The organism is Methylobacterium sp. ME121 (assembly GCF_000974725.1).
GTDB classification, from domain to species: Bacteria; Pseudomonadota; Alphaproteobacteria; order Rhizobiales; family Beijerinckiaceae; genus Methylobacterium; species Methylobacterium radiotolerans.
In genome coordinates, this window is the sequence record NZ_BBUX01000001.1 from 1 (window position 1) to 56,267 (window position 56,267).

The window sequence follows — 56,267 nt, forward strand, 5'->3', positions numbered from 1 at the left end:
CTCTCCAAGACAACCGTGACCGCCCCGGCGATCTGGCGGTCGTTCAGGCCGTCCAGCCGGGCGCGGGTCGAGGACCTGGCGAACGAGGCGGATGGGCGACGTCTGCCCGTTGAACTGCCCGAAGAGCACCCGCTCGACGTCGGGGCGCGCGTCGGCGGGCAGCTCGGCGAGCCCGTCGCTGACCAAGTCGTGAAGGGTCACGACCGGCCGCATCAGGTCGGTGACGCTGGCCTCGACGAACGCCTCGACCGCCTTCTCGTCGCCGCAGCGCGCATCGCGGACCGCCTCGCGGAATGCCGTCTGCGCGGCCTCCGGCATGCGGTAGAAGTCCCAAGCCGACCTGTGCTCCCAATACTTGTGCGCCATCACCCGCTCCCGCCATCGGCATCGCCAGGATAGCACTCTGAGCGATTCGGAACGGGACGGCGCGGTCGCCCATCGCCCAGGGAAAACCTAACCTTCTCTGGGACTTCCGATTGCGCACCGGGGCCGCCCCAGGCATGGTGGAGCCTCACCGGAAGGACGACCCCCGTGACCCTCGCTCGCTGCTTAAAACGGATAGCCCGCACCGCCTGAGCCCTGCTCGGCGCCCGTCTGCGCGTGCCCTCCGTTTCCAGCGAGCCTCCCCATGACATCCGACGACTTCCAGCGCCTTGCCCGGCGTGCTGCCCGGCAGGCTGCCTACAAGGAAAGTGAAGAGCATTTCCGGCGCGACATCGTCTACGCGTCGAACGGATTCCCCACGCTGGGGCAACTGTTCGCCGGAGCGATGCCGGCGGGCGGGACAGTGACGGAGGATGCCCGACGCTGGACGTCAGACCTCCTGAACTCGGCCATCGGCAAGCAGCTGTCAGATGCGCTCAAGGACGCCCTGGAGCTGCTCGGGAGCGAGCCGTGCCCCCGTTATGCCGAGGAAGTCGAGGCCCTCGCGCTGCAGGAAGGAAAGTTCAATCCGAACATCGCGCTGGAGGACCTGTGCGGCGAGATCGCCGACCGTGCAACGCTCTACGGCGCCATGCTGGCTAACCCTCAAGCGGCCGCCCGGGCCGTCGCGCTGCTGAGCGACACACTGCACAGCTACGCACACGTGGCGCAAAGCGATCCCGTCGCCGTGCGCGAGATCGCCGTCACGATGCTTCAGTGCGTGGCGCTCTGCCAGCGCGACCTCGTCCCGCCGATCGACCTTGAGCTAATCCCGTCCTGGCAGCTGACGCGATCGACCGCCCGCCGCGTCCTGGAGATGATCGCCAGCGTGGCCGCCCCGCCGGAGGAGCTGCTCCGTGCGGCCGATCCCCCTGACGATAAGTATGCGGATGCTCGTGTCATCCCGGACGACAGCCCTGTCCCGGGGTTCGTGGACGCGCGGCATCCCACGCGTGTCGTGCTGCCCACAGCTCTCGAATCGAAGAAGCCGGCCGGCGCCGCGCGGGCACTTGTCGGCCAGGCCCTTCCGCTGCATCGCATGCCAGACATCACCGTACTGGGCGAGCACCTCGTGGCGCGGCGGCCATGGCTCGCGACGCAGATCGCCCGCATTCTCGGTACGCTCGCTGGGCGGGACACCGTAGCCGTCCCGAACCTGCTCCTCGTCGGAGCGCCCGGAACGGGAAAGACCGAGCTTGCGCGGGACATCGCCGAAGGCCTGGGCGTGCCAACGGTCGTCTACGGATGCGCCGGGATCGCGGACTCCTCGATCTCGGGAACGTCGAAGCAGTGGTCTACGGCTCGGCTCAGCCTGTTCACGCAGCTCCTCGTCGATAACCAGTCCGGCGATGGCATCGTCATCCTCGACGAACTGGACAAGAGTGGAGCGACGGGTGGACACAATGGATCCCTCAGGGAGGCGATCGTCGCCGTGGGCGAACTATCGGCCCGCCGCCGCTTCTTCGATCTTGGGGTCGATGGGGTCGTCGACATCAGCGGTGTGTCGCTCGTTGCCACTGCCAACGACGTTGCAAGCCTTCGGGGCCCCCTGCTCGACCGTTTCGCGGTCGTCGAGATCCCCGGCCCCCGGCGGCAGGACCTCCCGATCGTCGCCAGAGGCATTATCGAAAAGATGAGGTCCGAGATGGGGGACGGCAGGTGGCTCGGCGACCTAGACGCAGCTGAGCTCGACAGCCTCTCGTCCTGGCGCGGCGGCTCGATCCGTCCCCTCCGCCGCGCCGTCGAGCATCTCGTCGCGCTTCGTTCAGACCGTCGCTTCGCGCACTGAGGAGGCCGCCATGGACATGCGTGCCCGCCGGGCCGCGCGCGAGCTGCGCAGCTACCTCGAACTCCTATACGGCAGCCAACCCGCGCTGCGCATCGTGCAGCACCCCACACCGGAGGGCCAGACCTTCATTCGTCTGTCCTGCACGGGACTGGAGCCGCCCATGCCGGGGGACACCGGGGACGACGGCCAGACGTACTCGGATGTGCCGCCTCATGCCTTCACGCGGCGGCACATGGACGTCGTTACGCAGATCGCTGAACGATACGTGGCCATCCGTTCAGACAGGTACCTCCCGGGGGGCGGCCTGGTCCCTGAGGACCATGGCGACATGTGCGACCGCATGTGGGCGGAGTACGGAGAGCTATTTCCATCCGGCACAGTAGAAGTTGGCGTACCATGGCAAGAGCTTGCCTGCGCCGGCGCATCTACCATGCGGTTTCACGGTGTCCTGAACGGCATCGTGACAACGCAGCTCAAGAGTAAGTTCGCCAGCCTACGCTGGTACATGAGCGGCAAGAACAACGTCGATACCGAAATGCTGGAGTTGATCCGTTCAGCTCTGGAGACGCTGTCCGTCGTCGTCTGCGAGCATTGCGGTGCGCCGGGCATTCACCGCCCGGGGGGATGGCACATCATCCTCTGCGACTCCTGCCACGAGGTACGCGAACAGGAGCGCAAGGCGGCCAAGGCCAAGAACAAGAAGGGTGGCTGATGTCTACTGGAACCTCACCCGCCGCTGTTGGTCGGTCCGCGACGGCGGCCGAGTCGTCGACCACGTCGCGGAAATTGCGCTCGTCGGCGTGAGGTTCCGGGCGAGCGAGGCCAGCCGCCTTCGCTGCCTCGGGACCGCGGTCCGAGACGTCCACGCCTGGGCCCGCGGGATCCCGCTCGCAGGCGTGCCGCGGCCGGCCGGGGCCATCCCTTTCACGTATCGTCTCGGCCAACCGGGATTCCGCATCCCGGACGACAGCATCCTCACCGCCGCGGCCGCCGCCTGGTTCGATCAGGACGGCCGGGCGTGGTGCCTCGCCCCCCGTTCGGAAGAACCTGTCATGCGTGCCGTCGCCCTCGCCATTGCCCTGGCCGCCCTCGCCGTCCCGGCGGCCGCCGACACGACATGGCTCCTGCCGCCGCCCGGGCTGTACTGCCCGAGCGCCGGAGAGAACGTCTTCGCGATCGTCGTTGGTGATGATCGGGGGCTGGGGATCGACGGGCTCGACTGCAAGGCTGTCCGGTTGCGACACGGGCGGGTGACGGCGGCCACGTGCTTCGCGAACGGCGGCTCGGAAGTGAGCCTGGACACCGACCTGCTCATCCTACCGAGCGGCGCGATGCTCCACGACTCGGTCCTCTTCCGGCGGCGTCAGGGGCCGCCCCCCTGCCCGACGAGGTGACCGCTAGTCCCTCTCACGAACCGATCCGATGATGGCGCCGAGGAGATCGTCATGCGCCCCCTGTCCCTTCGTGACCTCGTCCGGCGGCGGGCGGATGCCAGCCGCGACATCGACTTGCTGAGCTCGGGGTGGATTCCGGACGCGCGAACGCTCGCCGAGGCACCGTGCCTGTCCGACTACGTAGAGACCACGTACCCGGGCACGGACCTGCCGTGCCTCCACGGCTATGTCAGCGGGCATCCCCTGCTGCCCCCGGGTCCGGTCACGACCAGCCCGATCCTCGCCAGGGGGCCGGGATGGATCCGAACGGAGTCGCGGTGGTACGTCATCGGGGATCCACTCCGGATCCCCCCAGAGCCCGCGGCTCCGGACGCCCAGCCCAAGCCTGCCCCGGAGCATCATGACCTGCCCAACGGCGGGGTCACCACGCCCGACGGGTTCGTGGGCTTCTAGCCCTTGGCGGCCTCGCGGAGGCTGGCGGCATCGAGGGCAAAGGAAGCGAAGTACGCTTCGGTATCATTTTGCCGCATCGGTCGGCGGGGGCGGCGCGGGGCCGCCCCGGCGCAGATTTTCTAATGGGTCAGACGCCCGGGATGAGGGGCTGGCGGGTCGCCTGCGCGCCCCGGCAGAAGTGCTCGGCAAGCCCGGCTATTCCCGCAGACGTGAGGTGCGGATGGAACGCCGTGACGATACGGCCGTCCTCGCGCCGGACTTCCTTGGGGCACTGCCGGATCCATCCAGCCTTGGCGCCCGCCATCGTGGAGCGGAGCCGTTCACGCTTCCCGACGCCGATGCCACCGAGCTTCGAGAGGGTCTGGCGGACCCGGCGGACGTTCACGCCGCGGCGAATGAGCTCGGCCAGCGCCGAGGTGTCGTCCATGCCCTCGTCGACGATGACCCCGACGGCACGCTCGGCGAAGCGCCGGACGGCGTGGTCAGTGGCCCGGGCGCGGATCCCCCCGGGGATTGCCGCGCTGGGGCTGGCTGACGAATGTGGGGGAGGCTGGGACGGACGTAGGGGCTGGCGGCACGGGGATCGCTCCTGTGCCCCGAGCGTCCCCCGACCGCGGTATTCGGATAGCCCGGGTTCCCCATGTCGTGGGGCTGTCGGTCCCGGCCGGGCAGCCTCAGCGGAGGTAGGTGCCCTTCTTCATCATGTGCGCCAGGTTGTCGTTGAGCTGCTGGCTCATGATCTCGGGCACGCGCGAGGCGGCATCGGAGCAGGCCTCGTCCCACGGCTTCTGCAAGATGGGCTTATACAGGGCCTTGTCGACAGCAAGGAACAGCACCCTGGGGTGGTCGACGTCCTTGAGCTTCCGGCCGATCCGGCGCAGGTCCCCGCCCCGGGTCTGGATGACCTGGTCCAGCGCCGAGTGCCCCCGATGGAGGACGTCCTGCTCGGTCACGGGCACCCGGGGCGGCCGGGCGATGTAGCCCTCATGGGCCTGCCCGTGGATCTTGATGGCCCCGTAGTAGACGCCCCACCGCCCCTGCGTGCCCGAGCGCTTCGGCGAACGGTCGGCCGAGACCTCGCGCGCCAACCGGGACAGGAATGCCCGGGGCACCCCGCCATCCTTCGTGGGGCGGACGCCCTGCGTCTTCGTGATGTTGTCCCACCACGGGATGAGGATCCGGTTCCGCGCGAGCCCGACGTCGCCGGGAAGGCGGATGTTCGGCTCCATGCCGAAGAGATACTTCAAATAGACCGACTGCTTGGCCTTCACGAAGAAGTGGGCGTAGACGTCCTCCGGGCTGCGCTCGCCCCTTTCCAGAGCGTTCAGCTCCGCCTTGCTCAGTCGCTTGTAGGCGACCGCGGATTCGGTCCACGGCGACCTGCGCTTCATGGTCGAGTGGAAGCGGTAGCGGATGTTGAGGACGGCCTGCCGGGCAACCTCGTCCACTGCCCAGCCCGCGGCACGCCTGTACTTGGCCATGCCCCGGTTCGGGTCGGTCATGCCGACCGTTCGGACGAACTCATCCCTCCAGCGGTCGATCGCCTCGCCGAGGTCGAGCGCGAGGTCGACGCCATCGAAGCCGTCGAGGTTGAAGCCGGAGGAGGATTGCTTGCGGCGTGCCATGCCGGGGAGGCTGCCACGGGGCCCGTGTCCCGGTCAGCGCCACGCAGGGGCCCGAAATAGATGAAGGCCTCCCCGGCGATCCGGAGATGCCTTCGAGATGTGCTGCATCTCGCCCGAACCCCAGGCGTCCCGACAATACCGCGTCGCCTAGGCTGCCACAAGCGCCAGGGAGCGGCGAGGCGTAGTCCAGCCCCCGGAGGCATCCGCGTAAGCCTCGGCCTCGCGAGAAAGGTCCAGCTGGGGCAGCGGGGCGGCCCTGGAAGGGGGCGCGAGGCGGCACTGACCCCGAGCGCCATCTCGCCGGGCAGACCGTCTGGCGGGCCCGACGATGGGCCTGGAGAGGTCCTGGAGAGCCGCCTGGGCAAGCACCGCATCGGCGGGGTCGACGCAGCCGGGATCCCCGACGAGGTCCCATGCCGCATCCCTGTGCCACTCCCACGTCCCGCTGGCCGTGGTCACGGTGGCGAACCAGTCCGACCAGCGCTGGACCACGACCTCTCCGGGAGCCGGCAGGGGCGCCAGTGAGGCGGGGCGGGCCTCACGCGAGGCAGAGCCCACAATATAGCGTGACGCGAACCCGACAGGCTCGACAGCCTCATCGATCCCGGTGGCGTTAGCCAGGACCTCGGACTGCGTCTCGGCCACGATGGAGGACCGCTCCAGAGCCTCGGCATCCCGGGCGGCCCTCAAGGTCTCGGCATCGATCGCGCCGTCGAGCCCGTAATCGGCGGAGGCGAGGCGCATGGCGAAGAGGACCGCCTCCTTGCCCAGGTCGTGGCAGGCGCAGATCTCGGCGAGGCTCATGCCGGCCGCTCGCTGCCCCATCGCGTACATGCCGATCGCGAGCCGTTGATCGGCCGAATCCGAGGCGCTCTCGATCCCGAGGCGACGTCGGCGTGCCGCTTGCCGCTCAGCCGGCGTCATGGCCTTGCCGCCGCCGGGGAACAGGGCGCGCAGACCGAAACGCTCCGCCTGCTCCACCTGGATGTCAAGAAGGTCGACGATCGTCGCGGCCTTGTGGTTGTACAGGATGGACTGCTCGACACCCTCGAACTCGTCGGTCTCGCCAGCCTCGTGGCGGCGCTGGCGCCGGTCGAGCGTCCCGAGGGCGCTGAGCGCCTCCTTCTCGGTCAGGCCCGCGAGAGGCGCGAGCTCGGCGGCCCAATCCTCACGCCGTCCGCCCCGGACGTGCGCGGTGGCGTTCGCGGTCAGGAACAGCCACAGCTCGCGCCTGCCCTGGGGCGGGCCGCCCATGCCGTCCCGCCACGCGTACAGGTCGCGCAGGATCCCGACCCACCGACCGGCCGGACCGGCATGGCGACGGGGACGCGCAGGAGCCGGATTGTCGTTGGCGGCCGCGGCGGTTTGGGCCTCGGCACGGGCCCTTCGGCGCTCCTCGATCTCGCGCCGGGACACGGGCAGGATGGCGTCGGCCAGGGCGTGGAACGAGTAGCGCGTCGCGTCCGCAAATGCGGCGGGCGCGATGAGCCGGGCCATAGTCCTGCTCTTCACGTTCATGCTCCCGACGAGCCGCACGACGCGGGCGCTGTCGCGGCAGACGCGGTCGAGACCGGCGTCGCGGAACAGGCGCCACATGGGCAGGCGCTTGGCCTCGATCGCATCGAGCTCGGGGTCGGCGTGCCTGCGCCGAACCTTGGGCATGCCGTTCGTGGCGAGGTCCGGCCCATGCAGGGCATCGTAGACTGCGCGCACACGCGCCCACGCGGCAGCCTTCACGCCGTCGCATGCCCACGTCCCCTGCAGGCCGCATCCCGAGGCGACCCAGATCGAGGGCAGCGGGATCCCGGCGGCGACCATCGCCTCGATCAGGAGGTCGCGCACGGCCTCGGGCGCCCATCCATAGAAGGGTTGGCTCTCGTTCTTCTGGTAGTCCCAGTCGAGAACGAGCGAGCCGACCGCCTTGAGGCACTCACCCGTGCGCCGGCGACCCCAGAAGCGGTTGAGGCTGCTGTACCGGTCCTCGGCGCCATGCTGCCTCAGGACGGCATCGGCCGGGTCGAGCGTCTCGCCCTCGAAGCGCTCGCCGTCGTCGTCGGCAACCTTCGTCCCGACCCAGGCGCGCCCGATCGACCCCTTGGGGTGCAGCCATGCGACATGGGCTGCCCGCAGGTGGGCTCGGGTGGCCTGGCAGGGTGTGGTGGAGGTCTGCGCGTCGGGCGTCATCATCTGGGGTCGGATCGAGTTGACGATGGGGCAGCACACCCATCGACGAAGCTACGGTACGCGCGTCGCTGGCCAACTCCAAACCGGGCATCCTGCGGCCGACTACCGAGCCTGCCCGCTCCTAAGAGGCGCACCGTGGCGGGGGGCCGCCCATCCCACGCATGGGCCATCGCGCGCGCGAATCGGACGCCTCGCATGACGGGCGCGCCGTGGCTTGGATCGGGACACGCCTCGCCCGGCACGGTCGCCCCCGTTGTCAGGGGAGACAGGGTCGAGGGCATGCGCGCGTGGAGTAGACGGCCGCCGTCGGCGGAGGGTGCCCCTGCCTCCGCGAGGGTAGCCTGCCCCCGGGGCACCCCCTCCCCCCGGGGGGGGCAGTCGGGTCACAACGTTTCCTGCCGATATGTAAGGAAGATGTCCCGTCAGGTTGTTGCCGAGTTCAAAAACGAACTGGTCTTCACCGCTCACTATTCCTCGGAATAGGATGGTTTCGGACCACTTGGCCGACGGCTACACCGTCAAGTGGGTCAGATCGACGTACGGGCGGAAAATGCTTGCGCGTAGTGATCGTCCGCGGTGACGATCTTGGAATGTCGTCGGCTCGCCCTGGTACACAATCGCTGCGTCGGCCAAATTCGGAGCGTCGATGACTGAGTTCGTCAGCGATCGGATGCGTATGCTTGCAAGGATCCGCCTCTGGTCTCCGAAATTAACGTCCATTTAAGCCCTAGCCTTGGCCTACCAAGAGCTACCACGGCCGATGCCGGTCTGGCAGCTTCGGACGTCGCTCGGTCCCCAGTGGGCTGCGTCGCCACCAAGATCCACCGGCGCCGCCGCCAGCGGGTCGCTGCTGTGCTCGGTCGCGGATCACGATCCCGGTCTGGTCCAGCCTGGCGTGCTCCACGAGATGACCCGAGGCTTCGTTGGCAGAGGCTCGGGGCGAGGAGGCACGGGGTTCGGCTTGCGGGGGCTCAGTGGCGCGATACCCATCAGCGTCTCCACCTTCTCCAAGGTGAACGACACCTCCGTAAAGCCAAGGCGCTCGACGGCCTTTTGTGCCTCAAGGAGGAGCTTCGGGGCATCCGGGTCGCCGGCTAGGTGCGCCTCCCGAGCCAGGAAGACGCGAGCATGGGCGCTCGGCATGGGCATGTGTGCTTTTCGGAAACCTTCCGCGGCCTCCAGGTAGAGCTGACGGCCCTTGGCCAGGTCCCCGGACCGGAAAGCCACCATTCCGTTGTTCGCCCCGGTCAGGTGCCTGAAGGCAGGGGACGCTTTTTTGGCGTCGATCTGGCGCAGGAGCTTGCTGGCCTCGGCCAGACGGTTCTGGGACGCCATGACGAAGGCACGGACGTTCAGCAGGATTGGCGAATCCGAGTTGCGTTGAAGGCCTCGGGCCGACAGCTCCTCCGCCTTCGGGAAATCCTCCGTGAAAGCGGCCGTGCTCGCGCCGAACTCGTAGGGCCGGAGCGAGAAGGGATCGACACGGGACCAAGCCTCGCAGGCGCACGGGACGTCGTCGAAGCGGGCCCTTCGATAGAGATGGAAGGCCTGGGCCTCGTGAGCCTCCGACACCGTGTCCAGTCGCTCGTGCGGGACGAGATCGACGCCGAGGTGCCGGGTCGCCCACTCACCCTGCGCCAGCGAGCTGCCGGTCGGGTCGACCATGCTCGTGCGGAACATGCGCCTGGATCGCTTCACTCCACCGCCGAGGAGGTCGGCCGTACCGATCGCGCCCGCGAGCTCGGTGATCTGGTGGGGGAACATTCCCCCGTCATCGACGAAGCGGACGCCTTGCTTGAAGAAGGTCGGATCCCGGTCGGCAAGCTCGGCCAAGGCGATCTCCGCGGCGAGCAGCCACGGGTCCCCCCGGGTCGCGGCACTCCTTCGCACGATGTCGTGCGCGCGCTCTGGGTCCCCCATGTGCAGGAACAGCCGCGACGCCGAACGCAGCACGTGCCGGTTGTCGGGTGAGAGCTGAAGGGCGACACGCATCGATCGCTCCGCCCGCTTGTCCCGCCCGGCAACCGTCTGGTGAAGTGCCAGCTCGACCCATGCCAGCGCGTCGTGCGGGTGCAGCCTCGTCAGGTCCCGCCACGCGGTGGCGTCGGTCGGCCGCGCATGCACCAGCTTGTCGGGCACCTCCTCGCCGTTGCGGCGGAGGAGTTCCGCCGCCTGGGCCCTGACGAGCGGCGCGGCGGTGCTGGCGGGGGCAATCAGCCGGCGCGCTGCGTTGAGGGCCTCTCCCTCCCGGCATTCGACGATCGCTATCTCGACGAGCTCGGATGCGGAGACGATGCTGGGAAACATTCGCCAACGTTCGAGACGTTGCACCATTTCGGGCGAGAGGTGGGGCGCCGGCTTCGGGGTCCCCCTTAGCCCGAGCTCGCGCGCGCGCAAGGTGAGCGCAAGGCTCCTCCACCGTGGGACGAGACGACGTTGCGTCGCGAGGGATTCCGGCGTCATGCGGCCCTCCCGGTACGCATGAGGATGCTGAGCCGCTTCGCAGCCAAGTCCATCCTCGAAACGTACCGTTCGAGCGAGAACTGGGTGGACTGGCCGAGGTGGTCGGGATGCCCCCGGCGCTGGAGGTCCGGGTCGCAGAACTCGCGCACCAGGCCGAGCACGTCGGCGCGGACGCGCTCGTCGATGAGCGGGCTCACATCCGCCAGGACTGCGGAAAAGGCGTTCCGCACGTATGGCAGGACCTGCTCGTAGGTCCCGCCCCAGGCGCGGGGATGATGCTGCGGATCCAGCTTCGAAAGGAGGAGGGGCGTGATGTTGACCCCGGAGAACAGGAAGGCGGCGAGGTTTCCCAGCATGTAGAGATCGCAACCGATCCGGCGGTTGGTGAACTCGGGGTGCACGAAGCCGAACAGCTGCTCGGGCGGGGCATACCCGCGGTCGCCGGCGATCTTGAAGTCGTCGTGGGCGGCCGGCTGGCCCTTCCGCGAGGACCGCCCGAAATCGGCGACCTTGAAGGAGGGGCCCGGATAGGCGAGCACGTTCGACGGCTTGCCGTCCTGATGGGCGATCATCTCCTTGTGGACCTGCCAGAGGCCGAGCGTGATGTCCTTGAGCGCATGCATGCACCACAGGGCGTCGCACGCGGTGCTGGTGTCCATCTGCACCCGGACGTCGCCCTCGGCCATCTCGAAGATGAGGTAGAAGACGCGTCCCTCCATGGGGCCCATGCCGGGCACCTGGACGTCGCCGTGGTCGAGGGCGATCACGACCTTCGAAAGCCTGCGCCCGCGGCAATGATCGAGGATGGCGCGCTCGTGGTTGTAGCAGGCGATGAGCTTCTGGATCTCGTTCGCCATGTCGACGTCCGGCTGAAGGGCCGGCGAGAAGTCGAACGCCTTCAGGAATCCGACGGCGGCGCCCTTCTCCGCGATGTAGCTCTGCGAGAACATCCCGCCGGTCGCGGCGGGACCGCGCTGGAGGTGCCTCGTCACCTTCCACCCGTTCTTCAGTTCGAGGCCGAGGAGCTTGTCGGCTGCCGACATGTCAGTGTCCCTTCGAGTGGCGGGTTGAAGGCCCGGGGCCCGTCATCCTGGTGACGAGATCCCGGCCGGCGGGTGTCAGCGTGAGCGCTCTCTTGCGCGGATCGGTCAGGGAGACGCCCTGGTCGATCAGCGGCTCCTTGGGGCCGGCGCCGGATGCAGACTGGTAGCGCCCAAGCAGCACGGCGACGAAGCGGCTGGCCGATTGCTGCGGAACGCCCATCCGCTCCGCCAGGTCGTTCACCGACAGGTTCGGCTCCGCCGCGATCGTCAGTAGCGCCAGGAGCTGCGGCAGCGACAGCTCGTCACCCGCGGCGGCGATGGCATCGCGCAGGTCCCTCAGTCGCTGCGTATCGTCGGCTTCAAACGGCGTGCCCACACCAACCTCTTGTTCTTACCCATTTTTGGGTGCATATCACCAAAACGAGTACGAACACAAGCGCGATGTCCATGATCCCGTGGCGTCGGGCGTCACGCAGAGGCGGTCACCCTATGAAGATCTTTGTCAGCTCACTCATCTCCGGCCTGGAGCCGATCCGCGACGCGGCCCGCTCCGCGATCGGCGATCTCGGCCACGGGGTCATTATGGCAGAGGATTTCGGCGCACGTCCGGCATCGCCGCAGGTCGCCTGCCTCGAAGGAATCCGCCACGCCGGCCTCGTCGTGCTGATCCTCGGCAAGTCCTACGGGGCGAAGCAGGAGTCCGGCCTCTCGGCCACGCATGAGGAATACAGGGAGGCGCGCCAGACCAGACCCGTGATCGCCTTTGTCCAAGAAGGCGTCGATCGGGACGATGACGAGGCCGCCTTCGTGGCAGAGGTTCAGGGTTGGAGCGGCGGTTTGTTCCGCGGCGGGTTCAGCGGGCCCGACGACCTGCGGGGCAAAATCGTCCGGGCCGTGCACCAGTACGAGATGTCCAAAGCCGCCGGGCCGGTCGACGAAGGAGCAATGCTCGATCGCGCGATTGGCATGTTGCCTAAGGATAGCCGAAGCCACTCGACCGGCCAGAAACGCCTGTCCATCTCGGTCGTCATGGGCCCGGAGCAGTCGATCCTGCGGCCGAGCCAGATCGAGGATCGCGACCTGGCGGAGCAGCTGCTGCAGTGGAGCCTCTTCGGCAGGACCCAGATCCTCGACCGAGGCAAGGGCATCGGGGATGTCGTCGAGGGCGGTGCGCTCGTGATCCGTCAGGAGCGCGATGCCGCCGTGACGATGATGCCGCAGGGGCACATGCTGTTGACGCTGCCGCTCCCGCGCTCGGACGATATGATGGGGGCGGTCATCGAGGAGGATGTCACCGACCTGGTGACGCGGATCCTCCGTTACGCGGTGGCGGTCCTGGACCGGATCGATCCGACCCAGCGTCTCACGCACGTCGTCCTGGCGGCCTCGATCGCCGACGCCCAGTACATGATCTGGCGCACCCGCAGCGAGGCGAACGCGAACAGAGGCTCCGTCAGCCACGGTTTCGGCCACAAGGAGCCGGGTCCGGTGACCCTGTCGCCGGCCCTGCGTACCCGGGCCGCCATCAAGCATGACGAGCGCGACCTAGTTGAGGATCTCGTGACGTTGCTCCGCCGGGAATACCGGACGAACACCAACTGACGTCGGCGTGTGGGGCCGCAGGGTCCCTTCCCTGGGCCCGCAGTGACATCCGGTGCGCGCTATGAGCGGAGCCGCCGGAGGCTACGGGGCCGTCGATCGGATCCCGGATCGCGGGATCCCATCCGATTGCCGTGCGAGGGTTCGGTAGACGGTGGGCCGCGAGACGGAGAACAGCTCGGCGAGGTCGGCGATCGCGTATTCTCCCGTGTCGTTCATCCGGCGCAGCTCTCGCTGCTGCTTCTCGGTGAGCTTGGGCTTCTTGCCCCTGAGTTTTCCCCGGGATCTGGCGATCGCCATCCCCTCGCGGGTGGGCAGGCGGATCAGGTCGCTCTCGAACTCGGCGAAGGTGGCCAGGATGTTGAAGAACATCTTCCCCAACGGATCGGCCGGATCGTAGACGCTCGCCCCCAAGGCCAGCTTGATCCCTCGCCCGGCGAGCGCGTCGGCGATGGCACGGGCGTCCGGAACCGAGCGGGCCAGCCGGTCGAGCTTGGGGACCACGAGGGTGTCGCCTGTCCGGGTGGCGGCCAGCGCCTGCGCCAGGCCCGGGCGATCCCTGTTCGTGCCGGTCAGCCCGTGGTCGGTGTAGACCCGTTCCGGTGCGACCCCGAGCCCTTCGAGGGCGGCGCGCTGGGCCGCCAGATCCTGCCGGTCGGTCGAGCATCGGGCATAGCCGATCAGAATCGTCATGGCGAGAAGTGTACGATTGGCCCCCCGCCACTGAAAGGATCAGCGTACGGGTCTTGTGAGACGGTCACCCGCTCGGGAGGCCCGTATCACCGGCGGCGGATCCCAGGCGTCTGTTGGACGATCCCGTTACGGACAGGCGTTCTGACCGGTAGTGGCCGTAAGCGGAATGGCTGCTTCAGAGGAGGTTTTCTGGGAAAGCAGACGGCCTCCTGAAACCCCGTCGCAGTCGTTCACGACCGACGCGGTAGCCCTTGAAAGCGGAGGTGACAGGGCTCTTGAGGCCACATGCTCGTGGTCGTTTGCGGAATTCCTGGCACAGGCAAGACGACCCCGGGGATGGCCCTCACGGTCTGGCGTCTCGCCGCCTCTGGAGGACAAGAGAGCGGCGCTCTTCAATCGCTGTGGCAGGTTTGAATGGTTAGGGTTCTCTGGGCGGGTGTCCGTTGGCCGATGCAGGCATAGGTCATCCATGGCCGGCGGGCGCGAGGCCAGCTACGTCGGCGTTCCGCCCGGACGCTAGGTGCCGATCATGTTCGACATGACGAAAGTGGTCGCTAACGCCCTGGGCGAACACCTCGCGCTCACGTACCAGCGCACCTTCGGCAGCCGAGAGCCGCGGTACGCCGAGATCATCGAGGCCTCCGCGCGGCTCATGATCGAGCGCATCGTCGGCAGCGACGCCCTCTACCACGACGGCGACCACACGACCCTCGTCACCCTCGTCGCCCAGGACATCCTGCGCGGCCGCTTCCTCCAGCGGGGCGTCACGCCCGAGGACTGGCTGCACATGATCGTGGCCGCCCTCTACCATGACATCGGATACGTGCGCGGCGTCTGCTCGGGCGACCGGGCGGACGCCTTCGTCATCGACGCCCAGGGCACGACCGTGAGCCTGCCGCGCGGCGCCTCGGACGCGGCGCTGGCGCCCCACCACATCGAGCGCTCGAAGCTGGTGGTGAAGGAACGCTTCGGCACGCACGACCTCGTCGATGCGGGACGGGTGATACGCGCCATCGAGCTGACCCGCTTCCCGGTCCCGCAGGACGACGAGCACCGAGAGACCGGCACGGAGGCAGGCCTGATGCGGGCCGCCGACCTGATCGGGCAGTTGGGCGACCCGCTCTACCCGCGCAAGCTGAACGCGCTCTTCCACGAGTTCGCCGAGGTCGGGCTCGACCGCCAACTGGGTTACGACAGCCCGGCCGACCTGGCTGAGCGCTACCCGGTCTTTTTCTGGGCGAAGGTCGAGCCGGTAATCGGCGATGCGACCCGCTTCCTGGACCTGACGGTCGAGGGGCGTGGATGGATGGCCAACCTCTACGCCCACGTGTTCGCGATGGAGCACGACCGCCGTCGAATGGGTCCGCATCCCGGCTGAAAGCAAGGAGGCCTGCCGTAGACTGCAATGCGCGCTTGTCTGGCAGCGGTCAGACCACACTCCGTCGCGGCGCGAACGTGTAACAAATACCGGGTAACGCTATGCGGCGCCCACTACCCCGACGGTCCATCTCCCTCAGGTTTCGTGCCGTGGACTAGCACGTCGAGCCGGTACTCGTCCGTCCTGTTCTGCCCGAAGACGCGCAGGAAGGCCCGTGTCTCTTCGATGAAGCGATCCGCCGCCTCGTCGCCAGTCAGCGGATAGTGGGTCTCCCCGGTCCAGTGAACCAGCACCACGTCCCCGCCCGGCCGGAGGCAGCCATGGACGCGCTTGGCCAAGCGCGCCACGTCGCCTGCGTCGAGGTAGTACACGACCTCCGAAAGCAGGATCAGGTCGAACGCGCCCTCCGGCCATTGGCCGGGCACCTGCGTGAGCTCGAATCGTACGTGCGACAGGTCCCTGCACCGTTCGCGGGCCCGCGCCAGAGCGCGTTCGGCCAGGTCAAGGCTGACGAGGGCATCGCAGCGTCGGGCGAGGGCCTCGGTCAGCACGCCGATGGAGCAGCCGACCTCCAGGGCAGAGGAGTAACGGTCCCGCGGCAGGGCATCGAGGGTCGCCGCGTACTTGGCTCGCTCGTAGTCGCTGGTCTCGAACTGCCAAGGATCCGGATCTGCGGCGTAGCGTTCGTCGAAGTAGCTCGACGGCAGGGAATGGGCGTGCCGGCTCATCGCGTTGACCTCAATTCGAACAGGTCGCCGGCGATGCCCCCGGCCCCGAGGATCTCGGCCGCCGCGGTGGCGAGCGCCCGGTCCGGTGCGGGCTGGCGCAGGTAGGTGGCGAGGTCGCGGGACAGCCGCTCCAGGGGATGCTCGCGCATGAAGCCCTGAAGGCCGACCGACCGCTGGGCGAGCTGCAGCACGTCGAGGCCGGCCTTCTCCACCGCCAGTCTCGCGAGGTTGACGAAGGCGACGATGCGGTCAGGCGCGAATTCGTCCTCGGCGACAAGACAGGCGGCACGCTCGACCCATCCCCGTGCGCCCTCCAGTGCGATGGCGCCTTCGCCGAGGCGGGCGAGCTGGTGCGGGTCGCCGCCGCGGCCGGTCGCGGCGAGATGCCCACGCCACGCGTCGAACACCGCCTCGATGCCGCCGAGCTGCACCGCCGCGAACCGCCACGCGCCGCCCGAGAAGACCGGCTGGCGATGGTAGTCGTCCCAACCGCCCAGGATCTCCTCCTCGGTGACGACTATATCCTCGAAGTCCACGGTGCCGGTCGCGGAGGCGCGCATGCCGTGCGCGCGCCAGCCAGTGAGGTCGGCGCGGCTGCCGGGCTCCAGCGGCACGACCAGCATCAAAGGCGAGGCGCCCGGCTCGTGCTTGACCGTCACCAGGGCGCGGGTGACGAAGCCGGCGCCCGACGCGAAGGTCTTCACGCCGCGGAGCCGGCGATCGTCCCCGAGCTTCAGGCAGTCGCCGGGCGGGTCGGTGTTCCAGACCCCGAACAGATGTCCGTCCCGCACATCCGCGAACAGGCGCGCGCGCTGCGTGGGCGTACCATACCGGGCGACGAGCTGGAGCGCGTTGACGTGCCCCTCGTAGATTCGGCCGAGCGCGAGGCTGCCGTACCCCACGAGCCGCAGCACCGTCGCGAACTCGGCCATGTCCGGTTCCTCGCCTAGGCCGAGGCCACCTTCATCGGAGGGAATGGGCGCGGTGAGCAGGCCGAGGCGAGCGAGGTCGGCGACGTCCTCAGCCGGGAAGCCGTCGTCGCGGTCCTGCCCGTCCGCGCGTGCCGCGGCCGCCGTCGCCACCTGCCTAGCGGCCGCGACCGCGTCGTAGGCCAGGTTAATCGGGATCCTCAGGTCCATCCGCCTTCCTCCCGTCAGGCCGCCGCGGCGGCGATCTCCTCGACCGTGCGTCCGGTCACGACCGAACGCGGTCGCTCCACCAGAATGTCCGGGTCGTCAGGTCCGCGGGCGGCCGCGTCGCGCGACTTGACCAGCAGCCAGGAAACATGCCGCTCGCGGGGCCGAGGTTTCATCCGCGTGAGACGCCAGCGGCCGGTCAACTTCTCGCCGTGCAGCGCGAAGGCGAGGGATCCGGACGCGAGTGCCGTCTCGGGATCGCCGTCCGGTGCCCAGGTGCCTTGGTCCCACAGCAGCACGACGCCGGCACCATAGTTGCCCGGCGCGATCACCCCCTCGTAATCGGCGTAGTCCAGGCCATGGTCCTCGACCTGGACGGCCAGGCGGCGCTCGCCCGCGACGAGGCTCGGGCCGCGCGTGACCGCCCAGCTCTTCAGGACGCCGCCGAGCTCCAGCCGGAAGTCGTAGTGCAGCCGGCGGGCGGCGTGCTTCTGCACGCGGTAGATCAAGGCACCGCCCTCAGGCATCGCCGGTCCGCTCGAAGGACGTCACGCCCAGGTCGCCCGCGGCGGTCCTTGCCCCCGTTGATCGGACCGAATGGCCGAGGCGTCGAGCGCCGCGCAGCAGGCAGGAGACCGCGTTCGCGAGGCGCGTGTGCCTCGCGAGTTCCCGCGGGCGAAGCGGGCGATAACCGAGCCGAGGGCTCGCGGCCTCGACCGCGGCGAGGATGGCGCCGAGCGTGGGCAAGCCGGCGATGATCCGCGCATCTTCGGCGCGGATGCCGAGCCACGGCGCCCAGAACGGGGTGCGGGCCAGCCGCCCGGTCGCTTGGAGCCGCCGGAGCCGTCGACGCCAGGCATACCGGAACACGGCCCGGGGCAGCGGCTCCAGGCGCGGGTCGCAGGGGCTCTCCGGCACCTCGCAGCGGAGCTTCATCGTGTCCGCCGCGCCGCCGGGCGCCCGGCCGTCGAGGCGGCCCGAGGTGACGACGAGGATGTCCGGGTCGTGACGCACCCGCGCGTCGCTCGACAGGAGCGAAGACACGAAGGCCTTGTCCTCGCCGACCGCCAGCGGCGGCATGCCCCCGACCTGTCGGTAGGTTTCGAGCCGGACCGCGAGCGTCGCCCCGGAGGTGGTCCAGTGCCGCGGCCAGGGATCGTGCGGCAGCGGGTCGATGAGGGCCTCGATCTCGATCAGCCGCGTCTCGTAGCCGCCTTCGAGGCGACCTCGCGCGTGCAGGGCGGCGGGCAGGCGCGCCGCGTCGGCCTCGTCGAGGGCGATCCGGCCGGCCACCGCATCGACCCCAGCCGCGACCGCGGCGAGGTTGCGGGCGACCCAGTCAGTCGGCACCCGGCTGTCCGCGTCCGTGGTGAGGATCAGGCCGTCGAAGGGCTCGCCCTCGTCCAACCAGTCGGCCGCTGCCTCCATCGCCTCACGCCGGGCCCATCCGGCGTTCGCTTCCGCATACTCGCGCTCGATCATACGGACGGGAATGCGCAGCGAAGGCAGCAGGCCTGCGACCACGTGTGCCGTCTCGTCGGTGCAGTTGTTGAGGAACAGCACCACGCCCAGCGCGCTTGCCCCGATGCCTCGCTGGGCGGCCAGCGCCTCCAGGCACGCGGCGATCCGCTCGGCCTCGTTCCGGACCGGGATGGCGACCACGCACCTGAGCGCGGGCGTCGGGTCCTGGCTCCCGAAAGCGTTCCCAGTCTCCATGTCACGACGGTCTCCGGCGGCCGCGTCAGGCTTGCTGGCGACCCGCAAAGCTAACCTGGGACAGGCGACTCCTTTCCTGGGGTTCAGTGCGACCAATACGACCGCGGTCCAGGGCAGCAGATGCAACCAGTCACGAGCCTTCTCGCCCTCAACTTCGCCCTGGCCGGTGCGCGCGAAGGCTTCGGGCCCTTCCTGGGCGTTTACCTGCAGCAGCGCGGCTTCGACCCGGCCGCGACCGGCTTCGCCATGGGCCTTGCCGGGCTCGCCGGCCTATTGGCGACGACGCCGGTCGGCGCGCTGATCGACCGTACGACGTACAAGCGTGCCGCCCTGGCCATGGCGGTGCTGGGCATCGCCGCGGGGGCGGTCGCCCTGGTCGCGACGGACAGCCTCTGGCTCATCGGTCTGTCGCAGTTGGTCATCGGTGTCGCCGACACCAGCATCGCGCCCTTGGTCGCGGCCGTGACGCTTGGCATCGTCGGGCAACAAGCCTACGGTCATCAGGTCTCCCGCAACGAGGCGTTCAACCACGCCGGCAACGCCGCCAACGCCGCCCTCTCCGGCGTGCTCGGCTACGCGCTCGGGCTCGGCTACGTGTCCATCGCCATCGTGGTCATGGCGGTCGCCTCGTGCGGCGTCCTGCTCGGCATCGACAAGGGCTGCATCGACCACGGCACGGCGCGCGGCGGCGAACAGGACGAGCGCTCGACGCTGCGCGTCCTGTTCGGGACTAAGCCGCTCCTGCTCCTGGCGGCCGCCGTGTTCGCCTACCAGACCGCGAACGGCGCCATGCTGCCGTTCCTCGCGCAGGCGCGCACAGCCTCGGGCGCCGACCCGAGCCTGACCACCGGCGTGATGACCGTCGTGTCCCAGGCCACGATGGTCGGCGCGGCGCTGCTGGCCGCGCGGGCTGCGCAGGGGCGTGGGCACGCCGGCGTGCTCTCCCTCGCCCTCGGGCTGGTCGTGGTCCGCGGCCTGCTAGCCGCGTTCGCGACATCCTGGTGGCTGGTCATCCCAGTCCAGGTCCTCGAAGGCCTGGCGATGGGGCTGGGCGGCGTCGCCATCCCGGCGCTCGTGGCCGAGATCATGGACGGCACCGGCCACGCCAATGCCGGGCTCGGCGGCGTCATGACCGCCTACGGCGCGGGCGCGACGGTAAGCCCGTTGCTGGCCGGCGTCGTCGCCCAATACCTCGGCTTCGCGGCATCGTTCGTCGTCCTGGCCGCCGTCGCCGCCGCCGGCTTGGCGGTGTGGATGGTCGGTCGCCGCGCGCTGGGCATGCACGGTCCGGCAGGTCAGACTGGCCGGGCGTCCGCCGAGCCGGCGTGACGGCTGGGATCTGGCGGCATGGATGCGCGGACCGGAGCGACGAGGTCGTGGGCGCGCGTTATGACGGGCTCCTTCCCGGCCTTCGTGCTGCTGCAGGGCTCGCTCTACGCTGCCTACGGCACCGAGTCCCCGTTCCTGCCGAGCTTCCTCGGCGAGCGCGGCCTGACCTCCGGTGAGATCGGCGTCGCGCTCGCGGCGGGTACGCTGATGCGCCTCGCCGCGGGCCCAGTGGCCGGGTACCTCGCCGACCGCTACGACGCCATGCGGGCCGTGCTCGGCGTCGCGGCCGCCGCCTCAGGGCTGATCGCCTTCGCCTACCTCGTCGGGTACGGCTTCTGGCCGCTGTTGGGAGTGAGCGTGCTGCACGCCAGCGCCATCGCCGCCCTGGCGCCGCTCGCCGACGCGCTCGCGCTCGGCGCCGCGGAGCGGGAGGGCACCTTCTCGTACGGCTGGGTCCGGGGCGCGGGCTCGGCGGCCTTCGTGCTCGGGACCCTGGTCTCGGGCCTGCTCGTCGCCCGGGCCGGCTTGGCGAGCATCATCGTGTCAAGCGGCCTCCTGTTCCTCGTCATGGCCGTCGCGACGGCTCGCGTCCCACCCGCCCCGGCGCGGGTCGGGCTGCCGAGCCTCGGCCTCGGCGGCCTCGGCGAGCTCTTGGCCCTCAAGCCGTTCCGGCGGATGCTCGTGGTGGCGGCGCTCGTGATCGGCAGCCACGCCCTGAACGACGGCTTCGCGGTGATCCGCTGGCGCGAGGCCGGGATCGGCCCGAGCGCGATCAGCCTGCTCTGGTCCGAGGCGGTCACGTCCGAGGTCCTCGTCTTCGTGCTTGCCGGCCCCTGGCTGCTGGCGCGCCTTGGGACGGCCCGGGTCGCGATGCTGGCCGCCGGCCTCGGCGTGGTGCGCTGGGCGGCCATGGCCTCGACGGCCGCGGTGCCGGTGCTCGCGGCCATCCAGCCGCTGCACGGGTTCACCTTCGCGCTTCTGCACCTCGCCGCCATGCAACTTATCGCCAGGGTCGTGCCGGAGCGCCTCTCGGCCAGCGCGCAGACGCTCTACGGCACGTTGGGCCTGGGCGTAGCCTCGGCGGTCCTAACCGCGGCGGGCGGCCTCCTCTACGGCGCGTTCGGCGCCGGAGCGTTCTGGGGCATGGCCGCGCTGTGCGCGCTGGCGCTGCCGCTCGCGGCGGGATTGGATGGCGCGATCCCTGGGCACCCGGAGGCCTGACGAACGCGATCCGGGCGCTAGCTGTCCGGGTGCGCATCCCTGCGCGGCCGGAGACCCGTGCCATGTTCATGAAGATCGACAAGCTCCTGACGGAGTTGCCGGAGCCCAAGAAGCCCGAGCCGAACGCCGCCGCCGCCCTGCAGGAGCTGCTCGGCGGCAAGTACGGCGAGATGTCGACGCTCGGAAACTACATGTTCCAGAGCTTCAACTTTCGCAACAAGGAGAAGCTGCGCCCCTTCTACAGCCTGGTGTCGAGCATCTTCGCCGAGGAGATCGGTCACGTCGAGCTCGTCTCGACCGGCATCGCGATGCTGAACAACGGTCCGGGCAACCCCAAGAAGGACGTCGACATCTCCAAGGCGCCGTTCGCCGAGATGCAGGACATCCGGCTCGCCGGCAGCTTCCTATCGAACGGCGGCGGCGCCATGCCGATGAACTCGAACGCCGCGTCCTGGAACATGGACATGGTCACGACCACCGGGAACCTGATCATCGACCTATTGCACAACTTCCACCTGGAATGCGGCGCGCGCATCCACAAGCTGCGGGTCTACGAAACCATGACCGAACCGACCGGTCGCGAGGTCTGCGGCTACCTGCTGGTGCGCGGCTCGCTGCACGCCCACGCCTACGCCCTGGCGCTGAAGAAGCTCACCGGCGTGGCCATCGAGCAGATGCTGCCGACCCCCAACATCGACCTTTCGCGCATCCCCGAGTGTCAGAAGTACCTCGATGAGGGCAAGCACCGGCGCCTCTACACCTTCAGTGAGTCGGACTACAAGGAAGCGGCCGGCGTCTGGTCGAACGACGAGGTGGCGCTACCCGGCGACCCGCCCGGCAACCTCGAAGTCGTTGACGGCGCGCCCGAGGGCGGCAAGATCCCGGAGCTCGACGGCAACTACGGGGCGTTCGCGCCGGACTACGCGCCGGAGGAGATCTTCGAGATCGCCAGCAAGCTCTACAAGAAGGGCCGCTGAGGTCATCCCGCTCGGTGCCGGCGTGAACCTGGTCGGCACCCGGCCGAAGTTTTCCCCGTGACACAAACGCCGCGAGGGCACCTTAGGGCGCCATCCACGGTTGTGCCTCCGTTGAGGTTCCCGGAGGCACAGCCGTCCTGGACGCAGGTTCGCCGTGCCAACACGGCGTCCAGGGGGGTCGGGTGTCGCGTCGAGATGAAAACGGACCGGACCAAGTCGACCTGCGGCTTCTCAAGGCTGCGGTCGAGGCGGCCGGCGAGGCCATCCTCATCACCTCTGCCGACCTCGACGAGCCTGGCCCGAGCATCCTCTATGCCAATCCCGCCTTCACCCGCCTCAGCGGATACGCCACGCACGAGGTTACCGGACGCAGTCCGCGCTTCCTGCAGGGGTCGGGGACCGACCGCGCCACGCTCGACCGGACGCGCGCCGCGCTGTCGGCCGGAGAAGCCTTCCAGGGCGAAACGCTCAATTACCGCAAGGATGGATCAGCATACTGGGTCGAGTGGCTGATCACGCCGGTCAAGAACGCCGACGGCCACATCACCCACTGGGTCTCGGCCCAGCGCGACGTCACCGAGCGCCGCGCCTACGAGGACCGGCAGGCGCTGATGGTGCGTGAGCTCCACCATCGGGTGAAGAACACGCTGGCCACGGTCCAGGCCGTCCTGAACGCGACCGTGCGCTCGTCACTCACGATGCCGGAGTTCACCCGCGCCTTCACCGGTCGGATTGTCTCGCTCGCAAGGACGCACGCGCTGATCACCGAGGACCAGGGGCAGGTTGCATCGTTCGAAGGGCTGCTCCGGGCCGAGCTCGACCCCTACAACGAGAACGGCCGCATAATGCTGCGTGGACCGCGGGTGCGGCTCCCCTCCGAACTAGCCGTGCCGGTCAGCATGGCCTTGCACGAGCTAACCACGAACGCGCTTCGCCACGGGGCGCTGGCGCACCCGGACGGCCGGGTCTCGGTGACGTGGACCGTCGAGGAAGGCGAGACGCGGCCGTGTCTGTCCTGGACCTGGGACGAGCACGACGGTCCTCCTCCCACGCTGCCAACCCGCGAGGGATTCGGCTCGCGCCTCCTCAACAAGATCTTGGTCGCGCAGACGGCGGCTCAGGTCGATGTGGCTTTCGATGCCGATGGCTTGCGGGTCAACGTCCGCGTCCCGCTCGAACACGTCTAGCGGTCCTGCGCGAACTCGACTGTGATGGGCGTTCGACGAAAAACGATTTGTTCTCCATCGCTGCTAATCCATGCTAATTTTCGACCACGACGGGTTTTCGTCGGTGGAGCGACTCCGATGTTTACCGCGTCCGAGCACCCGCTGTCGCCACTGCTGAAAAAGCTCGGAAGCCTCACCCGCCTCTCCGACCGAGACGAGCAAGCCATCCTGCACCTGCCGGCGTCGCCGCGGGTGTTCGCGGCAGGCCAGGACCTTGTGGGCGAGGGTGACCGACCCACCCGATGCTGGCTGATCGTCGAGGGCTGGGTGCAGCGCTACAAGGTACTTGACGAAGGCAAGCGCCAGATCTCCGCGTTCCACGTGGCCGGCGACATGCCGGACCTTCAGGGCCTGCACCTCTCGGTCATGGACCACAACTTGGGCGCGCTCACCAGGGTCACGGCCCTCTCCGTGCCGCACGAGGCGCTGCGCGAGCTCCTGCTGCGCATCCCCGAACTCAACGCCCCGTTCTGGCGCGACACCCTGGTGGACGCCGCCATCTTCCGCGAGTGGGTGGCCAACGTCGGGCGCCGACCGGCCTATCAGCGGCTCGCGCACCTGTTCTGCGAGCTGTACTTGAAACAGGTCGCGGTCGGCTTGGCCCGGGACGGCCGCTGCCCGATGCCGGTCACGCAAGTCGACCTCGCCGATGCGACCGGCCTGACCAGCGTCCACGTGAACCGCACGTTGCGCGAGCTTAGGCGCGATGGGTTGATCGAGCTCAGGGGCAAGCGGCTGGAGATCCCGGACTGGCCGCGGCTCGTGGCGGCGGCCAGCTTCAATCCCGCCTACCTGCATCTCGCCAGCCGCCCGACGGCCTGAATCACGGACGCAATCCAAGTTGTTGTGTCGTCTGGTGAGGCGGGGCAGCATTGGGCATCGCTCACCGGATGACCGGGCGTGGGCGGCTGAGAGACGCGCCGTGCTCCCGCCTGGATGAGCGCGGAGCGTTCGGTGCCTCGATACTATTTCGATACCTGCGACGGCGATGACGCGATTTCGGACGACGAAGGCATCGACTTGCCGGACGCGGAGTCCGCACGCCGCGCCGCGATAGGCGTCCTCCCCGACATGGCGCGCGACAAGCTCCCGGACGGTGACCGGCGCATCTTCGCGGTCAGCGTGCGCGACGCGGACGGATCGGTCGTCTACTCCGCCACGCTCGCCCTGACCGGCGAATGGCAGGTCCAGAGCGCGGGTTCGTAGGCCGGATCGGCCGGAACGCCGGATGGGCGCAACCATCCACCGCACGGATGCGAGCTTGGCGGACGCTCACGCCTCGACGACGCGGAGCGCTCGTCCGTTCGCCTGCTCACGAAGCCTGGCCGGCGCGCATCGCGTCCGGTTCCGCCCGTTCGCCTTGGCCTCGTACAGCGCCGCGTCGGCCCGGCCGTAGAGGTCGTGCACTTGGTGGATGCCCGAGGCCAAGCCGATGCTGACCGTCACGGTACCCGGCTCGATGCCGGCCGAGCCGACCGCCAGCCCGGACACCTGGGCGTGCACCTCATCGGCGACCCGCAGGGCGCCGGCCTCGTCGGTGCCGGGTAGGATCAGCGCGAACTCCTCGCCGCCGACCCGGCAGGCGAGATCACCGGGTCGGTGCACGCTCGCGGACAGGCAGGCGGCGAGACCCTTGAGCACCTCGTCGCCGACCGCGTGGCCGTAGCGGTCGTTGAAACGCTTGAAGTGGTCGGCATCGACGACGAGCAGCGACAACGGATTGCCGGTGCGACGTGCGTCCGCGCCGGCATCTGCCAGGGCAGCCTCGAACCGGCGCCGGTTCGCCAACCCGGTCAGGGGATCGGTCCGAGAGAGCCGGGCCATCTCGGCATGCATCTCCGCGCGTCGCCGGAGCTCCCGCCCGAACAACAGCGACAGGGCGACAGTCAGGCCGCATAGGACCAGCACGACCGTGGCGATGACGAGCGCCTTCGCCCGCCATTCCGCCTCGATCTCGCGCGTCGACCGGGCGACGTTGAGGACGAGCGGCAGGTCGCCGACCTCGGTGAAGGCGTAGTGCCGCTCGATGCCGTCGCGGACCGACGTGCCGACGAACGTGCCGCCGCGCTCCCGCACGAACCGCTCGAAGTTCGGGGTGCCGGCGAGGTTCGTGCCGATGTCCGCGTCGGCGTAGGGATGGCGCACGATGCGCGTGCCGTCGCGCAGGTAGAGATTGATCGCGCCGTCGCGCCCGAGGCCGATTTGGTCGAAGAGGCGTGCGAAGTAGGACAGCTTCAGGCTGCCCAGAACCACCCCGCCGAACGAGCCGTCCGGCTTGTCGATGCGGCGGCTCAGCACGACAATGGGCGCGCCGAGCAGGCGCGAAACGACCGGCTTGCTGATGAGGAGCCCGAGATGGGCATGGGCTTTGTGAGCCTGGAAGTAGTCGCGGTCGGCGTTGTTGACCTTCCGGGCCGGCAGCGAGGAGGCGTCGAGGATGCTATCGCCGTTCTCGTCGAGAACCAGCATGACGCCGAGGTCCTTGGCGCTGGCGGCGCGGTCGAACAGGATCATCTGGCGCGCCCGCGGGCTCGCCGCCGCGGTCTCAGGGGCGCGCAGGTTATCGACCACCGCTTGCAGGGACAGGTCGATGATCTCGACGTTGCGGGCGATGTCGCGCTCGATCACCTGGAGCAGGTTCTGGGATGTCTGCTCGGCATTCCGCCAAGCGTCACGGCGCAGATCGAGCAGCATCAGGCCGGACACGACCAGCATGCCAGCGGGCGCAAGCACGCCGAGCACCCCCAACACAACCCAGGTGCGGCCAGACCGGAGGACATGCGACAGGCTGCGCAGCAGGATCATCAGCCCGCTCCCTCCATTAGTTCTATCCTTGAGGGACTTCTACCGCTTTCAAACCTTAGGAATGGCTCCCGGACGCGTCGTCACTGGGCATTGAACATGGTCGTGGCTAACGCCCGGTTGAGAGCATGGCCTAAGATCCGATGGGCTGGGCGTAGGCGCACCCGAGGCGAGGCCGATGTCACCCGGGAACCCTGTCGGTCTCCGGGTGAGGTCTCAAGAGTCCCGCTTCGGTCGAAGGGCGACGATGTTTCCCGTCTCGACAGAGTGATTGGCCCCAATCACCTCGGCGACCTTGAGGGCGAGCTGCTCGCGCTTGAACGGCTTGCCGATCAGGTGAACGCCATCGTCGAGCCGGCCGTGATGGACGATGGAATTCTCGGTGTAGCCGGACATGAAGAGCACCCTCACCTCCGGCCGGACCGCCTGGACGCGTTCCGACAATTCACGGCCCCTGACCTTCCCGGGCAGCACCACGTCGGTCAGCAGCAGGTCGACGGCCGCGGCGTTCGCCCCGAAGACGCGCAGGGCCTCCTCGCCGTCGGCAGCGTCCAGCACGCGGTAGCCGAGGTCGGCGAGGATCGCACAGGCGATCTCGCGCACCGCCGCCTCGTCCTCGACCACCAGGATGGTGGCCGAGCCGCGAGGAAGCTCGACCGGCGCCGCAGTCCGTCCACCGACCGCGGCGAGCTGGCCGATTGCCCGGGGCAGGTAGATCTTCACCGTCGTGCCATGACCAGGCTCCGAGTAGATCTTCACATGGCCGCCGGACTGCTTGACGAAGCCGAACACCATCGCGAGGCCGAGCCCGGTGCCCTTGCCGTCGGGCTTGGTCGTGAAGAACGGCTCGAATACCCGGGCGGCGACCTCCGGCGTCATGCCGTGGCCGGTGTCGGACACCGCCACCATGGCGTAGTCGCCCGGAACCACCTCGGCGTGGTGGCGGGCGTATTCGCGGTCCAGAACCTTGTTGCCGAGCTCGATGGTGAGGCGTCCGCCGCCCGGCATGGCGTCGCGTGCGTTCAGCGCAAGGTTGAGCACCGCGCTCTCAAGCTGCGCCGGATCGGCCATGGCCGGCCACAGCCCGGCGCTCTCGACGTAACGCACCTCGATGTGCTCGCCGAGCGTCCGCCGGAGCAGCGGCACGAGGTCCGGCATCGTCGCGGCGAGATCGATGGCGGCCGGTGCCAGGGGCTGCTTGCGCGCGAAGGCGAGAAGCTGGCCCGTGAGCGTCGCGCCGCGCTGGGCGGCCCATGCGGCGCGCTCGATGCGGGTCTGCAGCTTGGCGTCGCCGTCGAGCTTCGCCCGGACGAACTCCAGGTTCCCGAGGATGACCTGCAGGAGGTTGTTGAAGTCGTGCGCGATGCCGCCGGTGAGTTGCCCGATGGCCTGCATCTTCTGCGCCTCGCGCAGCACCCCCTCGGCCTGGGCGCGTTTGGTCATGTCGGAGATGGTCAGGACGAACCCACCATCCGGCATCGGCGTGCGGCGCAGCTCCAGGTGATGGCCGTCGGCGCGGGAGCGCTCGTACACGACCGCCTCGCGCGGGCCGGTGCCGCCATGGCTGACCTGGTCCCAGGTCTCCAGCACCGGCCGCCCTGTCTCCGCCGTGTGCTCGGCGAGGGCGGCGTACGACGTGCCCGGCCGGATCATGGCCCTGCGCAGGTCGAGCAGCACCTGGAAGCATTCGTTCCAGTTCGTCAGTGCCCGGTCCGGACCGAACACCGCGACGCCCTGGCTGAGGCTGTCCAGTGTCGTGCTCAAGCGCAATGCCAGGGTGCGCTGCTCGGCCTCGGTCCGGTAGGACCGCGACCAGGCCTGGTTGAGGAGGCGGGCCGCCCAGAGCAGCGCCAGGACGGCGAGGAGCGAGCCACCCAGGGTCGTCCAGCGCACCCAGGCGGCGCGGGCGTCGTTCTCGCCCAGGCGTCGGGCGAGCAGCGCCTCCTCATCGGCCAGCATGGCCGCGAGCGAGGTCTCGGCCTCCTTCATGTAACCGCGGCCGACGTCCGTGTTGACTAGGCGCCCGGCGGCCTCGACGCCGACGTCGCGGCGCAGCTGCACCGTTTGCGCGAGCTCCTCCAGCTTGTGCTGGATCACCGGGGCAAGGGCGCGCAGGCGCTCCTGCTGGGCGGGGTTGTCGGCGGTGAGCTTCTGGAGCTCGCCCTGGAGCACCCCGAGGCGGTCACGGGCGGAGTCGTAAGGGGCGAGGTAGTCGTCCTTGCCGGTGATGACGTAGCCGCGCTGCCCGGTCTCGGCATCACGCAACGCGATTGCGAGATCCTTCATCGTTCCCAGAACGCGGTAGCTGTGCTGAGACCATTCCCGGGCCTCGCGCGAGGCGTTGAGGCGCTCCCAGGTCACAATCCCGACCAGGGCGAGGATGGCGAGCAGCACCCCGAAGACGAGGAGGTTCGCGCGCGCGACGATGCGCTTCGACATGGATCTGGGTCCGCCGCCCGCGCCGTAGCCCGGGGTGGGCCGCGCCGCCGCGGAGCTTGCTCGAACGCCAAGGACTTGGAGTCGCGTGCGCGCTTGCAGGTACTGTCTAGCACGATGGCCGACGATTGCGTGCGTTTTGCGGAAGCGTCGCCGTTGCGACCGGACTAGATCCTCGTCTCCCCCGTTCCCGCCGGGATGACGTTTCGCAACTATGGGACCAGGGAGTCCAGGGGCCTCAGGCGCTCTCGCCACCTAGCACGAGCCGCAACGACCGGGCGAGCTCGTCGCGGCGGTAGGGCTTGTTCAGCACCGGTAATACGCCGCGCCCGATCACCTGCCCCTCGTCGAGGTTCGCCACGTAGCCCGAAGTGAGCAGGACCTTGATGCCGGGCCGCAGGCTCTGCGCCTCGACGGCCAGTTGCGAGCCGTTCATGCCCCCCGGCATCACCACGTCGGAGAACAGGATGTCGATGCGCTCAACGCCCCGGAGATGCTCCAGGGCCTCGGCGGCGTTGCGGGCGACGATGACCCGGTAGCGCAGCTCCTCCAGGCTTTCCACAGCCATGCCGAGCACCTGCTCGTCGTCCTCAACAAGCAAAACCGTCTCGCCCTCGCCGGCGCGGCGCAGGGGGATCGAACTCGCCGCACCGACAGCGGCCTCCTCGTCAGCCGGGTCGGTCGAGCGCGGGAAGTACAGGCTGACCGTCGTGCCCTGGCCGACCTCCGACTCGATCTGCGCGAACCCCCCAGCGCTGCGGGTGAAGCCGTAGACCTGGCTCAAGCCGAGCCCGGTCCCCCTGCCGACCTCCTTCGTGGTGAAGAACGGCTCGAACACCCGCTGGAGCTTATCCGGCGGGATTCCGGTGCCGGTATCCGACACAGAGATGACGACGTAGGCCCCGGGCGCCACCCCCCTATCGGCGACTGCGGCGGTCCCGAGGTGGACGTTGCGGCTCGTCACGGCGATGCGCGCATGGCGATCCTGGCCTTCCATCGCGTCCCGTGCGTTCACGACGAGGTTCAGCACCGCTGCCTCGAACTGCGCCGGGTCGATCCGGATCGGGTCGAGCGCAGGGTCGAGATCGAAGGTGAGCTCCACCGTCCCCGTCGCCGCCCGCTCGGCCAAGGGCCGGAAGTCCAGGAGCAGGCGGTTCGGGTTGAGCGTCTGCGGCCGCAGCATCTGCCGGCGGGAGAAGGCGAGGAGCTGCTGGGTCAGTTGCTCGCCGCGCCGGGCCGCGCCCATCGCCGCCTCGGCCAGGCGCTTGACGCGGTCGAGCTGCTCGGGCCGGCGCAGGATCATGTCGAGGCCGCCGACGATGACGGTGAGCAGGTTGTTGAAGTCGTGCGCCACGCCGCCGGTCAACTGTCCGATGGCTTCCATCTTCTGGGCTTGGCGCAGAGCCTCCTCGGTGATGCGCTGGTCGGTGCGGTCCATCAGGATGCCGGCGATGCGCAGCGCCGCACCGGCTTCGTCGCGCTTGACCTGCCCGCGCATGGCAACCCAGCGGACGGTCCCATCCGCGCGCCGGACGCGGCATTCCAGGTCGAGCCTGCCCGTCTCGGCGACCGCGGCGAAGGCCGCCTCGACGGCATCGCGGTCCTCGTCGACGACGTGGGCGAGGAAGCTGTCCCGGTCCCAGCCGGGTGCGCCCGCTTCGTAGCCGAAGATGGCGTCGAAGCGGGGCGAGCGGCGGGACGTGCCCGTGACGTAGTCCACGTCCCAGGACGCCATGCCGGCGGCATCGAGGGCGAAGGCCAGCGTCTCTCGCGCGGTTTCCACTTCCTGCGTCCGCTCGACGACGCGCCGCTCCAAGTCCTCATTGGCGTCCCGGAGCTGCTCCTGCGCGCGCTCGCGCTCCAGCAGGTGCTCGCGAGCCTGGTACTGGCGACGCCGGGCCCTCAGGGCCGAGGCCGCCGCGCTGGCCAGCGTCTCGGCGTTCACCGGGCGCTCCAGCAGGATCACGTTGCCGAGCCTTCCGAGCAGGTTCGCCGCGCGCTCGGGCCGGCGACCCACCTGGCGGGTGGCGAGGACGATGAAGGGGAAGTCCGACCAGGGCGGCTGCGCGTCGAGCCAGGCGAACAGGTCGTCCGGCCGTCCGTCGGCGAGCGCCTCCTCCGTGACCAGCGCGGCACCCGCGCCGGCCTGGAGGCAGGCGAGCCAACCCACCATGTCCGGGCAGGCCTCGGCGCGCGTGCCCGCCCGGTCCAGCACCTGCCCCACGACCTGGGCGTCGCGCCCGCGGGGCGACAGGATCAGGACGCGTTCCTCGTCCGCGACGGGGACGCTCACGCCTTGCCGCCTTCGGACGCGCCTGACAGCATCGCGACCCGCCCGTGATAGGCCGGCAAGCCCGTGAGCACGCCCTCGAAGTCGTCGAGCGCCTCGCCGACCTGCAACCCACCCTGGGACAGTTTCAGCTCGCGGATGGTGCGCTCGTGCGCGTTCACCCGGCTCTTCACCACTGATAGGGCGGTGCGGACCTGGCCCTTCGCCTCGAAGAACCGGAACAGCAGGATGCAGTCGCTGAGATAGCTCAGGTCGACGTCGCTGCGCACGTCGCCGACGATGCCGTGCTGGCCCAGTACCAGGAGCGTGGTGACGCCTTGCTGGTTCAGGTAACTCAGGAGCTCGTGCATCTGCAGGATGAGGTACTCCTCGCCCGGCATGGCATGCAGGTAGGCGTTCAGGCTGTCGACTCCCACGAAGGTCGAGCCACGCTCCTCCACCGCAGCCCGGACCTTCGAGGCGAACTCCCCTGGAGAGAGCTCGGCGGGATCGACCTGCGTGACGGTCAGCCGCCCGGCCGCGATGTGCGGGGCCAGATCCATACCGAGCGTCGCGGCCCGGACCAGCATGGTCGCGAGCCCCTCGTCGAACAGGTAGTAGGTCGCCGTCTCGCCGCGCTCCAGGGCCGCCAGCATGCAACGGATCGCGGTCGTCGTCTTGCCGACGCCGGAGGGTCCGAGCAGCAGCGTGTTGGTGCCCGGCACGAGCCCTCCGCCCAGCAGCAGGTCGAGCTCGGCCGAACCGGTCGACGTGCCCCGGGGATCGAAGCTGGCGTGGTGCTCGGCCGCGATCAGGCGCGGGAACGCCTGGATGCCGCCGGTCTCCAGCACGAAGTCGTGGTAACCGCCGCGGAACTTGATGCCGCGCATCTTGACGATGCGGAGCCGCCGCCGCTCGGCGCCGTACTCGCGCGGTGCCTGGTCCAGCGACACCACCCCGTGAGCGATGCTGTGGAGTTGCACGTCCCCCGTCTCGGAGGTCTTGTCGTCGAGCATCAGCACGGTGCAGGCGCGCTTGGCGAAGAAGCGCTTGAGGGCCAGGATCTGGCGCCTGTACCGCAGCGGGTTCTGGGCCAGCAGGCGGAGTTCCGAGAGGCTGTCGAACACGACCCGGTCGGGCTTCGTCCGGTCGACCAGCGCGATGACCTCCTTCACCGTCTCCCCCAGTTCGATATCGGAGGGGTGCAGGATCGACTGCTCGCTGTCGGGGTCCAGGCCCATCTCGTCGACCAGCTCGAACACCTCGATGCCGTCGAGCGTCCAACCATGGGTCGCCGCGGAGGCGCGGAGCTCGTCCGCGGTCTCCGACAGGGTGATGTAAAGGGTGCGTTCGCCCCGGGCAACGCCCTCACGCAGGAACTGCAGCGCGAGCGTCGTCTTGCCCGTCCCCGGCGTGCCCTCCAGCAGGTAGAGCCGGCTCGGCGTCAGACCGCCGCCGAGGACGTCGTCGAGGCCCGGCACGCCGGTCGAGATCCTGATCTCTCCACCAGGCGGCGGGCTGGTCGATGTGTCGCTCATCATGTCGGTCGGGCTCCGTGGCGACGGGCGGATCCCGGCGGGCTGACACCGTAGCGCTCGGCCAAGCCCTTGTCAGCGCTCGCTGCGCCGCATGGTGGGGATCCCCTGGAACGTAACGCGTGGCGGGTTGCGTCACCCGTTACGCGGCCCGCGCGAAGTCGTCCTTCGGAACGGGGCAGACACTCCGGGCATTGGGAACCATCCCGGAGGAGGCGACGATGACCGAGAAGAAGGGCCGCGGCAGCGACACGGCCAAGAAGGCGAACGCGAAGGCGAGCCACGAGGGCAAGTCGAACCCGCGCACATCCTCGTCGGCCCAGGCCGAGCTCGGCAAGAAGGGCGGCAAGTCGAAGTAGGCCACCTCGCCAGAGGGCCCATCCGCCGCAGGCCGCCCTAGGAACGGCGGTACCCATCCCACGTTGGCCGGCGAACCCGACACCAACGAGGAGCTACGACGGCATGGCCAACATGGACATCGGTACGATCTACGCAGGCGCGCTTCGCAATACGCGCGCCCTGGAGAAGCAGGGCCTGGAGCAGATGGAGCGCCAGCTTTCCGGCCTGGAACGCTACCCCGACTACGCCGCCGTCCTGCGCCGCCATGTCGAGACCACGAAGGGGCAGATCGACCGCCTCGACAAGGCGCTGGCAGCCGTCGGCGAGAGCGCCTCGACCCTCAAGGAGACGGTGACTAGCGTTGCCGGCTCCATCGGTGCCGCGGTGCACGCCACCGCCCAGGACGAGACCCTGAAGAACCTCTACGCGGGCTACGCCTACCAGTATGACCAGGTCGCGGCCTACCGCTCGCTCGCCGTCATCGCCGAACGCGCCGGCAAGTCCGACCAGGCTTCAGCATTCCGGGCATCCGCCGAGGAGGAGGTCAAGGCGGCGGAGGAGATCGCCGCCCTGATCGAGCGGGTGACCCAGACCTACCTCGACCTGACACTCGGCGGCTCCAAGGCCGATAGCTGACCTCGACCCTAAGGCGGCCCCGAGCGGGGTCGCCCAACACCCGAGCGGAGGCGAAAAATGGCCGGGACGGACGACCACGAGACGACCTACAAGGCGTTCAAGGAGGTCGTGAACATGACGGCTGCGGCCCTGGAGAAGCACCTCAAGAGCAAGGACAGCCAGTCGGTCGGGCAGAGGAAGGACGGCGGCGAGGCGACGGGCCATGTGGAGGGGCGGCGCATCGTCGAGATGCTTCACAAGAACAAGTCCGAGTTGTCGGAAGACGATTACGGGCACATGCGCAAGGTCGTCGGCTACGTGCACCGCCACCTCAAGCAGGGCGGCCCGAAGGACAAGGACGCGGTGAAGGACTCGCCCTGGCGGCTGTCGCTGATGAACTGGGGCCACGACCCGCTGAAGGAAGCCTGAGGCATGGACGACCCGACGCCGGTGGCCGTCACCGTCGAGGCCTGCGGCGAGAGCCACGGTCAGTATCGTTGGCACCTGACCGACGCGGACGGCGTGTCCATCCGCGTCTCCCCGGAAGCTTATGCTTCCGCCGAGGATGCCTCCGACGCCGGGCGAACGGCCCTGGAAGCGTTCGGGTCGGTTGCCCAGGCTTGAACGACAGGAACGAAGTTGCGACGGCGCGCCGCAGCAAAGCTTCAGGGCCTTGCGTGTGGATCCATATACCGGTCGCGCGCCATTAAATCGATCTACACCGACATGGCCCAACATGGGGATTCGAACGTCCCCGGGGCCGCCTCATGCTCACCGTCGTCGGATGCCTTGTCGAGGCCCATGATTTCCGCCTCGTCGCGCTCGCGGCGGCCATCTGCGCGCTCTCGGCCCTGACAACGGTTTGCCTAATCAGCCACGCGAGCCGGGCGAGGGCTTGGGCGCAGGCCGGCTGGCTCGCCGTGGCGGCAACCGCCGGCGGCTCCGGCATCTGGGCGACCCATTTCATCGCCATGCTGGCCTTCGCACCGGGCGTGCCGAGCGGCTACGACGTCGCGCTCACCGGCATTTCCCTCGTCATCGCCGTCGCGCTGGCTGGGTCCGGGCTCTCGCTCGCGGTGCTGGTGGGAGGGCGCACGGCCGCCTGGGCCGGGGGCGCCATCCTCGGCTTCGGCATCGCCGCGATGCACTACACCGGCATGGCCGCCTACGACGTCGCCGGGCACAAGACCTGGGACCCGGCCACCGTCGCCGTCTCGCTCGCGCTCGGCGGCATCCTGGGCGGCGCGGCGCTGGTGGCACAGGTAGGGGCCCGCGGCCTCGTCCGGCAATTGCCGGCGGCCCTGCTGCTGCTGCTGGCCATCTGCAGCCATCACTTCACCGCCATGGGCGCCGTCACCATAACGCCCGACCCGACGCTCGCCGTTTCCGAGGCGGCGGTCCCGAACGCATGGCTTGCCGTCGCGGTCGCGCTCGCGAGCTTCGCCATCCTGCTCCTGGCGGCCGCCGCCCTGACCCTCGACGTGCGCGACCGAGGTCACGCGCAAGTGGAGGCCGACCGCCTGCGCAGCCTCGCCAACGCAGCGGTCGAAGGGCTCGTCGTCTGCACCGGCGACACCATCGTCAGCGCGAACCGGGCCTTCGCTAAGCTCGTCGGCCTGCCGCAGGCCGCGCTCGCGGGCACGGCGCTGTCGGCGCACCTGCCCGGCGACACCGCCCGCCTCGCCCTGGCGAGCCATCCGGAGCGGCCGGTCGAGGCCGAGCTCCGGCTGGCCGACGGTGCCCTGGTGCCGGTCGAGATCATCATGCAATCGGTCGAGTATGGCGGGCGCCCGCACTTCGCCGTCGCCGTGCGCGACCTGCGGGCCCGCCGCCAGGCCGAGAGCCAGATCCAGTTCCTTGCCCACCACGACGCGCTCACGGGGCTGGCCAACCGCGCCAGCTTCGCCAAGCGCATCGACCAGGAGCTGCGCGCCGCGGACGCGAGCGGGCGCAAGCTCGCGGTGCTGTGCCTCGACCTCGACCGCTTCAAGGAGGTCAACGACTTGTTCGGCCACGCCGCCGGCGACGCCATGCTGGAGAGCGTCGCCCGCATCGTCTCAGCCGAGCTCGACGACACGCAGATGATGGCCCGCCTCGGCGGCGACGAGTTCGCCGTCCTGATGCCGTGCGCGGGGCCATCCGAGGCCGGCCGCCTCGCCGAGCGCATCCTGGAGGCGCTTCGCGCCGGCAGGACGGACGGTGGCGGGCCACAGATCGCGACCAGCATCGGCATCGCCCTCTATCCGGACGATGCACAGGAGCGGGCCGCTCTCCTGAGCTACGCCGACACCGCTCTCTACCGCGCCAAGTCGGAAGGGCGTGGCACCTACCGCTTCTTCGAGGCGAAGATGGGCGTCGAGGTGCGCGAGCGCCGCCTGCTGGAGCATGACCTGCGCCACGCCGTGGCTCGCGGGGAGATGCAGCTCGTCTACCAGCCCCAGACCGACGTCGGCACGGGCGAGGTCATCGGCTTCGAGGCGCTGCTGCGCTGGAAGCACCCCGAGCGCGGCTATGTCTCGCCAGCGGTGTTCATCCCCATCGCCGAGGAGAGCGACGCCATCCTGCAGATCGGCGAGTGGGTTCTGCGCGAGGCCTGCCGCGAGGCCGCGACCTGGCCGCAACCGCTCGCCGTCGCGGTCAACGTCTCGGCGGTGCAGATCCACAGCCCCCACCTCGTCGGCCTGGTACACGAGGTGTTGCTCAAGACCGGGCTTGCGCCATACCGGCTTGAGGTCGAAGTGACCGAGACGGCGCTGATCAGCGACCCGAACCGGGCGCTGCTGACCCTTCGGCAGTTGAAGGCGCTGGGCCTCCGCATCGCCATGGACGATTTCGGCACGGGCTACTCGTCCCTTTCGAACCTGCGCTCGTTCCCGTTCGACAAGATCAAGATCGACGGCTCGTTCGTGCGCTCGGTCGACAGCAACGAGCAGACGGCGGCCATCGTGCGCTCGGTCCTTGGCCTGGGCCGCGGCCTCGGGCTTCCGGTCCTAGCCGAGGGCGTCGAGACGGAGGCGGAGCTCGGCTTCCTTGTGGCCGAGCGATGCCACGAGGCACAGGGCTACCTGATGGGACGGCCGTCGCCCATCGGCGAGTTCGCCCAATACACGCATGGCACGATTCCGCTCATCGCCGACGCCCGAAAACGCGCCTGAGCATACCGGCGAGGGGCAAGCGTCAACCTCGCTCGCGTAAGGAGAGGGATCTCAGGGTCGGTTCGGGCAGCAGGCGGGCCTGGGGAAGCGGAAACACGACATCCCCCACGATCCCCCACGCGCGCCCCGCACCTGAGGAACGCCGCGTCGGACCCGGCCAGGGCCATGCCCTGCGGCAGCGCCGCGTCGGCGTCGGCCGGCATGACCCTGTCGCAGGCGGCGCCCGGCGCGAGCCGGCTCAGGATGTCGAGGTAGATCTCACCGGAGGAGCGGCCGACGCTCCCGGGCACGAGGGATCGAATCCTCGAACGGGATGGGTTCACGGGCGCAAGGTTCCCTCGGTGTCCGCATGGCAGGCCGATCCATCACCGCAGGTCGTCGGTCCCCACGGCAGAGCGGGCGGCCGCGATGACGCCCAACGTCTCGCGCCAGGCGCCGGACCTCCTGGCCTCGACCTCGAAGGACTGGGACCTCCGGAACGGCGCGACCTGCAAGTCCAATATGGCCGACGACGGTCGGAAGGCCGTCATTTCGTCCAACTGCCGTATGTAGGGGCGGCCCACCTCAATCCTCTCCAGGCGACCCCGTTCACCCGGTTCGTCTCGATGCCCTCCGCCATGGGACGTGCCAACATCAACCTCGGTCGCGCCCGGATGTTTTGCCCCGGGCGAGCGGCGTCATGCTCGGGATGGCTACGGCTTCAGGACTGGCCTTCCGCCACGCCGAGCCCTCCCGTCACCACGCCCCGGACGCATTCAGTACGCAAGCGGACCGCCGGTCATCCTGGCCCTGCGGGACGAAGGAGCGCATCCCCGGCCGCCACCTGCCGTTGCAACCGGGTCTCTGGTCGGCGGTTCTGCAAACGTGTGCCTGGACGCGGCTTCGCGCGAGGTTTTTCGAGCCGGTTCACGACGGCTGATCCTGGAGGGGCGGGGTGGCCGTGCGAGACGGGTTGAAGCTGGGTACGGTCGACCTCAGGCTGCTGCAGGCGGCCGTCGAGGCGACCGGGGAAGCCATCTTGATCACCTCGGGCGACCTCGACGAGCCAGGCCCGCGCATCGAGTACGCCAACCCGGCCTTCACCCGCATGACCGGCTATGCGGCCGACGAGGTCGTGGGGCGCTCACCCCGCTTCCTACAGGGTCCCGGCACCGACCGGTCCGTCCTGGACGGACTGCGCGCCTCGCTTGAGGCCGGCGAGACGGCCCAGGGCGAGGCGCTTAACTACCGCAAGGACGGATCGGCCTACATGGTCGAGTGGCTGATCACGCCGGTGTGCGACGCCGGCGGTCAAGTCACGAACTGGGTCTCGGCGCAGCGCGACGTCACCGGGCGGCGCGCCGGCGAGGACCGCCAGGCGCTGCTGGTGCGCGAGCTCCACCACCGGGTGAAGAACACGCTGGCGACGGTGCAGGCGGTGCTGAACGCGACGATGCGCTCCTCGCTCTCGGCCACCGAGTTCACCCGCGCCCTGTCGGGCCGGATCTCCTCCCTGGCCCGGACGCACGCGCTGATCACCGAGAATCTCGACTAGGCCGCCTCGTTCGAGGGGTTGCTGAGGGCCGAACTCGACCCCTACGACGAGCGCGGGCGCCTGACCCTGGACGGGCCGAGGGTCGTCCTGCCGTCCGAACTCGCCGTGCCCGTGGGCATGGCCCTGCACGAGTTGACCACCAACGCCCTGCGGCACGGGTCGCTCGCGGACCCGAACGGCAGGCTTCAGGTGACCTGGCGCATCGAGGACCGGGGCTCCGGCCGAGGCTTGCGCTGGGACTGGGCCGAGCACGACGGCCCACCGGCCATGCATCCCACCCGCGAGGGCTTCGGCCACCGCCTCCTCAACAAGATCCTGGCCGCGCAGACGGGCGCCGAGGTCGACGTCGCCTTTGCCCCGGACGGGTTGCAGGTCTCCGTCCGCATGCCGTTGCCCGCACTGGCGGAAGGAGGATCAGGGACGGATGACCAAGGCACCTAGGACACCCGCTCGGGCAATGGCGCCTCAAACGTGAACACGACGCCGCCCGGTCGGTACTCGATCCTGGCCCGGCCTCCGAGTTCCATCGCGAGCGCCCGCTCGATCATGCGCGAACCGAAGCCGTTCCGCGCCGGCTTCGCGACGGGTGGGCCTCCGAGCTCCTCCCAACGCAGCCACAGGTGGGCCAGATGCCGCCCTTCGTCGAGGCCCCAATCCAGGACCACGCGGCCCGCGTCGTTCGATAGCGCACCGTACTTCACGGCGTTCGTCGCCAACTCGTGCAGCGCCAGCACGAAAGCGAGGCTGGCGCGCGGCGACAGCCACACCTGCGGGCCGGCGACGGTGAAGCGCCTGGCCGACCCGCTCCGGAACGGCTGCAGGGCGCGCTCGACGATTTCGCCGAGGGTCGCCCCTTCCCAGCTCTCGCGGGTCAGCGCGTCATGGGCCGCCGCCAGGGATGCCAGGCGCGCGTCGAGCGTCTTGCGCGCCTCGTCCAGGCTTGCCGCGTTACGCAGCGTCTGGTGGGCGATGGATTGCATCGTCGCCATCGAGTTCTTGACCCGGTGGGTGAGCTCGCCCGCCAGCAACTGGCGCTGCTCCTCGACGCGCCTGCGCTCCGTGACGTCGATGGACACTCCGGCCATGCTCACCGGGCTGCCGTTCGCGTCGTAGAACGTCTGCCCGCGGACGTGCACCCAGCGCTCCTCGCCCGACGGCGTGCGCACCCGATACTCGATGTCGTAATCCCCGTGCCCGGCGATGGACTCCCGCACCGCCTCCTCCATCCGCTCCCGGTCGTCGGGTACGACGGCGGCCAGCAGGTCATCGTAGCCGAACGGATCGGCGACGTTCCGGCCGAAGTTCTCCTTGCAGATGTCGGAGGCCTCAAGCCGCCGGTCGGCGAGGTCGAGGGTCCAAGAGCCGATCCGCCCGGCCTTGAGGGCGAACCGCATCCGCTCCTCGGTGCGGGCGAGCTCGACCTTGCGGCGCGCCACCTCCCGCCCGCGGACCGCAAGGTCGTCCTGGAGACGCACCAGCTTGTCCCGCTCCAGCGTGACGTCAAATTGCGAGGCGAAGAAGTGGGTCAGCACGCCGGCTCGGTCGAACACCGGCGAGACCAGCAGCCGGTTCCAGAAGACCTCGCCGGACTTCTTGTGGTTGAGCAGTTCGAGCTCGATGGGCTCGCGCCGCTCGATAGCGTCCCGTATGCGGGCGACGTCGTACCGGTTGGTCTCCGGACCTTGGAGGAACCGGCAGTTCCGGCCGAGGATCTCCTCGTTCGCGTAGCCGGTGAGTTTCGTGAAGGCGGCGTTGGCGAACACGATGGGGTTGTCGGGCCGGTTCGGGTCCGTGACGATCATCGGCATCCGCGTCGCGCGTACCGCAGCGGCGAACGGATCGGAGCTAGCGTCCGAGCGCGTCAGTTCGGCCGTGATGCAGTCGTGTTCCCGGAAGTCGGTCAAGACATCGTCGCCTGACGTGGCGCCACCTCGGGCCCGCCGTTCGGCGTGACCGTAGCACAGGCGAGCCCTGGGGCGGAGAGCCCCGACGTGATCGCGCACGTCATGCACAAGGCTGGCTTCGCCCGGCCGCAAACGGGCGCTTGCTGGCCTTCCGACCCTGCGCGCCCCGGCACCGGCCTCGGGGACGGCCGGGCCAGGGAGGCGGACCTGCCCTTCGGCTCGCCATGGACGGTCCCCGTCCGTCAGGCGCCGGAAACCTGGACGGCCACGGTTGGTTGTAAGTCATGCCCGGGTTGGGGCCGGCTTGGCACCCAGGACGCGCCTGGCGCCGAGGTTCGGGAGCGGTGGACGTGCGAGATCGGAACGCGACGCAACGGGTTCCGACGGATGCCGGTCTCCTGCTCGCCGCGGTCGAGGCCAGCGGGGAAGCCGTCCTCATCACCTCCGCCGAGCTCGAAGAACCCGGTCCGCGCATCGAGTACGTGAACCCGGCCTTCACCCGCATGACCGGCTACAAGGCGGAAGAGGTCCTGGGCTAGAACCCCCGCCTCCTCCAAGGCTCGGGGACGGGCCGCGCCGTCCTCGACCGGATGCGCGCGGCGCTTGCGGCCGGCGAGCCGTTCCAGGGCGAGGCCGTAAACTACCGCAAGGACGGCTCGACCTACACGGTCGAATGGCTGATGACGCCCGTGCGCGACCCCGACGGGCGGATCGCCCACTGGGTCTCGGCGCAGCGCGACGTCACCGAACGGCACGCGGCGGAGGAAAACCAGGGCCTGCTCGTCCGCGAACTCCATCACCGCGTCAGGAACACCCTCGCGACCGTCCAGGCGGTGCTCAACGCGAGCCTGCGCTCGTCGATGGGGCTGGCGGACTTCCGGCAGGTGTTCGCCGGCCGCATCGCCTCATTGGCCAAGACCCACACCCTGATCACCGACGCGCGGACGCAGACCGTGTCGTTCGAGGGACTGCTCCGGACGGAGCTTGAGGCTTACCTGGAGCCGGGCCGCTCGCGCGTGTCGCTGCAGGGCCCCCCGGTTCCGCTCGCGTCCGAACTGGCGGTCCCGGTCGGGATGGCGCTGCACGAGTTGACCATCAACGCCATCCGGCACGGCGCGCTTGCCGACCCGGACGGTCGCCTGGAGGTGACCTGGACGATCGACGAGAGCCCCGCCGGACCGGTCCTGCGCTGGACCTGGGACGAGCATGACGGGCCGCCCGTGGCGCTGCCGAGCCGGGAGGGGTTCGGCATGGAATTGCTCGACGGGTTGCTGACGTACCGTCTCAAGGCGAAGGTCGACGTCGCCTTCGACCCGGACGGCCTCAGGGTGAGCGCCGCCGTCCCGCTGCCGCGCGTGCGGTGAGGGAAGCGCGGCGGCCGTCGGAACGTCGCCAGGCGCAAGTGGCGGACTTCGGCATCCTGGCCCACCCCACACCGGTCTCCCCTCGCCTCAGCCGCTCCCTCCCTATCGACCATGAGGACGCTCCCATGCCTGCGTCCGGGCACCACGGGCGACGGTGTCGCGGAGAACAACACGCGAGGGCCACCTGTGCTAGGTGTGTGGCATGCCCGCCCGACGCGACCGCCCCACTGCCTTGACCGCCCCCGTCGCCGCCCGCAACGGCAGCCCATCGGCCAAGCGGATGCACACCCGCACGGGCGAGCCGACGCGCACGGCCGTGCGAACGTTCCGCCTTCGTGCGGAGGCACCCGGGCAGCCCGGCTCGACGGTTCGGCCGTCACGACGCCGGGACCGAGCCTGAACCGATGACCACGAGGGCTTCGCTGTTCGCGGCAGGCGGCTCCATGGGCGCGCTGATGGGCGGCCACGACTGGGCGACCACCTCGCTCGGGCCGCCGCGGCACTGGCCGCAATCGCTCGTGACCCTGATGCGTGTCATGCTCAACTCGCGCCAGCCGATGTTCATCGCCTGGGGGTCCGACCGCACGCTGGTCTACAACGACTCCTACGCGCCCATGCTGGGCGCACGGCATCCCGCGGCCCTGGGCCGCCCGTTCTTCGAGACCTGGCCGGAGGTCCGCGACGAAGTCGGCGCGCTGATGGACCGCGTGTTCGCGGGCGAGCCCGTGCACATGGACGACCTGCAACTCACGCTGCACCGGAACGGTTACCCGGAGGAGGCCCACTTCTCCTTCTCCTACACGCCGGTGCCTGGGGACGATGGCCGGACCGTCGGCCTGTTCTGCGCCTGCACGGAGACGACCCGGCAGGTCCTGACCGAGCGCGAGGCCGCGTCCGAGCGGCAGCGGCAGCAGGCGTTGCTCCAGCAGATGCCCGGGTTCGTCGCCGTCCTGGGCGGCCGGAAGCATGTCTTCGAGTACGTCAACGACGCCTACATCGCCGTCGCAGGCCAGCGGGACTACATCGGTCGACCAGTCCAGGATGTGTTCCCGGAGTTGCGCGACCAAGGCTTCTTCGAGCTGCTCGACCGGGTCTATGCGACCGGCGAGGCCTTCGCGGCTCGGACCGTCCCGATCCGCTTCGTCGAGGATGACGACCGGTACCTCGACTTCCTATACCAGCCCATCCGCGATGAAGCGGGGACGGTCACCGGCATCTTCGTGGGCGGTTACGAGGTCACCGAGGAGGTGCGCTCGCGGGCCGCACTCGCCGAGAGCGAAAGCCGTTACCGCACCCTGTTCGAGACCATCGACGTCGGGTTCTGCATCATCGCGATGAAGTTCGACGAGACGAACCGGGCCGTCGACTATCGCATCACCGAGGCCAATCCGGCCTTCGAGCGGCAGACCGGCGCGAACGTGACCGGGCGCTGGGTCAGCGAGTTCGCACCGAACCTTGAGCCCCAATGGCTGGAGACATACGGACGCGTCGCGCTGACCGGCCAGCCCGCGCACCTTGAGAGCTGGGCCGAGGTGTTCGGGCGTTGGTTCGACGTGCGCGCGCTGCGCGTGGGCGACCCCGCGGCCCACCGGGTCGCCGTCTTCTTCACCGACATCTCCGAACGCAAGCGCATGGAGGAGGCGCTGCGCGTCCTGAACGCCAGGCTTGAGCAACAGGTCTCCGAGCGCACGGCTGAGCGCGACCTCCTCGCCACCATCGTCGAGCGCACCGACGTGATGGTGATGGCGGCGGACCTCGACTACACCATCCTGGCCATCAACAAGGCCAACGCGGACGAGTTCGAGCGCATCTACGGCGTCCGGCCCAGGGTCGGCGACAACATGCTCGACCTGCTCGCCGACCAGCCAGAGCACCAGGCCCAGGTCCGTGCCGGTTGGGGCCGTGGCCTGGCCGGGGAGGAGGTCACGATCATCGAGGATTACGGCGATCCCGACCGTGTCCGTCCGTACTACGAGATCAGCTTCCGGACCCTGCGCAACGAACGGGGCGAGCGCATCGGCTGCTACCAGTTCGTGACGGACGTCACAGAGAGGTTGCGCGACCAGGCCGAGCTCGCGCAGGCGCAGGAGGCGCTGCGCCAGTCCCAGAAGCTGGAGGCGGTCGGGCAGTTGACCGGGGGCGTGGCGCACGACTTCAACAACCTGCTGACCATCATCCGTTCCTCGGTGGACTTCCTTCGAAGGCCCGACCTACCGGAGGAACGCAAGGGCCGCTACCTCGACGCGGTCTCCGAAACCGTCGAACGGGCCGCCAAGCTGACCGGCCAGCTCCTGGCCTTCGCGCGGCGGCAGGCGCTCAAGCCCGAGGTGTTCGACGTGGGCCAGCGGGTGCGCGGCATCGCCGACATGCTCGATACGGTCACCGGCGCCAGGGTTCGCGTCCTCACCGAGGTGCCGGACGAGCCCTGCTTCATCAGGGCCGACCTGAGCCAGTTCGAGACCGCGTTGGTGAACATGGCCGTCAATGCCAGGGACGCCATGGACGGTGAGGGTACGCTGACCCTGCGCCTCGTGCGCGGCGCGGCCCTGCCCGCCATCCGCGGTCACGCCGGCTCGGACCAAGCGTTCGCGGCCGTATCGCTGACCGATACGGGCCTGGGAATCCCACCGGAGCGGCTCGGTCAGATCTTCGAGCCGTTCTTCACGACCAAGGAGGTCGGCAAGGGCACTGGCCTCGGTCTGTCCCAGGTGTTCGGCTTCGCCAAGCAGTCCGGCGGCGACGTCGACGTGCGCAGCACGGTCGGAGAAGGCGCGACGTTCACGCTCTACCTTCCGGAGGTCACGCCGGAGGAGCGGCCGGCGAATGCCTCGCGCCCGGACGACGGAATGGCTCCCCTCGGCGCTGGGCAGTGCGTCCTGGTGGTGGAGGACAACGTCGGGGTCGGCCAGTTCGCCACCCAGATCCTGGAGGACCTTGGCTACAGCACGACCTGGGCGGCCAACGCCGAGGAGGCGCTGGATCGGCTCGGGCGGACCGGCAACGGGTTCGACCTGGTGTTCTCGGACGTGGTCATGCCCGGCATGGGCGGCATGGCCCTTGCCAAGGAGCTGCAGCGTCGGCTGCCCGGCCTGCCGGTGGTGCTGGCCTCGGGCTACAGCCACGTGCTCGCCCAGGAGGGCACGCACGGGTTCGAGCTATTGCACAAGCCGTACTCGGCCGAGCAGTTGGGCCGCATCCTGCACCAGGTCCTCGGGCTCCGGTCCGGGCATCGAACGCGCGTGACCGAGCAACGAACGTCCTGACGCCGCGTTCTGCGCTCATCCCCCGACGGCGGCATCATGGGACCGCGGATCGGTGGAGGGCGGGAAACGGTTGGAACGGTGGCCGGCGAGACGGTGCAGTTCAGCGCGACGCAGCGGGAGGCCGGCGACGGCGCGCCCGGGGCGACGGCGGCCTTCCCGTACGACCGGATGACCATGGAGCGGTTCCGCGCCGCGTTCCTTTCTCAGGATCCACACTGGGACTCCAGAGCCCACGGGACGCCGCGTCGCGTCGTAACCTGCCCTTATGCAAATGGGCCGCCGCAGCAGTGACGGTGAATGTCCGTTATTGGGGAGCGGGCGAGGCCGCCTGAATGACTGGGGTGGGCGCCAAGCCGAATGTCCGGTTCTGCGCGCGATCGAGATCCGGCAGGACTCAGTCTGGCCGAAAGCGGAATGGTTGCTTCCAAGTGGGGGCGCTTAAAAAGCGGACGGCCTTCTCTCGACCCAGCTAAACCGAAAGGTACCGGTCTGCTTCGGTGATGATGGGCGCCTTCCGCGCGGGTGGTGCACTTCATTGGAACGAGAGTTCCTGGCCCGAACCGGTGACCTTGCCGGTATGTACCGTTATGGCCAGACGGACTAGACACGCTATATTAGGAGTCTCTAAATAATCTCGAATGTCTGATTCAGGAGCACCGCGAATGGACGCCGTCACGCCGAACGACCTGATGCGGCTCCAGGACAAGGCCAGCGACGCGGCGCGCCTGCTTCGGCTCCTCGCCAACGAGAAGCGCCTGCTCATTCTTTGCCTGCTTGTCGCCCGCGGCGAGATGGACGTGACGAGCCTCGCCGAGGCGGTCGAGCTCAGTCAGTCGGCGCTCTCGCAGCATCTCGCCAAGCTGCGCGAAGACGGGCTGGTCGCGTACCGCCGCGAGAGCCAGACGCTCCACTACCGGCTCGAGGACCCCCGCGCCGCCCGGGTGCTGGCGACGCTCAAGGACATCTTCTGCCCGGAACTCGGCTGACCGCATCAGGCGCGAAGGATCTCCACCTCAAGCCCCGGGCGATCCGGCCGGTTGCGCAGCCGCAGGCTCAGACCGCTCCTGCGGGACGCCATCTCGGCGATGGCGAGCCCAAGCCCGCTCCCGGTGGCGCTCTTGTGGCGGCCGCGGAAGAAGCGCGTCGTGACGTGCGGCAGTTCCTCGGCGGGGATCCCCGGCCCCTCGTCGCGCACGAGCATGCCCTCCCCATCGGGACGGGCCAGCCATTCCACCGTGCCAGCGTCCATGTGGTGCACGGCGTTCTCGTGCAGGTTGCGGACCGCCAGGCGCAGGCTCTCGGCATCGGCCCGCAGGGTGTAGCCGCGCAGCCCTGGGTCGATCAGGGTTCGGACCCCCGCGGGCATCCGCATGCCATCCACGGTCTCGGCGACCAGCGCCCCTACGTCGACCTCCGCCAGGGTCGGCGACTCCCCGGCGGCGTCGAGCCGGGCCGCGTCGAGCAGTTGCCGGACGAGGCGGGTGGTACGGTCCACGGCCGCCAGGATCTGGCGCAGCGCCGCCTTGGCAACGTCCGGGTCGGTGGTGGCCATGGCGACCTGGGCCTGGGTCTTCAGCCCGGCCAATGGCGTGCGCAGCTCGTGCGCCGCGAAGGCCGTCACCTCTCGTTCGTGCCGGCGCGCAGCCTCGACCTTGAGGAACAGCCCGTTGAGGGCGTCGGCCAACGGCCGGACCTCGGCGGGGGTCCGCCCGGCGTCGATGGCGCTCATGTCGTCGGCGTCACGGCCCGCGAGGTCCCGGGCCATCAAGCGCAAGGGGCGCAGGCCCCGCCCGAGGCTCGCCCAGATCAGCATGCCGAGGAACGGGACGACGAGGAGCGCAGGGGTGACGAGGCCCATGATGAGATCGGTCACGAGGCGCTCACGCAGGCCCAGGCGGTCTCCGACCATGACCCGCACGCCCTTCTCGGCGTCCTCGACCGTGAAGACCCGCCACGTCTCGCCGTCGACCTCGCGCTCGGAGAAGCCGGCCGGCGCGTCGGTCAGGCGCCGCTCCGGGGCTCCGCTCGACCGCGCCACCATGCGCCCGTCGAGCGACCAGATCTGGCAGGACAGCTGCCGCTCGTAGGCCGTCGGCCCCGGGAAGGTGGATGGTGTTCCGTCGGAAGTCGTGCCGCCGACCGCGCCCACCAGGGAGCCGACCATACGCGCGGCCTCCTGCAGTCGGGTGTCGAGGACCTGCTCCACCTCGCGCTTGGAGCCGAGGTAGATCCAGGCGACCGCACTGAGCCAGATCAGCCCGGTCGCGAGGAGCAGGATCGCGAAGAGCCTGACGCGCAGGGATGTCATGCCGACGCCCTCATCCGGTAGCCGAGGCCGCGCACCGTCTCGATGGCATGCTTGCCGATCTTGGCGCGCAGGTTGTGCACGTGGACCTCGACGGCATTGCTCTCGACCTCCTCCTGCCAGCCGTAGAGGCGTTCCTCCAACTCGGCCTTGGAGCGGAGCACGTCCGGGCGTTCCATCAGCGCCGCCAGCACCATGACCTCGCGCCGGGACAGGCCGACCGGCACGCCGTCGACCGTCACGGCGAGGCTGCCGGGATCGAGCCGGATGCCCCCGTGCTCCAGGACGGCGGCGGCCCGCCCCGAGGCCCGGCGGACGACGGCGCGGATGCGGGCCGAGAGTTCGTCGAGGTCGAAGGGCTTGCCGAGATAGTCGTCGGCGCCGCCGTCGAGCCCGGCGATCCGGTCGGCCACCGCGTCGCGAGCGGTGAGCAGGACGACGGGCGTGCGGTCCTTCCGGCCGCGCAGGCCGCGCAGCACGTCGAGGCCGGAGCCATCGGGCAGCATCAGGTCGAGCACGATGGCAGAGAACGCGCTCGTGGCCAGCGCCGCCTCGGCGTCAACGCAGGTCCCGACGCAATCGACCGTCGCCCCGCCGAGGCCGAGCCCCGCCCTGAGCCCGTCCGAGAGGATGGGATCGTCCTCGACGACGAGGATGCGCATGCGTGTCTCCCCTGACCGTCCCGCATCCTCCGGGCCCGGCTTAAGCCTGGCTTAAGCTGCGTTTCCGACCTGCGGCGGGCCGATCCGGACCCCGCCCATGCCGAACGTATTAGCCCACCTCTTCCTCGCCGCCCTTGTCTGGGCGGGCGCATCGCCCTGGTTGCCGGTATGGTCGCAGGACCTCGCCGGGCGGCAGTCGCCCTTCACTCTCGTCGCGACACGGGACGCGCACCTCTCGCTCCACCTCCGCTGGACCATCGCGCCCGGCACCTATCTCTATCGCGACAGGATCCGCGCCGAGGCCGGTGCCGGCGCGGAGCTTCCCGTCACCACGCCGACCGCCGAGACAAAGGACGACCTGAACTTCGGGCCGACGGAGGTCTACCACGACTCCGTGGAGGCCATCGTGCCCGGCGCGGCGCTGGCCAGCCTGCGGGAGATCCGGGTCATCTACCAGGGCTGCGCCGAGCGGGGCATCTGCTACCCGCCGGTCACGAAGCGGCTGGACCTGGCCTCCCTGGCGAACGCCGGCGCATCACCGGCCGGCGGAGCCGCCCCCGCCGCCGAGCCGGCAGACGCGACGGTCGCCGCCGCCTCCCGCCAGGACGTCTTCCCCGCCGGGCCGGCCGCCCTCCTCGTCGGCAACCTCGTCGGCGTCCTGGCGGGCATGTTCGGGCTCGGCCTCCTGCTGGCGTTCACCCCCTGCGTGCTGCCGATGGTGCCGATTCTGTCGGGCATGATCGTCCGCTCGGGCCAGGGCCTCACGCCGGGGCGGGGCCTGGCGCTGTCCGGAAGCTACGTCCTCGCCATGGCGGCGGCCTATGCCAGCTTCGGCGTCGCGGCGGCGTGGCTCGGCCGCAACCTGCAGGTCGCCCTCCAGACCCCTCTCGCCCTCGGCCTGATGGCCACCGCCTTCGTCGCGCTGGCACTGTCGATGTTCGGCCTGTTCGACCTGCAGGCGCCGCGCTGGTGGCGGGACCGCTTCGGCGCCCCGGCGGCGGAAGGTGGGTCGGTCGCCGGGGCCGCGTTCCTCGGCTTCAGCTCGGCCCTCGTCGTCGGTCCCTGCGTGACGCCACCCCTTGCTGCCGCCCTGCTCTACGTCGCCCAAACGGGGGATGTCCTGCGCGGGGCGCTGGCCCTCTTCGCCCTCGGCCTCGGGATGGGTGCGCCGCTGGTGCTCGTCGGCGCGTTCGGCGCCGGCATCCTGCCCCGGTCCGGCCCCTGGCTGGTGCGGGCGAAGCAAGCATTCGGCCTCGTGTTCCTGGCTCTTGCGGCCTCGCTCGTGACACGCTTGCTGCCGGACGTGTTGTCCCTCCTGATTTGGGCGGCGCTCGCCATCGGCACCGGCATGGCGCTCGCGGTGCTGACCACGAACGGTCGCCCGTCACCCGCCGGTCGCGCGGCGGGCTTGGTCGCCGTCGCCTATGGCGGCCTCCTCCTCCTCGGGGCTGCCACGGGCGCGGACGACCCGCTGCGGCCGCTTGCCGGCCTCGCCCCGTCGCATCCGGGCCACATCGCCGAGGCGCGGACGGTCTCCACGCTCACCGCCTTCGAGGCGGCCCTCCTGGCGGCCCGAGCTGAGGGCAAGCCGGTGCTTGTCGAGTTCGCCGCCGACTGGTGCACCGTCTGCAAGACGAACGAGCGGACGGTCCTGGCGGACGCCGGCATCCGGGAGAGGCTCAAGGCCGTCTCGGTCATCCGGGCCGACGTCACCCGTGACGACGACGCCACCCGCGCCCTGATGCGTCGCTTCGAGGTGGTCGGTCCGCCGACCCTCATCCTGATGCGTCCCGACGGCGGCGAGGTCCGGGAGGCCCGCACCGAGGGCGAACTCACGGTCGAGGACCTGAAGCGCCGCCTCGCCCTCGTCGGAGCCTGAACTGCCTCTTCCGAGCCACCCATACCCACGGAGACCGTCATGCACCGCCGGACCCTGCTCGCCCTAATCCCCGCCATCGCCCTCGCGCCCGCCCTGCTATCGCCGCACACGGAAGAGGCCTTCGCCCAGGGCATCGACCAGAACGCCATCCTCAATGACCCGGAGGCGCCGGTCTCGGGCAACCCGAAGGGCGACCTGACCATCGTCGCCTTCCTCGATTACAACTGCCCCTTCTGCAAGAAGGCTGAGCCCGACCTTCTCCGGCTGGTGAAGTCGGACGGGCGCATCCGCCTCGTCCACAAGGATTGGCCGATTCTCGGCGACGCCTCCGTCTACGGCGCCCAGCTCGCCCTCGCGGCGCGGTACCAGGGCCGCTACGACGACGTGCATCGCGCGCTGATGGGCATCCCCGGCCGTAAGATCCCGAAGGAGCGGATGCTGGAGGCGGTCTCCGCCTCGGGCGTCGACATGGCCCGCCTGGAGGCGGATCGGACGTCCCACCAGGGCGAGATCGCCGCCCTGCTCCAGCGCAACCTCGACCAGGCGGACGCCCTCGGCCTGCAGGGGACGCCGGTCTTCCTGATCGGCCCGCTCAAGGTCGCGGCCGCCCTCGACTACGACGGCTTCAAGCAGGCGGTGGCCCAGGCACGCGCCAAGGGCCGCTCGTGATGCGGCGGGTGATGCGCCTAACGGCGCTCCTCGCGCTCGCCGCGGGGGTCGGAGCCTGCTCGGCCTCGATGGGCGCCCCCGGCCCGGTCGCCGGGGCGGGGGCGCGCCTTCCGGCCGATGCCGTTCGTCGCTACGCGGCCATCACCGACGAGCCGTTCCCGGTCGATGCGGTCGAGCCACGCGACCTGAAGGCCCGCAACGTCCGCCAGGTTGTCGACTATCCGACCAAGCAGCCACCGGGCACGCTCGTGGTCGACCCCTACCGGCGCTTCCTCTACCTCGTCATGGAGGGCGGCAAGGCCATGCGCTACGGGGTCGGCGTGGGCAAGGCCGGCTTCGAGTTCACCGGGGAGGCGACTGTCGCCCGCAAGGCGTCCTGGCCGCGCTGGACGCCGACCCCCGACATGCTCAGGCGTGACCCGGAGCGGAACGGGCGCTGGGCCGGCGGGATGCCAGGTGGCGCACGCAATCCCCTCGGGGCCCGCGCGCTCTACCTGTTCAAGGACGGCAAGGATACGCTCTACCGCATCCACGGCACCACCGAGCCCTGGAGCATCGGCGAGGCGGTGTCCTCGGGGTGCATCCGCATGCTCAACCAGGACGTCATCGACCTGCACCGCCGCGTACCTACGGGCACGAAGGTCGTCGTGCTTGGGTCGCACGGCACCGCCCAGGCCGCGCGGCCGGCCGCGCCGGAGACGACCGGCAGCCTCGACCGTGCGCGCCTCGACGACCTATCCCGCGGCGCCTCGGAGGCGCCCGAACCCCTGACGGACGACGGAGTGGCGGATGACGACGGTCTTTAGGAGCCTGGCGCTGGCGGTCGTCCTCGCGACGATGGGCATCGGAACGGTTCGTGCCGGCTCGGAGGCGCCGGCCGGCTACTACGCCGACCAGAAGGTGGTCTACCACAATGGCGGAAGCGGTCCGGACGAAGCAGCCTACTTCAAGCGCCTGCTCGCCAACCTGCGCAACCACGTCGAGGCCGTGGGCAAGGCGCATGTCGAGATCCGCGTGGTGAGCCTCGGTTACGGCGTCGGCCTCTTCCAGTCGGCCGCGAACGACAAAGAACTCGCCGGCCGCATCGACGCCCTCAAGGGGATGGGTGTGCGGTTCCTGGTCTGCGCCAACACCCTGCGCGAGCGGAAGATAGACCGCACCACCCTGTACGGCGTCGGCGAGGACGACCTCGTGCCGAGCGGCGTCGCCGAACTGGCGCGCCTGCAGGCCATGGGGTTCGCATACATCCACCCCTGAGGCCTTACACCGCTTCGGCAATCGACCGCGAAGACCTGATCGTGTGCCGCCGCACCTGACTCTAGGGCGCTTGTCCGCCGGACCATCTTTCCGCTTGTCATTACATTAGAAGATGCTAATTGAGTGTCATCTAATGTTTTGCGTGGGGCAGTAGTCCCCGCGGCCGGACCGGGCGCTTCCCGGACCGCACTTTGGGACAGATTGAGATGGAAGGCTTCACCCCCGTCAGCGCAATTCTCGGCGGAGCGATGATCGGCGGGTCCGCCTCGCTGCTGCTCATCCTCAACGGACGCATCGCCGGCATCAGCGGCATCCTCGGCGGCATCCTGGCCCCGCCCTCGGGTGAGACCGCTTGGCGGGCGGCCTTCGTGGCAGGCCTCGTCCTCGCACCACTCGCCTATGCCGGCCTGGGGGGCAGCCTTCCGCCGGTGACGGTCGAGGCGTCATTCCCGCTGCTGATCCTCGCGGGCCTGCTGGTCGGGTTCGGCGCGCGCCTCGGCTCAGGCTGCACCAGCGGCCACGGAGTCTGCGGCATCGGCCGCGGCTCGCCCCGCTCGCTGGCCGCGACCGGCATCTTCATGACCGTCGCCGTCCTGACCGTCCTCGTCATGCGCCATCTCGTCGGAGCCTGAGCCATGGCCAAGACCGCCTCCGCCTTCGCCGTCGGCCTCCTGTTCGGCCTCGGCCTCCTCGTCTCGGGCATGGCCGACCCGGCCAAGGTCCTCGCCTTCCTCGACGTGACCGGACGCTGGGACCCGAGCCTCGCCCTCGTCATGGCGGGCGCCGTCGCAATCTCGGCCGCCGGCTACCGCTTGGCGAGGCGGCGCGGACGGCCTTTGCTCGCGCCCAGGCTCGACGTCCCGACCCGGCGCGACCTCGACGGACGCCTGTTCGCCGGGGCCGCGATCTTCGGCCTCGGATGGGGCTTGGCCGGCCTCTGCCCCGGGCCCGCCCTCACCATCCTGACGGTGGCCCCGGCCGAGGCCGTGACCTTCGTGGCGGCGATGGTCGCCGGCATGCTGCTGTTCCGCCTGGTGCCGGCGGCGCGCCTGAAGCCGACCGCCGCGCTGGGAGCCGACGCATGATGCCCGGCCCCCTCACATCCGGCCTCGCCGCCGGCTCGGGCGGGGTCGTGGGCGTGATCCTCGGCCTCGTCGGCGGGGGCGGCTCGATCCTCGCGGTCCCACTGCTGACCTACGTGGTCGGCGTGTCCTCGCCCCACGTCGCCATCGGGACCAGCGCCCTGGCGGTCTCGGTCAGCGCGGCGGGCAACCTGGTCCCGCAATGGCGAGCCGGGAACGTGAAGTGGCGTTGCGCGGCGGCGTTCTCGCTCGCCGGGGTCCTTGGCGCGCTCGTCGGCTCGGCGGCCGCCAAGGCGGTCGACGGGAAGAGCCTGCTCGCCCTGTTCGGGGTCGTCATGCTCGTGGTCGGGGGCCTGATGCTGCGCAAGCGACGCGGCGAGGGCGACCCGGACGTGCGCCTGACCAAGGCCAGCGCGCCGGTGCTCCTGCCTTGGCTCCTCGGCATCGGCCTCGCGGTCGGCCTGTTCTCCGGCTTCTTCGGCATCGGCGGGGGATTCCTGATCGTGCCGGGCCTGATGCTGGCGACGGCGATGCCGCTGCCCATGGCCATCGGCACCTCGCTGGTCGCGGTCAGCGCCTTCGGGGCGGCGACCGCAGCGAGCTACGCCGCCTCCGGCCTGATCGACTGGCCGCTCGCCGGGCTGTTCATCCTGGGGGGCGTGCTCGGGGGCCTCGTCGGATCGAGGCTCGGCCAGCGCCTCGCCGGGCGCAAGCGCGCCCTGACCGTCACCTTCGCCGGCCTCGTCATCCTGGTCGGCCTGTACGTCGTCGCCCGCGGGGCCCTGCCGCTCCTCGGCCTGAGCGCCTGATCCCGGACAGGAGGAGATCCATGTCGAACCAGACCGCCGGAGCCCTGCGCGGGCATCCCATCGTGACCGGCTTCCACGACGAGCCGACCGGGAGCATCCAGTACGTCGTCGCGGACCCCGCGACGAAGCGCTGCGCGATCATCGACCCGGTCCTCGACTTCGACCCGAAGTCCGGCGCGACCGCGACCCGCTCCGCCGATGCCCTGCTCGCCCATATCGAGCGGGAGGGCTACGAGTTGGAGTGGATCCTCGACACGCACCCGCACGCCGACCACTTCTCGGCGGCAGGTTACCTCCACGACCGGACGGGCGTCCCGACCGCCATCGGCGAGAAGGTCATCGACGTGCAGCGGCTCTGGAAGGGGCTGTACAACCTGCCGGACACGTTCCGGACGGACGGTTCGCAGTGGTCCCGGCTCTTCGCCGACGGCGAGCGCTTCCGGATCGGCGACCTCGAAGTCGAGGTGATGTTCACGCCGGGCCACACCCTGGCCTCCATCGCCTATCGGATCGGCGACGCCGCCTTCATCCACGACACCCTGTTCATGCCCGACAGCGGCTCGGCGCGGGCCGACTTCCCCGGCGGCAACGCGCACGCGCTGTGGCGCAGCATCCGGCGCATCATGGCCCTGCCGGACGACACGCGGCTGTTCACCGGGCACGACTACCGCCCGGGCGGCCGGGCGGCGGCCTGGGAGAGCACGGTCGCCCGGCAGCGGAGCGAGAACCCGCACCTCGTCGAGACACCGACCGAGGAGGCGTTCGTGGCGATGCGCGAGGCCCGGGACCGCGAACTGCCGATGCCGAAGCTCATCCTGCACTCCCTGCAGGTGAACATCCGCGGCGGGCGCCTGCCCGAGCCCGAGGCGAACGGCCGCCGCTACCTGAAGATCCCGCTCGACTCCCTCGACGGTGCGGCGTGGGGCGATTGACGGAGGTGACCATGACCACGATCAGCGCGAAGGACCTGGTGGCGCAGGCCAACCGGGAGGTGGAGACCCTGTCGGCCGCGGAGGCGCTGGCGCGCCTGGGCCAGCCGGGCTCGGTGCTCGTCGACGTGCGCGAGGGCGAGGAGTTGGCCAAGACCGGCAGGATCGCCGGCGCCGTCCACGTGCCCCGCGGCTTCCTGGAGTTCCAGGCCGACCCCGCGAGCCCGACCCACCGGGCCGAGCTCGGCGAAGGCAAGTGCCTGGTGCTCTACTGCGGCTCCGGCAACCGTTCGGCCCTGGCAGCCAAGACCCTGAACGACATGGGCCTCGGACCGGTCGCCCATGTCGCGGGCGGCTTCCCCGCGATGGCGAAGGCCGGCGGCACCGTCGAGCCAGCCTGATCGGGACTGGCAAGCCGACAGGCCGCAGGTCACTTGCGACCGGCGGCCTCCAAGTTTGGGCGGTCGACGATCTCGACCGCGCCGCGCCGGACCTCGATCAGGCCGGCCTCGGCCCATTGCCCCAGGATGCGGCTCACGACCTCGCGCACGCTGCCGATGTCATCCGCGAGCTTCTGATGGGTTACCGAGGCCACCCCACGCGGGTCCGCCTCGGCCAGAAGCCGTTGCGCGAGGCGCTGCTTGAGCGGGGCAAACGCGACCTCGTCGATCAGCGTGAATAGGCCGGACATCAACCGCGTATAGTCATCCATGACGAAGCTGCGGAACGCGGCGCTCTCGCCCATCAGGTGTTGGAACGTGCTCACCGGCAGAGCCGCCAGTTCGGTCCGCTCCTCGGCGATGCTTTGCGCCGGAAAGTTGCCGCCGGAGAGGAGGCACTGTGTGGTCAGGGCGCAGGTGCCGCCCGGCCCGACTTTGTAGATCAGCACCTCGCGCCCGCCTTCAGACATCCGGAAGATGCGCGTACGGCCCTCCAGACACATCAGGTAGTTGGCGCACTCGCCATCGAGTTCGTAGGCGATGGCGCCCGCGTCCAGTACCGGAAAATGCACAGTTCCCCGGGCGATCTGGAGGTGCGCTGGGCTGAGCGCCTGCAGGAGCGGAAACCGGTCGATCCATCGCTCGACCTTCTGGGCATCCGTCATGGCGGCGTAGTCCCCCCGGCCATGACGACGGGCTGATCGTCCGGCTCGCGTTGCGTTTTTCTCCCGCCGCGCCGGACTTGTGTGACCTGGGTCACCGACCGGGTGCAGCGGCCCGGCATAGCATCGCATCACAAAGAACACGATAAGGGCATCCGCCATGCGCGGCGCCCACCGGGAGTGAACCGATGCACCGCCTCGCCCTGAGCTTCATGCTCGCCGTACTCGCCGCCGGCCCCGCCGCGGCCGAACAGGACCTCCTGCTCGGGGCCGACATGTCCTCGCCCGCCATGATCAAGGCCGAGATGAGCCGCGCCGACGTCGAGGCGCTGATCAAGGCCGCGGACGGCAAGCCGGTCGACCTGCACGACAAGTCCCTGTCTGGCCTCGACCTCTCCGGGCTGTACCTCCGGGGCGCAAACCTGCGGACCGCCCGCCTGAACAAGGTCAATTTGCGCGGCGCCGACCTCAGCGGCGCGAACCTCGAACAGGCATGGCTGCTGAAGGCCGACCTGTCCGGCGCCAAGCTCGTGGACACGAAAATGTTCGGCATCACCGCCCGCGACGCCAACCTCAGCGGCGCGGACCTCAGCCGGTCCATGCCCATTGGCGACTTCAAGGGCGCCAACATGAGCGGCGCCACGCTGGTCGACCTCAGGGGGGGCGCCGACATCAAGAACCAGTCCATGGGCCTGATGCGGGCCGTGTTCGTGTCGGTGAACCTCTCCGGCGCCAACCTGAAGGGTGCCAACCTCGGCCGGTCGCGGCTCGAATACGCCAACTTGAAGGATGCCAACCTCACCGACGTGGTGTTGATGGGCTCGGACCTGTCCGGGGCCAACCTGACCGGCGCGACGGTCACAGGAGCAGACTTTAAGAACGTCGACGTCAGCGGTGCCCGGCTGATCGACCTCAAGGGTCAGTCCGAGGCCAAGGACTGGGCCGAGCGCGTGAACGTAGACCGCGCCGTCACCCAGGCA

At 69.7% G+C, this 56,267-nt stretch carries 53 protein-coding genes and 2 pseudogenes (1 of these 55 running past the window's edge); 35 read left to right on the plus strand and 20 right to left on the minus strand.

Features of this window, described 5'->3' with window-relative positions:
* A partial coding sequence (locus ME121_RS00005; RefSeq protein WP_491892811.1) for a hypothetical protein occupies positions 1–366 on the minus strand: 366 nt, incomplete at its 3' end.
* A gap of 262 nt (positions 367–628) precedes the next feature.
* Here ME121_RS00005 and ME121_RS00010 point away from each other — a divergent pair.
* The 5 genes and pseudogenes from ME121_RS00010 to ME121_RS00030 all read left to right on the plus strand — a co-directional run bounded on the left by ME121_RS00010 (position 629) and on the right by ME121_RS00030 (position 4,059).
* Positions 629–2,212 (plus strand): AAA family ATPase, encoded by a 1,584-nt coding sequence (locus ME121_RS00010; RefSeq protein ID WP_059407724.1) that lies wholly within the window; start codon positions 629–631, stop codon positions 2,210–2,212.
* A 10-nt stretch (positions 2,213–2,222) separates the two neighbouring features.
* Complete coding sequence (locus ME121_RS00015; RefSeq protein WP_059407727.1) at positions 2,223–2,924, plus strand: hypothetical protein; 702 nt, start codon at positions 2,223–2,225, stop codon at positions 2,922–2,924.
* Positions 2,917–3,060: pseudogene (locus ME121_RS32935) on the plus strand (hypothetical protein); the annotation flags it as partial. The gene ME121_RS00015 and the pseudogene ME121_RS32935, both read left to right, overlap by 8 nt.
* A gap of 48 nt (positions 3,061–3,108) precedes the next feature.
* Positions 3,109–3,606 carry a hypothetical protein gene (locus ME121_RS00025; RefSeq protein WP_245295895.1) on the plus strand — a complete coding sequence of 166 codons (498 nt, stop codon included), beginning with the start codon at positions 3,109–3,111 and terminating at the stop codon, positions 3,604–3,606.
* 51 nt (positions 3,607–3,657) lie between these two features.
* Complete coding sequence (locus ME121_RS00030) at positions 3,658–4,059, plus strand: DUF6634 family protein (protein ID WP_059407728.1); 402 nt, start codon at positions 3,658–3,660, stop codon at positions 4,057–4,059.
* A gap of 127 nt (positions 4,060–4,186) precedes the next feature.
* On the opposite strand, the gene ME121_RS00035 is transcribed toward ME121_RS00030, so the two are convergent.
* From ME121_RS00035 to ME121_RS00060, 6 genes are all read right to left on the minus strand, one after another.
* Positions 4,187–4,486, minus strand: coding sequence for a hypothetical protein (locus ME121_RS00035; RefSeq protein ID WP_059407730.1), 300 nt, complete (start codon positions 4,484–4,486; stop codon positions 4,187–4,189).
* Positions 4,487–4,733: 247 nt separating this feature from the next.
* On the minus strand, positions 4,734–5,684 hold the full coding sequence (locus tag ME121_RS00040) for a hypothetical protein (RefSeq protein WP_059407733.1): 951 nt from the start codon (positions 5,682–5,684) through the stop codon (positions 4,734–4,736).
* Positions 5,685–5,831: 147 nt separating this feature from the next.
* Entirely contained in the window at positions 5,832–7,871 is a 2,040-nt protein-coding gene (locus ME121_RS00045; RefSeq protein ID WP_059407734.1) for a hypothetical protein, read from the minus strand.
* Positions 7,872–8,735: 864 nt separating this feature from the next.
* Positions 8,736–10,175 (minus strand): tetratricopeptide repeat protein, encoded by a 1,440-nt coding sequence (locus ME121_RS00050; protein WP_059407735.1) that lies wholly within the window; start codon positions 10,173–10,175, stop codon positions 8,736–8,738.
* Between the two features lie 152 nt (positions 10,176–10,327).
* The gene (locus tag ME121_RS00055) at positions 10,328–11,374 is read right to left on the minus strand and encodes a protein kinase domain-containing protein (RefSeq protein WP_059407737.1); all 1,047 of its coding nucleotides are present in this window, start codon (positions 11,372–11,374) and stop codon (positions 10,328–10,330) included.
* 1 nt (position 11,375) lies between these two features.
* Positions 11,376–11,750 carry a MarR family winged helix-turn-helix transcriptional regulator gene (locus ME121_RS00060; RefSeq protein WP_059407742.1) on the minus strand — a complete coding sequence of 125 codons (375 nt, stop codon included), beginning with the start codon at positions 11,748–11,750 and terminating at the stop codon, positions 11,376–11,378.
* A 113-nt stretch (positions 11,751–11,863) separates the two neighbouring features.
* Here ME121_RS00060 and ME121_RS00065 point away from each other — a divergent pair, with 113 nt between their 5' ends.
* Positions 11,864–12,976 carry a DUF4062 domain-containing protein gene (locus ME121_RS00065; RefSeq protein WP_059407745.1) on the plus strand — a complete coding sequence of 371 codons (1,113 nt, stop codon included), beginning with the start codon at positions 11,864–11,866 and terminating at the stop codon, positions 12,974–12,976.
* 81 nt (positions 12,977–13,057) lie between these two features.
* Here ME121_RS00065 and ME121_RS00070 read toward each other — a convergent pair whose 3' ends face one another.
* Positions 13,058–13,666, minus strand: coding sequence for a recombinase family protein (locus ME121_RS00070; RefSeq protein WP_059407746.1), 609 nt, complete (start codon positions 13,664–13,666; stop codon positions 13,058–13,060).
* A gap of 529 nt (positions 13,667–14,195) precedes the next feature.
* On the opposite strand from ME121_RS00070, the gene ME121_RS00075 reads away from it, so the two are divergent.
* Entirely contained in the window at positions 14,196–15,044 is an 849-nt protein-coding gene (locus tag ME121_RS00075; protein WP_059407748.1) for a hypothetical protein, read from the plus strand.
* A 113-nt stretch (positions 15,045–15,157) separates the two neighbouring features.
* Here ME121_RS00075 and ME121_RS00080 read toward each other — a convergent pair whose 3' ends face one another.
* Genes ME121_RS00080 through ME121_RS00095 form a run of 4 tightly spaced genes read right to left on the minus strand, consistent with a single transcriptional unit; the run spans position 15,158 to position 18,624 of the window.
* Positions 15,158–15,772, minus strand: a complete 615-nt coding sequence (locus ME121_RS00080; protein ID WP_059407750.1) for a class I SAM-dependent DNA methyltransferase — start codon at positions 15,770–15,772, stop codon at positions 15,158–15,160.
* Complete coding sequence (locus ME121_RS00085) at positions 15,769–16,911, minus strand: acyl-CoA dehydrogenase family protein (RefSeq protein WP_059407752.1); 1,143 nt, start codon at positions 16,909–16,911, stop codon at positions 15,769–15,771. Before ME121_RS00085 ends, ME121_RS00080 begins: the two co-directional genes overlap by 4 nt.
* A gap of 14 nt (positions 16,912–16,925) precedes the next feature.
* Positions 16,926–17,417 (minus strand): DNA polymerase ligase N-terminal domain-containing protein, encoded by a 492-nt coding sequence (locus ME121_RS00090; protein ID WP_070998505.1) that lies wholly within the window; start codon positions 17,415–17,417, stop codon positions 16,926–16,928.
* A 10-nt stretch (positions 17,418–17,427) separates the two neighbouring features.
* A complete protein-coding gene (locus ME121_RS00095; protein ID WP_059407756.1) occupies positions 17,428–18,624 on the minus strand; it encodes a glycosyltransferase family 2 protein in 1,197 nt (398 codons plus the stop codon).
* Between the two features lie 120 nt (positions 18,625–18,744).
* Between ME121_RS00095 and ME121_RS00100 the strand changes: the two genes are divergently transcribed.
* From ME121_RS00100 to ME121_RS00125, 6 genes are all read left to right on the plus strand, one after another.
* Positions 18,745–19,953, plus strand: a complete 1,209-nt coding sequence (locus ME121_RS00100) for an MFS transporter (RefSeq protein WP_059407757.1) — start codon at positions 18,745–18,747, stop codon at positions 19,951–19,953.
* 60 nt (positions 19,954–20,013) lie between these two features.
* Positions 20,014–21,174, plus strand: coding sequence for an MFS transporter (locus tag ME121_RS00105; RefSeq protein ID WP_059407760.1), 1,161 nt, complete (start codon positions 20,014–20,016; stop codon positions 21,172–21,174).
* A gap of 62 nt (positions 21,175–21,236) precedes the next feature.
* Complete coding sequence (locus ME121_RS00110; RefSeq protein ID WP_059407763.1) at positions 21,237–22,151, plus strand: manganese catalase family protein; 915 nt, start codon at positions 21,237–21,239, stop codon at positions 22,149–22,151.
* Between the two features lie 182 nt (positions 22,152–22,333).
* Positions 22,334–23,338 carry an HWE histidine kinase domain-containing protein gene (locus tag ME121_RS00115; protein WP_059407765.1) on the plus strand — a complete coding sequence of 335 codons (1,005 nt, stop codon included), beginning with the start codon at positions 22,334–22,336 and terminating at the stop codon, positions 23,336–23,338.
* A 117-nt stretch (positions 23,339–23,455) separates the two neighbouring features.
* Positions 23,456–24,199 carry a Crp/Fnr family transcriptional regulator gene (locus tag ME121_RS00120; RefSeq protein WP_059407767.1) on the plus strand — a complete coding sequence of 248 codons (744 nt, stop codon included), beginning with the start codon at positions 23,456–23,458 and terminating at the stop codon, positions 24,197–24,199.
* Positions 24,200–24,313: 114 nt separating this feature from the next.
* Complete coding sequence (locus ME121_RS00125) at positions 24,314–24,583, plus strand: DUF6894 family protein (protein ID WP_202130604.1); 270 nt, start codon at positions 24,314–24,316, stop codon at positions 24,581–24,583.
* Positions 24,584–24,649: 66 nt separating this feature from the next.
* Here the strand turns inward: ME121_RS00125 and ME121_RS00130 are convergent, their stop codons facing one another.
* From ME121_RS00130 to ME121_RS00145, 4 genes are all read right to left on the minus strand, one after another.
* Positions 24,650–26,182: a sensor domain-containing diguanylate cyclase gene (locus ME121_RS00130; RefSeq protein WP_059407769.1), complete on the minus strand. Its 1,533-nt coding sequence runs from the start codon at positions 26,180–26,182 to the stop codon at positions 24,650–24,652.
* 213 nt (positions 26,183–26,395) lie between these two features.
* The gene (locus ME121_RS00135; RefSeq protein WP_059407770.1) at positions 26,396–28,618 is read right to left on the minus strand and encodes a CHASE3 domain-containing protein; all 2,223 of its coding nucleotides are present in this window, start codon (positions 28,616–28,618) and stop codon (positions 26,396–26,398) included.
* A gap of 235 nt (positions 28,619–28,853) precedes the next feature.
* Positions 28,854–30,908: a PAS domain-containing hybrid sensor histidine kinase/response regulator gene (locus tag ME121_RS00140; protein WP_059407772.1), complete on the minus strand. Its 2,055-nt coding sequence runs from the start codon at positions 30,906–30,908 to the stop codon at positions 28,854–28,856.
* Positions 30,905–32,422, minus strand: coding sequence for an ATPase domain-containing protein (locus ME121_RS00145; protein ID WP_059408269.1), 1,518 nt, complete (start codon positions 32,420–32,422; stop codon positions 30,905–30,907). The genes ME121_RS00140 and ME121_RS00145 overlap by 4 nt, the downstream gene beginning before the upstream one ends.
* A 218-nt stretch (positions 32,423–32,640) precedes the next feature.
* Here ME121_RS00145 and ME121_RS32940 point away from each other — a divergent pair, with 218 nt between their 5' ends.
* From ME121_RS32940 to ME121_RS32955, 8 genes are all read left to right on the plus strand, one after another.
* A complete protein-coding gene (locus ME121_RS32940) occupies positions 32,641–32,778 on the plus strand; it encodes a hypothetical protein (RefSeq protein ID WP_185156782.1) in 138 nt (45 codons plus the stop codon).
* A gap of 103 nt (positions 32,779–32,881) precedes the next feature.
* On the plus strand, positions 32,882–33,394 hold the full coding sequence (locus ME121_RS00150) for a DUF892 family protein (RefSeq protein ID WP_059407774.1): 513 nt from the start codon (positions 32,882–32,884) through the stop codon (positions 33,392–33,394).
* Between the two features lie 57 nt (positions 33,395–33,451).
* Positions 33,452–33,802, plus strand: a complete 351-nt coding sequence (locus ME121_RS00155; protein ID WP_059407776.1) for a DUF3140 domain-containing protein — start codon at positions 33,452–33,454, stop codon at positions 33,800–33,802.
* 3 nt (positions 33,803–33,805) lie between these two features.
* Entirely contained in the window at positions 33,806–33,997 is a 192-nt protein-coding gene (locus ME121_RS00160) for a hypothetical protein (protein ID WP_059407778.1), read from the plus strand.
* A gap of 143 nt (positions 33,998–34,140) precedes the next feature.
* On the plus strand, positions 34,141–36,528 hold the full coding sequence (locus ME121_RS00165) for a sensor domain-containing diguanylate cyclase (protein ID WP_059407779.1): 2,388 nt from the start codon (positions 34,141–34,143) through the stop codon (positions 36,526–36,528).
* A gap of 408 nt (positions 36,529–36,936) precedes the next feature.
* Positions 36,937–37,080 carry a hypothetical protein gene (locus ME121_RS32945; RefSeq protein ID WP_160533038.1) on the plus strand — a complete coding sequence of 48 codons (144 nt, stop codon included), beginning with the start codon at positions 36,937–36,939 and terminating at the stop codon, positions 37,078–37,080.
* Positions 37,081–37,462: 382 nt separating this feature from the next.
* Positions 37,463–38,062 (plus strand): PAS domain-containing protein, encoded by a 600-nt coding sequence (locus tag ME121_RS32950; protein ID WP_244612616.1) that lies wholly within the window; start codon positions 37,463–37,465, stop codon positions 38,060–38,062.
* 18 nt (positions 38,063–38,080) lie between these two features.
* Positions 38,081–38,503: a sensor histidine kinase gene (locus ME121_RS32955; protein WP_244612615.1), complete on the plus strand. Its 423-nt coding sequence runs from the start codon at positions 38,081–38,083 to the stop codon at positions 38,501–38,503.
* Here the strand turns inward: ME121_RS32955 and ME121_RS00180 are convergent.
* Positions 38,500–39,966: an HWE histidine kinase domain-containing protein gene (locus ME121_RS00180; protein WP_059407784.1), complete on the minus strand. Its 1,467-nt coding sequence runs from the start codon at positions 39,964–39,966 to the stop codon at positions 38,500–38,502. The genes ME121_RS32955 and ME121_RS00180 overlap by 4 nt on opposite strands.
* Positions 39,967–40,316: 350 nt before the next feature.
* On the opposite strand from ME121_RS00180, the gene ME121_RS32960 reads away from it, so the two are divergent.
* The 4 genes and pseudogenes from ME121_RS32960 to ME121_RS00200 all read left to right on the plus strand — a co-directional run bounded on the left by ME121_RS32960 (position 40,317) and on the right by ME121_RS00200 (position 45,579).
* Positions 40,317–40,505, plus strand: coding sequence for a PAS domain-containing protein (locus tag ME121_RS32960; RefSeq protein ID WP_245295892.1), 189 nt, complete (start codon positions 40,317–40,319; stop codon positions 40,503–40,505).
* 42 nt (positions 40,506–40,547) lie between these two features.
* Positions 40,548–41,330: pseudogene (locus ME121_RS00185) on the plus strand (HWE histidine kinase domain-containing protein); the annotation flags it as partial.
* Between the two features lie 404 nt (positions 41,331–41,734).
* A complete protein-coding gene (locus ME121_RS00190) occupies positions 41,735–44,593 on the plus strand; it encodes a PAS domain-containing protein (RefSeq protein ID WP_059407786.1) in 2,859 nt (952 codons plus the stop codon).
* A gap of 662 nt (positions 44,594–45,255) precedes the next feature.
* Positions 45,256–45,579 carry an ArsR/SmtB family transcription factor gene (locus ME121_RS00200; RefSeq protein WP_059407790.1) on the plus strand — a complete coding sequence of 108 codons (324 nt, stop codon included), beginning with the start codon at positions 45,256–45,258 and terminating at the stop codon, positions 45,577–45,579.
* A 5-nt stretch (positions 45,580–45,584) separates the two neighbouring features.
* Here the strand turns inward: ME121_RS00200 and ME121_RS00205 are convergent, their stop codons facing one another.
* Together ME121_RS00205 and ME121_RS00210 are read right to left on the minus strand one after the other, a co-directional pair.
* Entirely contained in the window at positions 45,585–46,901 is a 1,317-nt protein-coding gene (locus ME121_RS00205; RefSeq protein WP_059407792.1) for an ATP-binding protein, read from the minus strand.
* Positions 46,898–47,560: a response regulator gene (locus ME121_RS00210; protein ID WP_059407793.1), complete on the minus strand. Its 663-nt coding sequence runs from the start codon at positions 47,558–47,560 to the stop codon at positions 46,898–46,900. Before ME121_RS00210 ends, ME121_RS00205 begins: the two co-directional genes overlap by 4 nt.
* 97 nt (positions 47,561–47,657) lie before the next feature.
* On the opposite strand from ME121_RS00210, the gene dsbD reads away from it, so the two are divergent.
* From dsbD to ME121_RS00255, 9 genes are all read left to right on the plus strand, one after another.
* The gene (gene dsbD, locus ME121_RS00215; protein ID WP_059407795.1) at positions 47,658–49,439 is read left to right on the plus strand and encodes a protein-disulfide reductase DsbD; all 1,782 of its coding nucleotides are present in this window, start codon (positions 47,658–47,660) and stop codon (positions 49,437–49,439) included.
* Positions 49,440–49,478: 39 nt separating this feature from the next.
* Complete coding sequence (locus ME121_RS00220; protein WP_059407797.1) at positions 49,479–50,108, plus strand: DsbA family protein; 630 nt, start codon at positions 49,479–49,481, stop codon at positions 50,106–50,108.
* On the plus strand, positions 50,108–50,914 hold the full coding sequence (locus tag ME121_RS00225; protein WP_059407799.1) for a L,D-transpeptidase: 807 nt from the start codon (positions 50,108–50,110) through the stop codon (positions 50,912–50,914). The genes ME121_RS00220 and ME121_RS00225 overlap by 1 nt, the downstream gene beginning before the upstream one ends.
* Positions 50,898–51,365 carry a DsrE family protein gene (locus tag ME121_RS00230; RefSeq protein ID WP_059407801.1) on the plus strand — a complete coding sequence of 156 codons (468 nt, stop codon included), beginning with the start codon at positions 50,898–50,900 and terminating at the stop codon, positions 51,363–51,365. The genes ME121_RS00225 and ME121_RS00230 overlap by 17 nt, the downstream gene beginning before the upstream one ends.
* A 206-nt stretch (positions 51,366–51,571) precedes the next feature.
* Positions 51,572–51,997 carry a YeeE/YedE family protein gene (locus ME121_RS00235; RefSeq protein WP_059407803.1) on the plus strand — a complete coding sequence of 142 codons (426 nt, stop codon included), beginning with the start codon at positions 51,572–51,574 and terminating at the stop codon, positions 51,995–51,997.
* A gap of 3 nt (positions 51,998–52,000) precedes the next feature.
* Complete coding sequence (locus ME121_RS00240) at positions 52,001–52,450, plus strand: DUF6691 family protein (protein ID WP_059407805.1); 450 nt, start codon at positions 52,001–52,003, stop codon at positions 52,448–52,450.
* Positions 52,447–53,256: a sulfite exporter TauE/SafE family protein gene (locus tag ME121_RS00245; protein ID WP_185156781.1), complete on the plus strand. Its 810-nt coding sequence runs from the start codon at positions 52,447–52,449 to the stop codon at positions 53,254–53,256. The genes ME121_RS00240 and ME121_RS00245 overlap by 4 nt, the downstream gene beginning before the upstream one ends.
* Before the next feature lie 20 nt (positions 53,257–53,276).
* Positions 53,277–54,188 (plus strand): MBL fold metallo-hydrolase, encoded by a 912-nt coding sequence (locus ME121_RS00250; RefSeq protein WP_059407807.1) that lies wholly within the window; start codon positions 53,277–53,279, stop codon positions 54,186–54,188.
* An 11-nt stretch (positions 54,189–54,199) separates the two neighbouring features.
* The gene (locus tag ME121_RS00255) at positions 54,200–54,586 is read left to right on the plus strand and encodes a rhodanese-like domain-containing protein (RefSeq protein WP_059407809.1); all 387 of its coding nucleotides are present in this window, start codon (positions 54,200–54,202) and stop codon (positions 54,584–54,586) included.
* Positions 54,587–54,615: 29 nt separating this feature from the next.
* On the opposite strand, the gene ME121_RS00260 is transcribed toward ME121_RS00255, so the two are convergent.
* Entirely contained in the window at positions 54,616–55,290 is a 675-nt protein-coding gene (locus tag ME121_RS00260) for a Crp/Fnr family transcriptional regulator (RefSeq protein WP_059407811.1), read from the minus strand.
* 185 nt (positions 55,291–55,475) lie between these two features.
* On the opposite strand from ME121_RS00260, the gene ME121_RS00265 reads away from it, so the two are divergent.
* Positions 55,476–56,267, plus strand: the 5' portion of a protein-coding gene (locus ME121_RS00265; RefSeq protein ID WP_059407813.1) for a pentapeptide repeat-containing protein. It continues 9 nt past the right edge of the window; only the first 792 of its 801 coding nucleotides appear in the window; its start codon is at positions 55,476–55,478; the stop codon falls past the right edge of the window.

Coding starts and splice junctions, on each gene's coding strand:
- ME121_RS00010 (WP_059407724.1), top strand. CDS start 629: ATGACATCCGACGACTTCCAGCGCCTTGCCCGGCGTGCTGCCCGGCAG.
- ME121_RS00015 (WP_059407727.1), top strand. CDS start 2,223: ATGGACATGCGTGCCCGCCGGGCCGCGCGCGAGCTGCGCAGCTACCTC.
- ME121_RS00030 (WP_059407728.1), top strand. CDS start 3,658: ATGCGCCCCCTGTCCCTTCGTGACCTCGTCCGGCGGCGGGCGGATGCC.
- ME121_RS00035 (WP_059407730.1), bottom strand. CDS start 4,486: ATGGACGACACCTCGGCGCTGGCCGAGCTCATTCGCCGCGGCGTGAAC.
- ME121_RS00040 (WP_059407733.1), bottom strand. CDS start 5,684: ATGGCACGCCGCAAGCAATCCTCCTCCGGCTTCAACCTCGACGGCTTC.
- ME121_RS00045 (WP_059407734.1), bottom strand. CDS start 7,871: ATGATGACGCCCGACGCGCAGACCTCCACCACACCCTGCCAGGCCACC.
- ME121_RS00050 (WP_059407735.1), bottom strand. CDS start 10,175: ATGTTTCCCAGCATCGTCTCCGCATCCGAGCTCGTCGAGATAGCGATC.
- ME121_RS00055 (WP_059407737.1), bottom strand. CDS start 11,374: ATGTCGGCAGCCGACAAGCTCCTCGGCCTCGAACTGAAGAACGGGTGG.
- ME121_RS00065 (WP_059407745.1), top strand. CDS start 11,864: ATGAAGATCTTTGTCAGCTCACTCATCTCCGGCCTGGAGCCGATCCGC.
- ME121_RS00070 (WP_059407746.1), bottom strand. CDS start 13,666: ATGACGATTCTGATCGGCTATGCCCGATGCTCGACCGACCGGCAGGAT.
- ME121_RS00075 (WP_059407748.1), top strand. CDS start 14,196: ATGTTCGACATGACGAAAGTGGTCGCTAACGCCCTGGGCGAACACCTC.
- ME121_RS00080 (WP_059407750.1), bottom strand. CDS start 15,772: ATGAGCCGGCACGCCCATTCCCTGCCGTCGAGCTACTTCGACGAACGC.
- ME121_RS00085 (WP_059407752.1), bottom strand. CDS start 16,911: ATGGACCTGAGGATCCCGATTAACCTGGCCTACGACGCGGTCGCGGCC.
- ME121_RS00095 (WP_059407756.1), bottom strand. CDS start 18,624: ATGGAGACTGGGAACGCTTTCGGGAGCCAGGACCCGACGCCCGCGCTC.
- ME121_RS00100 (WP_059407757.1), top strand. CDS start 18,745: ATGCAACCAGTCACGAGCCTTCTCGCCCTCAACTTCGCCCTGGCCGGT.
- ME121_RS00105 (WP_059407760.1), top strand. CDS start 20,014: ATGACGGGCTCCTTCCCGGCCTTCGTGCTGCTGCAGGGCTCGCTCTAC.
- ME121_RS00110 (WP_059407763.1), top strand. CDS start 21,237: ATGTTCATGAAGATCGACAAGCTCCTGACGGAGTTGCCGGAGCCCAAG.
- ME121_RS00120 (WP_059407767.1), top strand. CDS start 23,456: ATGTTTACCGCGTCCGAGCACCCGCTGTCGCCACTGCTGAAAAAGCTC.
- ME121_RS00125 (WP_202130604.1), top strand. CDS start 24,314: ATGAGCGCGGAGCGTTCGGTGCCTCGATACTATTTCGATACCTGCGAC.
- ME121_RS00130 (WP_059407769.1), bottom strand. CDS start 26,182: ATGATCCTGCTGCGCAGCCTGTCGCATGTCCTCCGGTCTGGCCGCACC.
- ME121_RS00135 (WP_059407770.1), bottom strand. CDS start 28,618: ATGTCGAAGCGCATCGTCGCGCGCGCGAACCTCCTCGTCTTCGGGGTG.
- ME121_RS00145 (WP_059408269.1), bottom strand. CDS start 32,422: ATGAGCGACACATCGACCAGCCCGCCGCCTGGTGGAGAGATCAGGATC.
- ME121_RS32940 (WP_185156782.1), top strand. CDS start 32,641: ATGACCGAGAAGAAGGGCCGCGGCAGCGACACGGCCAAGAAGGCGAAC.
- ME121_RS00150 (WP_059407774.1), top strand. CDS start 32,882: ATGGCCAACATGGACATCGGTACGATCTACGCAGGCGCGCTTCGCAAT.
- ME121_RS00155 (WP_059407776.1), top strand. CDS start 33,452: ATGGCCGGGACGGACGACCACGAGACGACCTACAAGGCGTTCAAGGAG.
- ME121_RS00160 (WP_059407778.1), top strand. CDS start 33,806: ATGGACGACCCGACGCCGGTGGCCGTCACCGTCGAGGCCTGCGGCGAG.
- ME121_RS00165 (WP_059407779.1), top strand. CDS start 34,141: ATGCTCACCGTCGTCGGATGCCTTGTCGAGGCCCATGATTTCCGCCTC.
- ME121_RS32945 (WP_160533038.1), top strand. CDS start 36,937: ATGACGCCCAACGTCTCGCGCCAGGCGCCGGACCTCCTGGCCTCGACC.
- ME121_RS00190 (WP_059407786.1), top strand. CDS start 41,735: ATGACCACGAGGGCTTCGCTGTTCGCGGCAGGCGGCTCCATGGGCGCG.
- ME121_RS00200 (WP_059407790.1), top strand. CDS start 45,256: ATGGACGCCGTCACGCCGAACGACCTGATGCGGCTCCAGGACAAGGCC.
- ME121_RS00205 (WP_059407792.1), bottom strand. CDS start 46,901: ATGACATCCCTGCGCGTCAGGCTCTTCGCGATCCTGCTCCTCGCGACC.
- ME121_RS00210 (WP_059407793.1), bottom strand. CDS start 47,560: ATGCGCATCCTCGTCGTCGAGGACGATCCCATCCTCTCGGACGGGCTC.
- dsbD (WP_059407795.1), top strand. CDS start 47,658: ATGCCGAACGTATTAGCCCACCTCTTCCTCGCCGCCCTTGTCTGGGCG.
- ME121_RS00220 (WP_059407797.1), top strand. CDS start 49,479: ATGCACCGCCGGACCCTGCTCGCCCTAATCCCCGCCATCGCCCTCGCG.
- ME121_RS00225 (WP_059407799.1), top strand. CDS start 50,108: ATGCGGCGGGTGATGCGCCTAACGGCGCTCCTCGCGCTCGCCGCGGGG.
- ME121_RS00230 (WP_059407801.1), top strand. CDS start 50,898: ATGACGACGGTCTTTAGGAGCCTGGCGCTGGCGGTCGTCCTCGCGACG.
- ME121_RS00235 (WP_059407803.1), top strand. CDS start 51,572: ATGGAAGGCTTCACCCCCGTCAGCGCAATTCTCGGCGGAGCGATGATC.
- ME121_RS00240 (WP_059407805.1), top strand. CDS start 52,001: ATGGCCAAGACCGCCTCCGCCTTCGCCGTCGGCCTCCTGTTCGGCCTC.
- ME121_RS00245 (WP_185156781.1), top strand. CDS start 52,447: ATGATGCCCGGCCCCCTCACATCCGGCCTCGCCGCCGGCTCGGGCGGG.
- ME121_RS00250 (WP_059407807.1), top strand. CDS start 53,277: ATGTCGAACCAGACCGCCGGAGCCCTGCGCGGGCATCCCATCGTGACC.
- ME121_RS00255 (WP_059407809.1), top strand. CDS start 54,200: ATGACCACGATCAGCGCGAAGGACCTGGTGGCGCAGGCCAACCGGGAG.
- ME121_RS00260 (WP_059407811.1), bottom strand. CDS start 55,290: ATGACGGATGCCCAGAAGGTCGAGCGATGGATCGACCGGTTTCCGCTC.